The following is a 57,671-nucleotide window of genomic DNA, read 5'->3' as shown; positions in this document are numbered from 1 at the left end:
CAAATGCACTATGCACGTAAAGGCATTATCACCCCAGAGATGGAGTTTATTGCCATTCGTGAAAATCAACGCCGTGAAAACATGAGCCCGCTGTTACAAACACAACACCCGGGCCAAGATTTCGGTGCAAACATCCCTAAAATGATTACAGCAGAGTTCGTACGTGATGAAGTGGCTCGCGGCCGCGCCATCATCCCACTGAACATCAACCACCCAGAAATCGAGCCGATGATTATCGGCCGTAACTTCTTGGTAAAAATCAACGCTAACATCGGCAACTCAGCACTAGGTTCTTCTATCAGTGAAGAAGTTGAAAAAATGGTGTGGAGTACACGTTGGGGTGGCGATACCGTGATGGATTTATCAACAGGTAAAAACATTCATGAAACACGCGAGTGGATCATCCGTAACTCACCAGTGCCTATCGGTACTGTGCCTATCTACCAAGCACTTGAAAAAGTGAACGGCAAAGCTGAAGACCTAACTTGGGAAATCTTCCGTGACACATTGATTGAGCAAGCAGAGCAAGGTGTGGATTACTTCACTATCCATGCAGGTGTGCGCTTGGCTTACATCCCAATGACAGCAAAACGTATGACTGGTATCGTGTCACGCGGCGGCTCTATCATGGCGAAATGGTGTTTAGCGCATCATAAAGAATCTTTCTTGTACGAACACTTTGAAGACATCTGCCAAATCATGAAACAGTACGACGTTTCATTCAGTTTAGGTGATGGCTTACGTCCAGGCTCAATCTACGATGCCAACGATGAAGCACAATTTGCTGAATTGAAAACATTGGGGGAATTAACCCAAATCGCTTGGAAGCACGACGTACAATGTATGATCGAAGGCCCAGGCCACGTACCAATGCACCTGATTAAAGAAAACATGGAACTGCAATTAGAGCATTGCGGTGAAGCTCCATTCTATACATTAGGCCCATTAACTACAGACATCGCACCTGGTTATGACCACATCACCTCAGGTATCGGCGCTGCCATGATCGGCTGGTATGGCTGTGCAATGTTGTGCTACGTAACGCCTAAAGAACACTTAGGCTTGCCAGACAAAGAAGACGTACGTGTTGGTATCATCACATACAAAATCGCAGCACACGCGGCAGACTTAGCAAAAGGCCACCCAGGCGCACAAATCCGTGACAATGCTTTATCAAAAGCACGTTTCGAATTCCGTTGGGAAGACCAGTTCAATCTAGGCCTAGACCCAGAGAAAGCTAAAGAATTCCACGACGAAACATTGCCACAAGAAGGCGCAAAACAAGCGCACTTCTGCTCAATGTGCGGCCCACACTTCTGCTCAATGAAAATCTCACAAGACGTACGTGACTACGCAGCAGAGCAAGGTGTTTCTGAGCAAGAAGCGCTGACCAAAGGCATGCAGGAAAAAGCCATTGAGTTTGTGAAAAAGGGCTCTGAAGTTTACCAAAAAGTCTAAACACTTTTTGGCTGGGTTTATTAGATAGTTAAATTGCCCCAGCCGTCATTCCCGAGTAATCGGGAATCCATTTTGCAATTTAGAAAGCCAGCCAAAGTGCTGGCTTTTTCTTTATATAAATATTTAATAACTATCTGATTTATATTGTTGAACACAGCATCCTTACAAATCAAAAATTTAACTTTAGATTTGTAAGATGATAATTCGTCAAGTAGGGTGGGCAGGCTCTGCCCACGCAGTCTTAAACATTTCGTGTGCAACAAGTTGCCCACCCTAAAAACTTCCAAATAGTGAAACATTCGATGTGAGCTTTAGCTTAAGCAATGGCTTACGCATAGAATCAATCAAAATCGTAGCATACGCAACAGACCTAGCAAAATGCTCTGATGCAAAAATTCGTGAGTACTGGCTCTAGTAGTCATTTTTCTACACATAACCCGCATTATGCTAAACTTTTGCTATCTTCTTTTATATTAATCTGGCTAACGTTGTGAACAATATTGAATCCAGTGTCGTTGCCGACTTTAGGCAAACCCTACTTTGGCCTGTCCAGCTGATTTCAGAATCCAATAGCCAGAAGATCCAGCGCCCGTGGGATATCCTTAAAGCTGAAAACTGTCCTTGGCAAGAAATCGAAGATGAATTCTCATTAGCCAAACAATCTTTAAGTGAAGTACGTTACCAAGAGTTTGTTACGTTCATGCCGTTCGCGCAGCGCTTTTTATATGGCGAAGGCAAGCATGGGCGCGAATCTGGCGGCTATGGTGAATCACCGATTCATATCTTTTCACGTTCCGACGTGAATCAAGTCCGCATTACGCTCAACAATCACGAAGCCCCTATCGTATTAAAGGTAGCCCATATTGAGCTGTATTTTTTCTATGATATTGATGTCGCCTTTTTGGCGCTTGAAGTCACCGGAGAAAATATCCAACTCAATCATGCTATGGAGATTCTGTATCGATTAGGACGCACTTACCCTAACTATTGGGAAGAAAATGGCGATGCTGGCCACTGCGCAAAAAGCATTGAGTGGTTAGATAAACAAGGCCATGTGCTTGCATGCTCTGATTATCAAGACAAAGCCCGATATTTATCATTTGTAAAAGATAACCACGTCCCCTGCGTTTCTTTGCACTGGGAGTTCTTGATGCACCCCTTGGTGCAGCATTACTCCAGCCAAGAGGGCCAGATTCGTTATCGAGAAATTGAATATCAGCGCATGCCATTAATGGCTTATCTAGCATTTGAAGACATTAGTAAACTGACTCGTGGCGATTTGATACGTTTAGGTTTGGTCACCCAACCATGGGATTCTGCAACGCTGCCATTTACCGAAGAGTTTTTAAGCCATTTCGAACAAAAACACTGCTACGACCGCTACTGGGATAACAATAAAATCGACCCGTGGAGCACCACTCGCATCATGTGTACAGGACAAAATTTTATTGTGGTTGGCAGTAAACAGCATCGTGTGTACACCAATGAGAGAACTGGCATTAAGCGCAATTATCAAAGCCAATATTTCTTACTGTTTTTAATCGCCCACTTCCAAAAAGCGGCTCTCTTAATGCTGTCAGACCGCATGGTACAAGCCATTAGCCGCCTAAATATTGAAGATGAAACGTCTATCAAAACATTTAGACAAAGCATCCGTAATGTGATGGGGGTGTTCTTGCGATTTACCCATCGCTATTGGTTCGAAAGCGTGTCAGATCAGGCTGTCGCAAAAGATATATTTGCCATGATGCATAATCAACTAAACACGGTAGATTTGTTTAGAAAAACACGTAGCCGCATTATGGATATGGCTGAATATTTAGAAGGCGAAGAAATTAAACGCCAGGCAGATACGGTAGTGAGGCTGACGGTAGTCACCATTTTAGGCTTAATTGGCACCATGACCAGCGGTTTACTAGGAATGAATATTTTTGACTTCTCTCAAGCGACTATCGTAGAAAAAATCGCCTACTTTGTCAGTATCTTTGTACCGGTAAGCATACTCACGTTTTACACGGTCGTTAAATCACGCAGGTTATCTCTATTCTTAGATGCGCTCTCTAATGAAAACACAGGCTTGCTGTATAAGGTCGCTAAACTGAAAAGCGTATGGTTTGGTAAAGTAGATAACTAGAAGATAAGCTTTACGTTGATGCAAATTGCTGTAACTAGCAGCTGAGTCAATTAAAGAACTTAATTGCGTTTGCTCAGTTTTAAGTCAGTTTCGATTTTGAGGTGATGTCATTAAAACAGCCAGCTATCCACTGGCTGTTTTGTTTTTAATTCAATCAATTGTATTCACGCCTAGCAAATAAAAAGGCGTAAAATAGCAACATTCAAGGAAAAAACTTTTGACTACTTTAAAACTCTCAAAAAAATCTGGTGATGCCCCAAGCAATGTGGCAAGTAAAGCACCTGTACGCCGCGCAAACACGCCTACGCGTGATAGAACAACTGCACCGGTTAGGCCACAACGCCCTAGCGAACCGGAAATGAGCGCGCCTGTACGTGCCAGAAGTGAATCTAGAGACCAAGCTAGAGATGAAGCAAGACCAGCAGATGCGCCACGTCAACGTAACCACCGTCATGATGGCTCGTTGCACACATCATCTGCACCTAGAGCACAAACGCCAGATAGCCGTGCGCCATCACCGCGCCCGATTAATCCGGATGCGCGCAGACCAGATGCTCACAAATTGGACAGCATGCAAACCACCCGCGATAGAGCAGATCGTGAAGGCGCTTACCGCAACCCGCCACGCCGCGGCGGTAAAGTGCGTGATGGCTTTGTAGCCAGCGAGTTTGATAAAAACCGCACCAATAAAGAAGCATTTGCCGCTAAAGCAAATGCCAGCCAACCTGATTTACCACGCTTATCCAAAGTGATGGCCGAACGCGGCCTGTGCTCACGTCGTGAAGCGGATGAATGGATTGTAAACGGCTGGGTCAAGGTCAACGATGAAATTGTCGACACCTTAGGCTCACGCATTTCACCAGATGCTGAAATTGTGATCAGTAGCTATGCACAAGAATATCAAGCTGAAAACGTTACGATTATTTTGCATAAGCCGGTTGGCTATGTAAGCGGCCAAGCTGAAGATGGTTATCAACCAGCTATTGTATTGGTACACCCAGACAATCAGTGGGAAGACGATCCAGAACTGCACCACCATAATCCTAAGCAATTTCACCGCGGCATGCTACATGGATTAGCGCCAGCTGGTCGCTTAGATATTGACTCTACAGGGATGTTAGTGCTCACTCAAGATGGCCGCGTTGCACGCCATTTGATTGGAGAAGACTCTACGGTAGAAAAAGAATACTTAGTACGTGTAACCGGTGAGCTAAGTGATGCCGACCTAAAACGCTTGAATTACGGCTTAAGTTTAGATGGTGTGAAATTAAAACCAGCTAAAGTAAGCTGGCAAAATGAAGACCAATTACGCTTTGTATTACGTGAAGGCAAAAAACGCCAAATCCGCCGTATGTGCGAAATGGTGGGGTTGCACGTAGTAGGTTTAAAACGTATTCGTATTGGCAGTGTGACTTTAGGTAAATTACCGGTTGGCGAATGGCGATATTTACGCAACGATGAGCGCTTTTAATGTAGCATCTGGCTTAATGATTAATTATTGATAGCGAGGTTTCGTCATGGGATTATTTGATAGTTTAGCTGGCGCAGTGTTAAGCAATATTGGCGGTGATAAAGGCACTATGGTGCAAATCGCCATGGATCTATTTAAACAGAATGGTGGCTTAGAGGGCGTACTTGCTAAATTTAATGAGGCTGGCTTGGCTGAACAAGCTGCGTCCTGGATTAGCAAAGGCGATAACTTGCCAATTTCTGCCGAGCAAGTGATTGAAGTGCTAGGCCGTGACAGCATTGCCGGTATTGCTGAGAAACTGACCATGTCACCTAGTGACATCAGCGAGAAAATTGCAGAATACTTACCGCAGGCAATCGACAAAATGACGCCGAATGGTGAAGTAGACGGCAATTCAGGCAACCTGCTGACAGCCGTCATGGGTATGTTGAAATAACATACATCGCAATAGAAACGGCGCTTATGCGCCTTTTCTATTCATGATTTAAGTCATTCGCATCATGCGCCTAGCCTTGCTATGCACCTTGCAATTAACGTAAGTTCATCGTTGCCTGTGCACTTGGTTGCCGATTAAAAACCTCTTTCTTTATTAAAATCAGCTTATGGATATCTTGTTACTACTTAAAGCCGCTTTACTGGGCATTGTTGAAGGTGCAACTGAGTTCTTGCCTATCTCCAGCACTGGGCATTTGATCTTGGCCGGCGACCTGCTCAATTTCATGAACCATGAAAAGCGCAACGTATTTGATATTGCCATCCAACTAGGTGCCATCTTAGCGGTGGTATGGGAGTATCGTAGACGTTTTATAAGTACATTTGCCGGTATCGGGCGCGACCCCATCGCCAATCGCTTATTCATTAACTTAGCCATTGCTTTCTTGCCACTAGCCATCTTGGGTTTGGCTTTTGGCAGCATTATCAAAACCCACCTATTTAAACCCGTGCCTGTCGCCATGGCATTTATTATTGGTGCCTTTATTATTTTATGGGCAGAGAAGCGTACGCACACCGTCACTATAGAAACGGTGGATGACATTCGCCCCTTGGATGCTTTAAAACTGGGACTGGCACAAGCCGTTGCATTGATTCCTGGCATGTCGCGCTCTGGCTCAACGATTATCGGCGGGCTGTTTTTTGGGCTATCACGCAAAGCTGCGGCGGAATTTTCATTTTTCCTCGCTGTCCCAACCCTAGGCATTGCCTCTATTTACTCTATGTACAAAGATCGTGCCCTGCTCAGCATGGATGACATGGGCGCATGGGCAATGGGGTTTATATTTTCGTTCATTAGTGCCATGATTGCGGTTAGAGCGCTTATTCGCTATGTCAGCAACCATGACTTTACGATTTTTGCATGGTATCGCTTGGTGTTTGGCGGCATTGTGCTGCTCACAGCGTATACAGGCTTAGTGGACTGGACTGTGCACTAAAAACAACAATATGAATGCGTAATACAGATGGTGACGATCATCGAATCATCAATAAGACTTAAATAAGGTGACATCATGAAAAAATTATTAAAATACGGCCTCTATGGCGTGGCTGGCGTAGTTGCCTTGCTGGTGTTGGCCGTTGCCATCATCTCCGCTACCTTCAACCCCAATGATTACAAACCGCTGATCATTAAGCTAGTACAAGAGAAAAAACAGCGCACCCTGAATATTGAGGGTGATATCAAGCTCGCTTTCTGGCCAAAAATCGGTGCAGATTTGGGCAAACTTTCAATTTCTGAACACAACTCTGAGCAAACCTTTGCTTCGATTCAAGGTGCAAAAGTGGCACTGGCACTGCTGCCATTGCTGAAAAAGGAGCTGGTGGTAGATACCATCTACATCGATGGCGCTCAGGCGAATATCATTAAATATAAAGACGGCACCACTAACTTTGATGACTTACTCAGCAAAGATGAAGAAGAGTCCGAGCAAATTAAGTTTGATGTGGATGGCGTTAAAGTCACCAACTCTGCCGTCAACTATACCGATGAAGGCACTGGTGCAAAATATGCACTTTCTAAATTCAATTTAACCTCTGGTCATATCGCGTTAGCTGAGCCGATTGATTTAGCCACTGACTTTAGCGCCACTGCGAACCAACCTGCAATCGCTGCCGATGTGAAATTAAAAGGCACCTTCCTAGCAGACCCTGAAGCCAAACACTTTGCCGCAAAAGATTTAGACGCCTCAATTAAAGGCAACTTACTAGGTGGTAAAGACGTAAACGTTACCATGAGCGGCGATATTGATGCTAAACCTGAAACACGTGAATTCTTAATCGACAGCCTAAAACTGGCATTATCTGGTCAATTTGATGGCGCCAAAGTCACACTAGACTTAAACGCACCCGCACTGGTTGCGCAAAAGGATGAAGTCACCAGCAAGAAAATCACTGTTAACTTAAACCAAGAAAAAGCGAGCGACTCATTTAAAGCAAGCTTAGTACTGGCTGACATTAAAGGCTCACCTAAAGCCCTACAAAGCAGTGGCATCAGCGGCGAAATTACCGGTACTCAGGGCAAACGCAGCATTAACGGCAAGTTTTCATCTCCGTTCCAAGGCAATCTTGAAAGCTTGATTTTTGACTTACCAAAATTTGCGGGCAATGTAGATATTAAAGACCCTGCTATCCCTAACGGTAGCGCCAAAGTGAATTTTGATCTAAGTTTGCACGCTGACGCTAAACAAGAGCAAGTGAACAGCAAATTCATCATGAATGTTGATAACACCAAGCTCAATGGTCAGGTTGCTGTCGCTAACTTTAAAAAGCCTAATATTCAGTTTAATTTAAACGCTGACACTTTAGATTTAAACAAATTACTAGGCGCTAGCCCTAAAACTGAATCTAAGAAAACCGAACCTGCAAGCCAAAAACCTGCTGACTTATCTGCCCTAGGTAATCTATTACTGGATGGCAAGGTTAATATTGGCAATATTATTTATGATAAATATCGCTTATCCGGTCTAAACGTCAACATTAAAGCAGATGGTGAAAAGCTGTCTTTATCAGGGCTGAATGTTAAGTTTGATGACAGCCAAATTAAAGGTGGCTTAGGTATCAGCCACTTTAGTAAGCCGCTTTATACCTTTGATCTTGATATTGACCAGCTGAATCTTGATAAATACATCATTGCAAGTGATAAACCAGCTGAAACCAAAGCAAATACTGGCGATGCTCCCATTGATTTAAGCGCACTTAAAGCACTAAATGCGAACGGCTCTATCCGCATTGGCAACTTAAGATACGGTAAAACTAAAGCCTCAAACGTACGTGTTGATCTAAAAGCCGCCAATGGCATTGCGACAATTGCGCCCTTGTCTGCCAATTTGTATCAAGGCAGTATGAACGGCTCTCTCAGCGTTGATGCGCGCAACACGCCCAGTATTGCGTTTAAACAAGATATGAAAGGCATCGCCATTGGCCCTTTATTGGTGGATGCCATTAACAACGACATGTTAGACGGCAAAGGCACACTTAATGTAGATGTGACCGCTTCTGGTAATACCGTTGGCGCAATGAAAAAAGCGCTTAACGGTAAATCTTCACTGCAACTTGCAGATGGCGCAATCAAAGGCATTGATATCGCAGGCACCATTCGCAATGCAAAATCTAAGCTAAACATCCTAAAAGGCCAAAGCAGTATTGGCGCTGATCAAACACAAAAAACTGACTTTAGCGAGCTATCAGCATCCTTTGATATTAAAAATGGCGTCGCACACAATGAAGACCTCGCCATGAAAGCCCCAATTTTACGCTTAGCTAAGGGCGACAGCCGAGGTGATGTCGATATCGCCAATGAAACCATTAATTACTTAGCCAAACCTACCATTGTTAAATCAATCAAAGGACAAGGCGGCGCTGAGTTAGATTCACTTGCTGGCGTTTCAATTCCAGTAAAAGTAACCGGTACCTTCTCAGCGCCTAAATATGGCGTTGACTTTGCCTCTCTTGGCACTGCGATTGCTAAATCTAACCTACTAGATAAAGTAGGCGGCGATAAAGCAGGTGCGGTTAAAAGCTTAATCGGTGATGGAGATAAAGTGGATGCGCTAAAAGGTTTGTTAGGTAAGAGCAAATCCACAGAAACTGCACCAGCCACAGGCGACGCTACTAAAACAGACAGCACAACCACAGAACAACCAAAATCTGCTGAAGAAATTGCAAAAGAAAAAGCTGAGCAAAAACTCAAAAAACTTCTTAACTTTTAATTAGCGATAGCGAATCAACGATTTAGCAATCCTCCATACGCGACTAGCCACAGAGCCTATTATTCATGACTGATTTTGCCAGCCGCCTTATTACTTGGCAAAAAATACATGGGCGCCATGACCTACCCTGGCAAAACACCACAGACCCTTACGCCATCTGGGTTTCTGAAATTATGCTGCAGCAAACTCAAGTAACTGCTGTGATTGGTTATTACGCTAAATTCATGGCACGGTTTCCAACCATTGCCGCGCTGGCAAATGCCACCCAAGACGAGGTACTGCAGCATTGGAGCGGCCTTGGCTATTACTCAAGAGCGCGCAACCTGCATAATGCTGCACAAACCATCGTAGACGCGCATGGCGGCGTGTTCCCGCAAGACTTCGACACCATACAAACACTGTCTGGGATTGGTCGCTCTACAGCTGCGGCAATCGCTTCCTTTGCCTTTCATCAAGTACAAACTATTCTGGATGGTAATGTTAAACGCGTGCTGACTAGGCACTTTGCAATTGCAGGCTGGCCGAGCACCCCAAAAATTGAAAAATCATTATGGCTGCTTGCTGAGCAACTCCTACCGCAGTCAGATATGGTTGCCTACACCCAAGGCCTGATGGACTTAGGCGCAACCGTCTGCACCAGAAGCAAACCTAAATGCACGGTATGCCCGTTAAATAACGGCTGTTTAGCACGCCAGCAGAACCTCACCACTGTACTGCCTACATCAAAACCCAAAAGGAGCATCCCTGAAAAAAACACAACCATGCTCATCTTGCGACAAGGCAATGAAGTCATGCTGGTAAAACGTCCATCCACTGGCATATGGGGTGGCTTATGGAGCTTCCCAGAATACGAAGAAAATACAGAAACAAGCAATGATTACGCAGCCGTTAGCCTGAATCAGTTTGGCATATCAGCCACCGCAGACAGCACACTGCCAACCGTTAGTCATGCATTTACCCATTTCAAGCTACACATCAAACCGCAGCCGTTAATCGTCACCAAGCAAGTGCCACATGCAAGAGAAGCTGGCTTTATCTGGTTAAGTATCGAAGATGCCATCGGCGCGGCAATCCCCACCCCAGTACGAAATATTCTCTTATCTTTACTCTAGCACCCATCTTAATCTCACAAGACCTTGCCCTATGTCTTGCTAAGGCGTAGGATTAAACCATACAGAAACACTAAAACTAAGAAATTGAATCTATCGCTCAAACAACGGTCATACCCCCTCATCTAACAACAATCATAGGAGAAATAAAAATGGCTAACAATAATTTACCTACACAAGTAGATGTTTCTAAAGAGCAATTGATTACTGACTTTAAAGTAGTGATTGCCGATGCAGAAGCCTTATTAAAAGCGACTGCAAGCCAAGGTGGTGAGGCCATGGCTAACTTACGTGCTAAAACCGAGGAATCTTTAGCCGTTGCAAAAGAAAAACTGGCTGACGCACAAGAGGTATTAGTCGCAAAAACCAAAGCAGCTGCCCGCGCAACTGATGACTATGTGCACGACAAACCGTGGCATGCGGTAGGCATCGCAGCTGGTGTTGGCTTAGTGGTTGGCTTACTTATTGGCCGCCGTTAATTGCAATGAGTGATAGCAATAACAATGACGGGCTATTAGGCTCGCTGAAAAGGCTCACCAACACTTGTATTGGCATTGTACACACGCGTCTTGAACTGCTAAGTACCGACTTAGAAGAGGGACGCGAGCGTCTAATCTCATTACTGGCGATGACCTTTGTTGCGCTATTCTGCCTATGCTTTGGCATGGTGCTGCTGGCAATCCTGATTGTGGTCTTATTCTGGGATACGCATCGTTTACTCGTACTAAGCCTGTTGACTGGGCTATTTATTGTGACGGGCGGCATCATTGGCGCACTAGCGATACGCGCACTCAAATCCATGCCTAGAATGTTCGAAGCCAGCTTAGCGGAACTGGTTAAAGATCATCAAGAAACCAGTAAAGATTAGGAGCGATTTGTGAGTCCTAAACGCGCAACCATCGCCGAACGCCGCGAAAAACTAATCCTGAAAGCAGCGTCGCAACGTGCTTTACTCGCACAAGATATCGCGCCTTTAGGCACACCATTAACCATTGCCTATCGTGGCTTTCAACTGGTGCGCTACGTCAGGCAACACCCTATCTTAATGCTAGGGGTCACCACAGCCATCAGCGTGATTCGCCCGGCACGCGTGCTCAAGTGGTTAAAAACCGGTTTTTCAGCACTCAATCTGGCACGCAGTGTCAGTGATATCTTAATTAAGAAATAAAAAAAGCGGCTATTAGCCGCTTTTTTGTTCACCTATATTTTCATGCCTAAGCCTATTAGCGCTTAAGCATCCATATAGATTAGATAACTTAGTAAGCTATCTTATTTTTGATCCCAAGAATCTTCCCACATACAGTGTTTGATTTTGTGACGGTTAGCAATCAACTCATCAATACTAGGCTCGTCGTTCAATGCACGTTTGATCGCCAATTTAGTCGCATCGTAGTTGTTTTTGTACATATCAGCTTTGTCTAAAGTGCCTGCCTTTTCTAGCTCGATACAACCTGGGTCAATCCACACCAAACTGATGATACATAGATCATTTGCTTGCTCTTTAGGGATGATACCTTCGATTACACAGTCCAAAATCGCATCAGCAGTAGCTGCTTGCACCACACCACCGAACAAGGCTACATCTGTGCTGCCTTTTAATGTTACTTTAGGTACGGTCATACATACTGGGCGTACTAATTGGTTGATATCACGTACCGCAAACATTGCAGTGTGACCTTTGCTTTGTGCCATTAAGTTTGCAAACGCTTGGCCTACTGGGCCGTCAACCGCGCCGATTAAGATTTCTGGCATTGCTGCGGTAACGTCTTTACCTTCTGAGTAAACAGTAGCTTCGCCTGCTTTGAAAATGATTTTTGACATGAGAAATCCTTGAGAAAATAAAACGATGAAAAATATGAATAAAATCAATGATGCTATTCTATAAAGTAGGATTTTATAGAATAGCCCTGCTTTAAGCAATTTACATGCAAATAAAGCACCTCTGGCATGTACCCCGAGCCAGCCGTGCACAGCGTCAGCGCACTAAACTGGTGCGCCAAATTGGTGCATAGTGTAATATCATTAAAAAATTACTTAGGTCAGCAAGCTTGGAAAAACTTAAATATTGGCTGAAAGGCTTTGTCCCAGAACGAATTTCCGTTAATCATACTGAACGTCTACGCGCTGGTGTTGGCGCATTTGTCGGCATCTTATTAACTGGCTTAGTGACCGTTTTAATAGAGGGCGATACTAGCACTATCCCCTACCTAATAGCCCCGATGGGTGCTTCTGCCGTACTGTTATTCGCCGTGCCTTCAAGCCCATTAGCACAGCCGTGGTCTATTATCGGCGGCAATACCACTGCCGCTTTTATCGGCGTGACTTGCGCTATGTGGATCACCTCCCCTGCTGCAGCGGCTGCGGTGGCAGTCAGCATATCAATTGTGGCCATGTTTGCCTTAAGGTGCATACACCCGCCCAGCGGTGCGGTAGCGCTCACCGCGGTGCTAGGCGGTGCTACTATCCATGCACAAGGCTATTGGTTTGTATTGGCACCGGTCGCGCTTAACTCGTTCATCCTGTTGCTGGTCGCCATTCTCTTCAACAATGCAACACGCCGCCCTTATCCGCATCTTGCAGCAAAAACCTCTCAGCATTTAACCAAGGATATTCCCGCTGAAATGCGCTTTGGCTTTAATACTGAAGATTTAAATGCGGTACTCAAAGAATACAACCAAGTGCTAGACGTAAGCCGCGATGATTTGCAAAGCTTGTTACAACAAACTGAAATGCACGCTTATCGGCGCCGTTTTGGTGAGATTGTTTGCGCAGACATTATGTCTAAAGATGTGGTCAGCGTCGTGTTCGGCACCTTGCTGGAAGACGCTTGGCTGCTCATGCGGCAGCATGAAATCAAAGCGCTACCTGTGATTGACAGAGCTCGGCGTGTAGTGGGCATCATCACGCAGGCCAACTTTATGCAGCATGCCAATTTAGAGGTATATGAGGGATTTGAAGCCAAACTTAAAAACTTTATCCGCAGAACCCATACACTGTCTTCGCACAAACCTGAAGTGGTAGGCCAAATCATGACCTCGCCAGCCGTCACGGCATCCATCAATATGCATATTATTGAACTGATTCCACTGATGTCGCAAACTAAGGTCCACCATCATATTCCCGTGGTTGACGATGAGCGCCGCTTGGTCGGCATGGTGACACAGTCTGATTTAGTTTCCGCGCTTTACCACGGACGCGTAGCTAACTTGCGAACCTTAGGATTATCTTCCTAGGGAACACGGAACAAGTGAGCGAGCGGGATGAAGTGCGAGGCGCACGGAACGGAGAAACCTAGACAGAATGAGCCAAGAACGAAGCAATTCGCCTACATGGCCACTTATTCCGTGTTCCCTAGGTTAAAACGTATCATCAACACGCATACTTGAGTAAGCAACCACCTGATTACGGCCGTTTTGCTTGGCGCGATACAGCGCCTGGTCCGCCGCTTTCACAAGGTCTGCAAACTCCAAGCCAATATCACGCGAGTCTGCAACACCTATACTCACCGTCACATTAAGACGCTCTTTCCCCAGTGCTAACGTAAACTGTGCAAAAGCCAAACGTAGGCGCTCCGCCAACTCCAATGCTTCATTTTCTGTCGTAGCGGTTAGCAACATGCAAAACTCTTCACCACCATAACGTGCAAAATAATCATCTGGTCTAATCGATTTTTGAGCAATTTCAGCCAAACAGCAAAGCACCTTATCACCGGCAGGATGTCCATAACGATCATTAATAGACTTAAAGAAATCAATATCGATCATCATAATCGCTAATGACTCGCCAGTACGCATGCAGCGCGCCCTCAGGCGCAAGGCATCTTCTTCAATGCGACGTCGATTCAAAGTGCCAGTCAGTGCATCACGCGATGCCACTTGGTATACATCGGCAATCAGCCTATGGTTTAGCATCAATAGCAAACCAAATGCGATGCAAAATTGCAATAAACAACAGATGATAAATGGCAGGGTATTAATGGCCGTATTAACGTGCAAGCCAATAGATTCATCTGGTGAACGCATAATAACGACACCACGCGCAACCAGTAGCACGGCCAGCATCGCAAATGACGCCCCCGTAAACCAGTATGACACTCTCAATGAAGCTTCTGTTTTTACCAAGAGCACACGGGTACAAGCCGCATAAATAAAGAAAAATAAGAAAGAATTTACACTAGCACGTACATGAAAATCTGGGTGAATGACATTAAACCAAACACTCTGGCAAAAAATAATGCCAATAAATAACACCACTAGCCGCCAATAAGTTGGCTGCTCTTTAAACGCCTGAATCCCCGTTAACTGCAGGCAAGCACCCGTTGCAATTAACGTCACACCAAACACCACTGCCCAGTCATGTCCGGGTGTGGTGCGCCCAAAAAAATAAGCTAAACTAAAACCTAGACCGATACATAAATTTGCGACTGCCCACTGCCTTACGCCACGAATACGGCCTACGCGCAACCCTGCCAACTCAAATAAGCAGAAAAACATAAAAGACAACATGGCAAACATCACCATGATGGTACGTACATCTAAACCCATAGATTCTCCCAATAGCAATCAGTATAGCGCGTTGAGTTGTTGATTTTTATGAAATTAAAAGCATTTTTGATACCAACAACTGAATATCCTGACTGTTACTCAGAAATACTACATACATTTGATACGGGCACCCCACTACAATGCACAAATTACTCACCACCCTTTAAGTTAAGTAAAATCATGAGCTCGCATTCATTAAAGTACATACGTGTGAATTGAAACCGATGAGTATGATGTGAATCATACAAGTACGACATCAATTTGATGTAAATAAAACTAAAGGAGAATTATTATGTGGACAACACCAGCAGCGACTGAAATGCGTTTCGGCTTCGAAGTTACAATGTACGTAATGAACAAGTAATTCGCCTTAGACTCTCGTCAACCTTAATGAACTAAGCTTGACGAGATAACTTGATTTGATAAAAAGCCTACTCAGTACTGATTAGGCTTTTTTTAATATCTAAAATTTACCCTAATCGCCTACGCGTCGATGCGTTGCATATCCCGATGTAAAATACCCGCATCGACGTAAACTTCGCTACATACCTTAAATCCAAATCTCTCATAAAACGCGATTGCATGCACTTGGGCTGAGAGTGTGACCACATCTATCCCTTGCTGCCGATAATAAGCAATAGCCGAATTTAATAACGCCGCACCCACACCTAGGCCACGCCAAAGCTTTATTACAGCCATACGTCCAACACTACCATCCCCCAGCAGCCTTGCACAGCCTACAGCCACTCCTGCTGAGCTCAATGCCAGTAAATGTTGAGCCGTTTCATCTAAACCATCCCACTCTAATGCAACAGGTACCTTCTGCTCAACGATAAACACAGCCTCTCGCACAGCGATTAATTGCTGCGCATGCGTTTGCCATCTTACTTTCTCAATATTGAAACTATCTTGCACTGTTATCCCCTTGCGAGCGTTTGCAGTAACAGGCATTATGCAACCTTGGTCTTTAATTAATGATTAAGGTTTTATATGCAAAAATACTTAGCAACTGCAGCACGCGTTTTATTAGCGCAACTCTTTTTACTTCAAGTCGTAGCGCTGATTGTTGGTTTTACCAGCAATCCTGATGGATATCAGCAATATCAAGCTGGTTTGGGTAGCTTAGGCTTGCCTGGCATTTTTGCCCCACTGATTATTTTTGTGAACTTTGTTGGTGGCTTGGCTTTATTACTAGGTTATAAAACCAAAGCATTTGCATTGTTCATGGCTATTTATATCGTCGCTCTAACCCTATTACTCAAGTTACCAGTGTTACAGTATCTAGCAATTGCTGGTGGCTTATTACTGCTATATGTAAACCCTAATACAGCGTGTAGCTTAGATAACTGTAAGAAAAAAGCTTAAATGTAAGCCTAGGTCTTAAAGTTACACAGCAAGAAGCGGCAGAAATTGCCGCTTTTTTTATTCCCATTCCAATACAGGGTAAATTGTATTTACATTGCGTCGATTAGCAATTTCAAACAGTTTCCAGTGATTACGCTCACTTGCAGCTGCTGTATCCATTGCTTTTTCCATCCCTTCATTAGCCTGAATACTTGCACGTACATCTTTCAATAATACGGTCAAATAACGCTCGGCATTTGTAAATGCAACCAGCCAATCTTTAGTGACAGGCCCATGCCCTGGCACCACCTGCTTTGCAGGGCTATCCTTTAATTTTATTATTTCTGCAATTAAGCCTTTAATATCACCCTCAATCACTGGTGTGCGCTCTATAAACAATAAATCACCCGCAAATAAAGTACCGGTGTTACGATCAAGCAACGTAATATCGGTATTGGTATGTGCCAATGGATGCGCATTTAATATCAGCACTCTATCGCCTAAATCAAGCTCCAGTGTAGTTTTAACAGCCAGTGTCGGCTTAATCAAGTCACTGCCTTTTGCATCATCATGCAAAAACCGCTCATTGAGCCTAGTGTATTGCTCACTTCTCACCTCCATCGCATTGCCCAACTTCTCATGGCCGACAAAGGCTGGCTTGGGCTCGCTAGGGTTCTTGGGTAAAAATGCAGCATTACCGTAAATATGGTCAGGATGCACATGCGTATTAATCACGTACAACACAGGCAAAGGCGTGACTTTACGAATAGCCGTCTGTAATTGCTGGCCAACTTTCAGGCTGCCGCCTGTGTCAATCACAGCAACGCCTTTACTACCAACAATAAAGCTAATATTGCAGATATCACCCTGATACCCAGTATCAATATCTAAATGCTCCCCATGATGTACATAAATACCGTCAGCCACCGCCTCAACCACAAAGCTGTCATGCTGTACTTGCGCATGTGAACAGCCAATCATTGAAAACAAACTCATGGTTATCATTAAAATTTTCATGAATGATTCCTTGCGCTAGGGTTAGCGATTAAAATAACTACGTTTTATGCAATCATTCGTTGTGACCATGGTCACAGTTGAATGTTAATTTAGTGCCACTAGGATATTACTATGAATCAAGCTTCTACACGCTATACAAAAACCGCGGTCTTTCTTCACTGGCTGATCGCACTTGTTATTATTGGTATGTTTGCACTAGGTTGGTACATGAGTGAGCTGCCTAAAGAGGCCGCAAAACAATCGGCTTTTGATTTATTCGATTTAGGCATATATACATGGGAGCTTGCTAAAGAAGCTAGCCCGAGAACCTTTTACTTTAACTTACATAAATCAATCGGTATCACATTACTAGCGCTTATCGCGGTTCGTGTGTTGTGGCGCATTACGCACCGCCCACCTGCGATGCTCATCTCTTACAAAGCTTGGGAGAAAAAGCTAGCCACTGGTATGCATCACCTGCTTTATTTATTGATGGTAGCAATGCCTGTCACAGGCCTGATTATGGCTGTTAACAGCAAATACGGTGTGATGTGGTTTGGTATGGACTTCATCGCTGGTTTAGATAACAGCACTATGCGTGATATATTCAAAGAAGCACATGAGATTGTCGGTGCCCTATTACTACTAGCTGTCATCATTCATATTGCAGGCGCTCTAAAACATAAGTTCGTTGATAAAGATGGCACCATGAAACGTATGTCATTTAAATAATCTATTATTTATACTCGGTAACACCCATTAAAAAGCCCGCTTAAAGCGGGCTTTTTAATTATGACTTTACTTTTCTTGTCGCTAATAAACTGAGCAACATACTTGTACCTAGCACTGCCACTACTACCCCTAATGAAACTGCCACTGGAATTTTGAACCACTCTACTATCAGCATTTTTATGCCTACAAATATCAACACTAACGCCAAGCCAAATTTAAGCAAGTGAAAGCGCTCTGCCATATCAGCTAATAAGAAGTACAGCGCACGCAAGCCTAAAATAGCGAAAATATTTGAGGTAAATACAATAAACGGATCATTGGTAATCGCAAAAATAGCAGGGATACTATCCATTGCAAAAATCACATCTGAAAACTCAATCAACACCAATACCAAAAACATAGGCGTAAACCAACGCACACCGTTCTCGGTGATCCAAAACTTATCAGCGTGATACTTATCCGTAATACGAATATGTTGGCGTAACCATTTAAGCAAAGGGTTAGTCGCTAAATTCGGCTCATGATCAGCAAACACAAACATCTTGATACCAGTAATCAGCAAGAACGCCCCAAACACATACAATACCCAATGGAACTGCGCAATCAGCCACGCGCCAATCAGAATCATTAAGGCACGCAAAATAATGGCACCCAATACGCCATACACCAATATACGCTTTTGGTACTCCAACGGCACCGCAAAATAACTAAAAATCATCACAAACACAAAGATGTTATCCATCGCCAGTGTTTTTTCTAGTAAATAGCCTGTGAGATACTCCATCGCTCTGGCATCGGCTATCGCTCTTCCGCTTGTATAGTCCAACCACGCCCATAACGCTGCACCAAACACCATCGCCAACATAAACCATACCAGCGACCAAATAAGCGCCTCACGCGCCCCTACCTTATGTGCGCCTTTGCGCCCTAACGCAAACATATCAATGGCCAGCATGGCGACTACAAATATGCCAAAACCTCCCCACATCCACCAAGTGCCTATCGACTGCAGTTCATTCATGTACGCCTCTAATCTTATTAATACCTACTCATCCGCCAGTTTCGTTATCCTACAACGTCGCCTGACATAAATAAGGCTGAGAAATATTGCTTATATCTCTCAGCCTCTCATTACCCTAACGGCTAGCTAGCTAAAGCAGCCGCTTATACTTATTGTGATTCACGCAATGCTGCAATACGCTCATCCAGCCCTGGGTGGCTAGCAAATAATTTTGATAGCCCGCCTTTACCAGATATACCAAATGCAGCCATTTGTTCAGGCAATGCTGATGGCTCATGCTGTGCCTGCAAACGTTGCAAGGCTGCAATCATCTTGTTTTTACTTGATAATTTAGCCGCGCCCGCATCCGCCCTAAACTCACGTTGGCGTGAAAACCACATCACAATCATAGATGCCAAAATACCTAATACAAATTGCGCAATCATCATCGTAATAAAAAAGGCAGGTCCTGTACCGCGCTCTGTTTTAAACACGACTTTATCCACAACATAGCCAATCACGCGGGATAAAAACATCACAAAGGTATTCACAACGCCTTGAATCAGCGTCAATGTCACCATGTCTCCATTAGCAATATGCGATATCTCATGTGCCAATACTGCTTCAGCTTCATCTTTGGTCATGGCATTTAATAAGCCGCTAGAAACCGCTACTAATGAGCTATTTTTAGTCATGCCGGTTGCAAAAGCATTTACCTCTGGCGTATCAAAAATTGCGACTTCAGGCATCTTAATACCTACCGCATCTGCTTGTGCGCGCACTGTTTTTACCAACCATATTTCAGTGGCTGTACGTGGCTCTTCAATCACCACCGCGCCCGACATACGTTTTGCGCTCCATTTAGAAATCGCTAGCGAGATAAACGCACCACCAAAACCCATAATGGCAGAAAAGACTAATAAATTACTCAAGTCCAAGCCATTGGCATTCAAGTACGGCTCTACCCCTAAAATGCGCATGGTAATAGATAGCACAAACACAATGGCTAAGTTAGTTGCTAGAAAATATAAAATACGTTTCATATGGTCTCCTTCGCTTTAATCCGTTACCTGTTAAATCAGGCATGACGATAATGCTGCTACTTTAGTCTGTTTCTATATTCAATAAAAGCAGAATATTTCTGATTGATTAATCGTTTTTTACGAGCTATTGTTCGTCTATATGATTAATTACAAACAATTCCACTATTTTTGGGCTGTGGCTAAAGCCGGTAGCATCGTTCGCGCCAGCAAGCAGTTACATTTAACCCCACAAACCATCAGTGGGCAGATAGCCATTCTCGAAGCCTCACTCGGTGTATCATTATTTAGAAAAGTGGGCCGTGGCATTGAGCTTACCGAAACAGGAGAGTTAGCACTCACTTATGCTGAGGATATTTTCCAAACTGGTAATGCCCTAGAAGAAACTTTACGCGCAGGCTCTAAAGAGCGTTCTCGCCTATTTAGAGTAGGTATTTCAGATGCAGTTCCTAAATCCATCGCTTATCGCTTGCTAGCACCAGCTATGTCGCTGGCAGAACCCATTAAAATTATTTGCCGTGAAGGTAAATTAGAGTCTTTACTGGGTGAGTTGGCGATTCACCGTCTGGATTTAGTGCTGTCTGATAGACCAATGCCTAGTGAAATTGATATTAAGGGCCGCAGTCACGAACTATTGGAGTGTGGCTTGAGCTTTTTCGCAGCGCCTTCCCTTGCGCAACCCCATGAGCAGGTATTTCCACATCATTTAAGTAACGCACCGCTCTTGGTACCTGGTGAAGATAGCGCTGTGCGTAAACGTTTGATGTCATGGCTAAATACCCTACGCATTCAACCTCAAATCGTCGGTGAGTTTGATGATAGCGCACTCATGCGTGCGTTTGGGCAAGCTGGTGTTGGTATTTTCTGTGCCCCATCCATCATTGCGGACGAGGTCATCACACAACATAATGTGATTAAAATTGGTGAAACCAACCAAGTAGTAGAACGATTCTATGCCATCTCGGTAGAACGGCGCGCTAATCATCCGGCAGTCATCGCCATTAACACGGCATCATCAAAAGTTAGCTAACAGTAGAACTTATCAACTAAGCGTAGCTCATATTGACCAGTACATTTTAAATGTTAATGAGGGTAAAAGATGCGCAATCTAATATTTCACCGCTTAGTTTTTGCCATAATCAGTATTGTTTCATTCAGTAACGCCTATGCTTGCTTGGATGACAAAGCAATTTTGCAACTCAAAGCGAATGAAGAAGCGCACTTAATTTCACGCAACGTAGCCACTATGACAGATGCAATTGAGGACAAGCTTTTATCAGTCCAGGTGAAACAACTTGATGACACCTGTAGCGTGACCATCACGTATAGATTACCTGATGAGGATATTGCAGAAGCCAATAAATTACTGGATAGCAATCCAGCAAAACGTATTATGCTTGCTGGCCAAGGCTATGTTTTGCCAGCACAAGCAACATTGCTTGCAAATGCAGGCGTTAACCCTAACCCACTATCCATTAAACACCAAGATATACTGCAAAGTGCAGACTTAGGTAGAAACCGAGCCTCTGTAGAGCTGTTATATGCAACCCTTGCACAAACACGCGCAGTGATTAGTCCTGATAATAAAAATACTGAACCATGGCCAACTAGCCTACTGGATCAAGAAAATAGTTTATGCGAAAGCCAATATACTAGCGACTCTAACCAAAATGCCTGTGCTTGCAAAATTGATGCTATCAGCAAAAAAGTTAGCCCACGCCAATTAAGATACATCAAGTACCTACAAAATGATCCTTACTCCGCCACTACTGGCGCGCTTGCCACATATCATGACTTATCAGAACAAATTAATTTTGAATGTAAATTAAGAAAACGCTAGAAATCATCAACATACACAGTAGATGATGGTCTAAATCCTCTACTGTTCTTTATCTATCAGCTTAATTTCGTTTTCCTGACACCAAGCTAACAAAGCATCATCTGAAGCCTGCTCTTCAAATGCATACCACTTTTCAAGCAAGCCTTGATATTGCAACATATCTTTAAAGCGTCTGTAGGCACCACGCTTACGAAAGAGGCTTGCTACAAAGTTGTATTCATCAGGTAACGTCTGGTCAATAAACGATAGCGCTAAGGATTGACCAAGCTTTAACTCATTTTTATGGGGTACTTCCATATAATTCAAGGATGTTTCTAGGTCTTCCGGCACCTCTTCATCTAACTCCAGCACGCTTGATGTCCAGTAAATTGCACCTGTATCTTTGCTGATATATGCATGATGCTGTGATGGCGAGCCTGAACTTACAAACTCAAATGCATTTCTAATTTCAGTGAAGTCTACTGTAATCATTAGTTACCATTCATTTGTAATTTAATAATTAAATACCATTACAAAATATTAATAATTGATTGAATTACCTAAAACAATAAAAGCCCGTGAGGGCTTTTATTGTTTAGCAGATATTCAAAATCTAAATATCTAAGTTATTAGCGCCTAAAGCATTATTTTCAATAAATGCACGTCTAGGTTCTACGTTATCTCCCATCAGTGTCGTGAAAATTTCATCTGCAGCAATGGCATCATCAATTTGCACTTTCAGTAAACGACGCACTTTTGGATCCATCGTGGTTTCCCATAACTGCTCTGGGTTCATTTCGCCAAGACCTTTATAACGCTGAATATTCAGTGTATTTTTCGCTTCACCTTGTAGCCAATCTAAAGCTTGTTTGAACGTTGAAACGGTTTGTTCTTTTTCATTACGTTTAACAATTGCACCTACGCCGACCAAACCGTTAAGCATATTAGATGTTTTCAATAGCTGTCTGTAATCGCCGCTGCTTAAGAACTCAGCATTAATCACGCAACATTGCAGGTTGCCGTGTACATATTTATTAATTTCTAAGCGGTAAGCGTTAGTTTCCGCATCAAATGCCACAATCACTTCACTACCAACTGCACCCAAGATAGGACGTAATTTCTCAGCAATGGCATTAGCGCTAGTTTCGTTGCTTAAATTGATTTCACCAGCATCTTGAATCGCGCGTAGAACGCTTTCATCATACAGTGAAGAAATACGGCGAATCACTGCTTCAGTTAACACCACTTGTTTTGCTATTTCAGTTAAAGCCTCATCTTTTAAGATGCCAGCACTAGTTTTAGTGTCTAACTCTGCATTTTTTAGCGCAGACTGCAGTAGGTAGATATCCAACTCCTGCTCATCTTTAAGATAACGTTCATCTCTACCTTGTTTTACTTTGTACAGTGGTGGTTGAGCAATGTAGATATGCCCACGCTCTACTAATTCTGTCATTTGGCGATAGAAGAATGTGAGCAACAATGTACGAATATGCGCACCATCGACGTCAGCATCGGTCATGATGATGATACGGTGATAACGTAACTTCTCTGCATTAAAATCTGCTTTACCAATGCTGGTACCTAAGGCAGTAATCAGGGTCGCAATCTCTTGTGAGCCTAACAATTTATCAAAACGCGCTTTTTCTACGTTTAAAATTTTACCTTTTAACGGCAAAATCGCTTGGTTTTTACGATCACGTCCTTGTTTTGCAGAACCGCCCGCTGAGTCACCCTCGACTAGGTATATTTCGCAAAGTGCAGGGTCTTTCTCTTGGCAATCAGCTAATTTACCTGGCAAACCCATGGTGTCCATCACGCCTTTACGACGGGTAATCTCACGCGCTTTACGAGCAGCTTCTCTTGCACGGGCCGCTTCAACGACTTTTCCACAAATTATTTTGGCATCTGCTGGGTTTTCTTGTAAAAATTCAGCCAATTTTGCTGATACCACTTCAGATACCACTGGTTGCACTTCACTTGAAACCAATTTATCTTTAGTTTGAGATGAGAACTTAGGATCAGGCACCTTAACTGACAACACGCAAGTAATCCCCTCACGCATATCGTCGCCAGTAGTCTCTACTTTTGCTTTTTTAGCCATCTCACTTTGTTCAATATACTGGTTTAAGGTACGCGTCATTGCTGTACGTAGGCCAGTTAAGTGAGTACCACCATCGCGCTGTGGAATATTATTGGTAAAACACTGTACCGTTTCACTGTAAGAATCATTCCATTGCATTGCAACTTCAATCGTCATGCCATCTTTTTCACCAGAAGCATAAAAAGTTTTAGGATGTAGCACCGTTTTACTACGGTTCATATACTCCACAAACCCTTTAATACCGCCAGAGTAAGCAAAATTCTCACTTTTACCGTTGCGTTGATCTACCAACTCAATTTTTACACCGTTGTTTAAGAATGAAAGTTCACGAATACGCTTAGCTAAAATCTCAAAATGATATTCAACCAACACAAAGGTTTCTACTGAAGCTAAAAAGTGTACTTCGGTACCTTTTTTATCAGTCACTCCGGTTTCTGCCAAAGGTGCAACCGCTTCACCGCGGCGAAACTCCATTTGGTGCACTTTACCATTACGGTAAATTTTTAACTTAAGCCAGTCAGACAACGCGTTCACAACAGAAACACCTACACCATGCAAACCACCTGATACTTTGTAAGAGTTTTGGTCAAACTTACCGCCTGCATGTAACTCCGTCATGACAATTTCAGCCGCAGATCGTTTTACCGCTTTAATATCGTCGTATTTAATATCCGTAGGAATACCACGGCCATTATCTGCAACACTAACTGAATTATCAGGATGAATAATTACTTTAATATCATCGCAATGGCCGGCTAATGCTTCATCAATCGCATTATCCAACACTTCAAATACCATATGGTGCAAGCCAGAACCATCAGACGTGTCACCAATATACATACCTGGGCGTTTACGTACAGCATCCAAACCTTCCAATATCTTAATACTGGATGAATCATAATCTGGTGATATTGCGTTGTTTTCACTCATACTTATTTTCTTTATTTTAAAGTTATCTTTAAATTTAATATTTTTTGTTAAAGTAAAAATATTAAAGCTTTTGTTTCACGTGAAACAAGATTTAAATGCGCATTGGCATGACTACATATTTATAATCTGGATTATTAGGTAAGGTAATTAAGCAACTGCTGTTTGCATCTGCAAATGAGAAAGTTACTTGTTCGCTGTTTGTGTTATTCAACACATCTATCAAATAAGTCACATTAAAGCCAATATCTAGTACATCACTGCCGTAAGCGATTTCTAACTCTTCTTCTGCTTCCTCTTGATCACTATTAGTACTAATTAACTTAAGATTATTAGTACTTAGTACCATACGAATACCGCGATATTTTTCATTCGATAAAATCGAAGCACGTTGCATTGCTAACAATACACCTAAACGCTCTGTCGTGAATGTATTTTGATGTCCGGTAGGAATCACACGGTTGTAATCAGGAAACTTACCGTCTATCACTTTAGAAATAAGCTTGATATTACCAAAACTAAAGTTAACTTGATTATTAGCAACTTCTACACTGACATCTTCTTCACTATCATCCAGCAGCTTAATTAGCTCAATCACTGTCTTACGTGGCAAGATAACATCTTGTTTTTCATAGTTTTCTTTTAACTCTGTCGATGTAAAACTTAATCGATGGCCATCTGTTCCCACTATATTCAAACGATTCGCTACGACTTCTACCAATAAGCCATTTAAATAATAACGAATATCTTGTTGCGCCATTGCAAACTCAACTTGCTTTAATAATTCTTTCAGTTGTCTTTGTGGAATCGTAATTACAGTGCCTTGAGACTGTGTTTTTGTCATCACTGGATAGTCAGCAGCAGGCAATGTTTGTAAGTTAAAACGGCTTTTACCGGCTTTTACAGTAATACGGCTATCGTTCGTTGCCATATTAATATCAGAATTGTCTGGTAATGACCTGCAAATATCTAATAATTTTTTAGCAGAAATAGTGGTTGAAAAATCATTACTAGTAGCACTGTCTACAGATAATGAAATTTGCATTTCTAAATCAGTGGCTGTCAGATGAATTTTGTTTTGTTTAGCTTCAAGTAATAAATTAGACAATATAGGTAAGGTATGTCTTTTTTCTACAATGCTTGTAACAGAAGTTAACGGTTTTAATAACGTTTCACGATTGATTTGTATATTCATCTTTATAACCTAAATAATATATATATAAATAATAACAATAATAATGTTGCATTTTTTTGTGCATAACTACTTTTTATTGAATATTTTCAATAGTTTGCAACACTTTTTTTTATCTTGGTAAAAACATAATCTACTGTGGGTCAATTGTTGATTAAATTTTAAAAATTTCTTAATCACAACCTTATGCTAATTTTATCCACAGCTTATCCTTAACCTCATTATTAACAGTTAAGCTGATATTTACCCGTTTAATCTCTAATTACTTGTACTAAAAAACCAATATCTCTAGCAATTGTTGCATCATTTTGTCTTAATAAATCAATCTCATCACATGCATGCATCACTGTAGTGTGATGTCTACCACCAAATGCCTCACCTATTTCAGGAAAGCTATGATTTGTTAATTCACGTGACAAAGCCATTGCTATCTGTCTTGGACGTGCAAAATTACGTGTTCTTTTCTTGCTATACATCTCTGCTACTTTAATTTTGTAGTAGTCAGCAACAGTCTTCTGTATATTTTCCATTGTCACCTGACGGCCACGTACCGCTATTAAGTCGCGTAATGCGTCTTTAGCGAGATGTACGTCAATAGCGTGACCGGTGAACTTAGACATGGCAATAATACGGTTTAAGGCACCTTCCAGCTCACGTACGCTAGATCTAATTTGTTTAGCGATAAAGAACGCTACATCTTCAGGCAGATTAAGATTTACCGCTTCTGCCTTTTTAAGCAAAATCGCTACGCGCATTTCTAGCTCAGGCGGTTCAACCGCAACGGTTAAACCCCAACTAAATCGGGTTCTTAAACGCTCATCTACATCTGCAATCTCTTTTGGGTAGGTATCGCAGGTAATGACGATTTGTTTTTTTGCTTCAATTAGTGAGTTAAATGCGTAAAAGAACTCTTCTTGCGTACGCGTTTTTTTAGCAAAGAACTGAATGTCATCAATCAGCAATAAATCCAGTGAGTGATATTGACGTTTAAATTCATCAAACGCTTTATGTTCATACGCTTTAACCACATCTGATACATAGCGCTCAGCATGTAGATAACGTATTTTTGCATCTGGGTTATGTAATTTTAATTCGTTACCAATCGCTTGCAGTAAATGCGTTTTACCTAAGCCTACCCCACCATAAATAAACAGAGGGTTATAAGCGCTACCTGGGTTTTCAGCGACTTGGATTGCAGCAGCACGCGCTAATTGGTTGGCGCGGCCAGTCACGTAATTATTGAAATTAAAACTAGGGTTTAAATTAGAGGTGTCGATGTTTTTATTAGCAGTCACCGCAGTTTTTTTGGTCTTAGCTAATACTTCACTCAAGTTGTGTTTAATACTGTCGGTCTTAACTTCGTTTTCTACCGCTTTATTTTCTTGATTGGGTTTTTTAACCGGTTCGGCTTGAGCTGGTTTAGCAGTTGCTTCGCCTAATACCAATTCAATTTGCATATCAGGTCTATGTTCCTGAGCAAACTGTTCAATTTTTTTCAGAAAACGGTCTTTAACCCATTGCATGACAAAACGATTAGGCGCATAGACGCGCACAGCATCACCACTAATTTCAGTGTGCAGTGGTTTGATCCAAGTATTGAATTGTTGTGCTGAAAGTTCTTTCTCAAATTTAGAAAGACAAGCAGGCCAAAAATTTTCCATCTGTAATGATATACCTTAGTTTGTACAGTTATTTTTAACTAATGTATTGAAATAACAACGATTGTATGAATTTATAACTTATTGTTTTTATTTTATTTTTTTATAAAATAGCGTACAATTCAACGCTAATCTATCCACTGCATTTTAGCTGGTTTAGCGTAACTTATCCACAGCCATTTTCAAAATTAATGAATAAAAATTTTATAAAATAAAAGTGATAAGAATTAAAAAGTTAGCGCAATTAATAAAACTAAATAAACGTTGACAAAATACTGTGTTATCGGGTCTAATAGCGCCCTTTGTAGCATTTTGCTCGTTGGAGATTCACATGAAACGTACATATCAACCTTCTAAAACACGTCGCGCACGTACACATGGCTTTTTAGTTCGCATGAAAACTAAAGGTGGTCGTGCTGTTATTGCTGCTCGTCGCGCTAAAGGTCGTTCACGCTTAGGTCTTTAAGTCAGTAACGCCATTGGCGTTACTTTCGCTGTATATTCAGTTTAAATTTACAGTAGAAGCTTAATATAGTGCACACGCTTAGGTTTACAAAAAAAGCTAAGCTTATTAAAACGGATGAATTTTCATCCGTTTTTAATTTCCGCAAGCGTATTTTTGCACAGTTTTTAGCGGTGCATTATCAGCCTAACACGTTGGCTCATGCCCGTTTAGGTTTGGTTATTGGTAAAAAGACTGCTAAATCGTCAGTACACAGAAACTATATGCGACGTGTTTTGCGTGAGTTTTTTAGGCTACGTCAACATACAGTCAACCCAGTAGATTTAGTTGTTCGCGTGCAGAAAAAATTTAATAAAAAAGATTTTTTATCGGTCGAGCAAGAGTTTGATTCCTTGATTAAAAAAATTAATCTACGCACTACATTAAATACACAACAAAACGTCACTGAGGTTCACCATTAAAAGGTGTTCAGCATTTATAATGCATGACGGGTGCTATGATTTAAGCCCCATTATTTTTTTGTGATAACGGTTATGTCGCGTCTATTAATTTGGATTATTAAAGGATATCAATTAATTTTGAGTCCTTTTTTTGGCCAGCAATGTCGCTTCTACCCTACGTGTTCACAATACTCGGTAGAAGCACTGCAAAAGCATGGTGCAATTCGAGGTGGTTACTTGATGGTTCATCGGTTATGTCGTTGTCATCCGTGGTGTGATGGTGGGCATGATCCAGTACCTTAATTTCTTTAAGATACATTATTAAAATTTTATATAGATTGCTTATAAAACAATATGGATACAAGACGTTTAGTATTATTCGTGATTTTTTCTATGTCTATTCTGATGTTATGGGACGCATGGCAAACTAAACATGCACCAGTGACATCAACCCCAGTTGTTGCTGTTAACTCAGTGCCAAGTGCTGATACTGCCGGTAGTGCTACCAATACGATTGATACCCCTGTTGACACTGGCTACGCGTTAAAATCAGGTCAAAATGTTGTTGTAACAACAGATCTATATAAAGTTAACATTAATACTGTAGGTGGTGATTTACGTAAATTAGAATTGCGTAAACATCGTGCGAATGATGATCAAACTAACTATTTGTTATTAGATGATTCTGCCAAGCCTATGCTTTACGTTGCACAAACAGGCTTAATTGGTCAAGATTTACCGACGCACAACTCTGTGTTCACTAGTGATGCAGCAAGTTATCAAATGCAAGACGGGAAAGATAAGCTTGAGGTGCGATTGAGTGCCGTTAACAATGGCGTGACTGTGTATAAAGTATATACATTCCACCGTAATCGCTATGAAATTGATGTTAATTACGAAATTAAGAATGACTCTAGCGTAGCAATCACCCCTGTTGTTTACTATCAAATCGTTCATGATAGTGAATCTAACCAAGGTTCTGCTTTAATGCCAACGTTCACTGGTGGCACTTATTACACAGAAACGACTAAGTTTAAAAAGCTGGCATTTAAAGACATGGCGAAAGAGCCATTAAATATTACCTCTAACGATGGTTGGGTTGGTATCTTGCAACACTATTTTGTGAGCGCATGGATTCCTAAAGATGGCTTGGCACGCAAGTTTTACACTGAAAAACTGAGTGACAATATTTTTAGAATTGGTACTAAAAGTACATTAAGCACTATTGCTCCAGGGGCAACTTTAGCTGTACCAGCTCGCTTTTATACTGGTCCACAAACTAAAGAGGATTTAATCGCAGCTGCGCCAGGCTTAGAGTACAGTGTGGATTACGGTTGGTTAACGGTGATCGCGTCACCGCTATTCTGGTTGCTATCAAAAATTCACTCTGTGGTGCAAAACTGGGGTGTGGCGATTATTCTGCTTACCATTTTCATTAAAGCAGCATTCTTTAAACTTTCTGCTTCAGGTTACCGTAGTATGGCGCAAATGCGTGAACTGGCGCCACGCCTGCAATCGATGAAAGAGAAGTTTGGCGATGATCGCCAAAAAATGCAAATTGCAATGATGGATCTTTATAAAAAAGAGAAAATCAATCCAATGGGTGGTTGCTTCCCAATTTTAATCCAAGTGCCTGTATTTATTGCACTTTATTGGGTTTTGTTAGGCTCTGTTGAGCTGCGTCATGCACCATTTTTTGGCTGGATTCAAGATTTGTCGGCGATTGATCCATTCTACATTTTGCCGATACTCATGGGTGCTACCATGATTATTCAAACTAAGCTTAATCCTAAGCCTACTGACCCAATGCAAGCCAAAATCATGACTTGGATGCCTGTTGTGTTTAGTGTTTTCTTCTTCTTCTTCCCTGCTGGCTTGGTGTTGTATTGGTTGGTCAATAACGTGCTTTCAATTGCACAGCAGTGGTATGTTAATAAAATGATTCACGCAGAAACCGTTGCCAAAAAACAAGGCCACGTAAAAAAATCAGGTGAACATCACTAATTCATTAGACACGATTGCTGCCATCGCCACTGCAAGTGGCGCCGGTGGCATTGGTGTTGTTAGGGTTTCTGGCCCCTTATCTCAAGCAATTGCAATCAGCATACTTGGGCAGTGCCCTAAGCCACGCCATGCTGCTTACCTAGATTTTATACAAGCAGATGGTGATCTAATCGATAGTGGCATCGCTATTTTCTACCCTAACCCCCACTCTTATACTGGTGAAGATGTATTGGAGTTGCAGGGGCACGGTGGCACGGCACTTATGCAAATCTTGTTGGCTAGATGTATTGCCCTTGGCGCACGTCAGGCAGAGCCAGGAGAGTTTACTCGGCGTGCTTATCTTAATGACAAAATGGATTTAGCTCAGGCTGAGGCTGTTGCTGATGTGATCAATGCGGCTACCGTTGAAGCGGCAAAGAGTGCTGTGCGCTCTTTGTCTGGCGAGTTCTCGCAGCACATTAATGCCCTACTTTTGAAACTAATCGATCTGCGCATGTACGTAGAAGCGTGTTTGGATTTTCCTGAGGAGGAAATTGACTTTATCACGCAAGGGCGAGTGGCCGATAAATTAGCGGTAATTATTGATGAGCTGACAGTCGTTTTTGCAAAAGCCAAGCAAGGTAGTTTGTTGCGAGAAGGTATTAATGTTGTTCTAGTCGGGCAGCCTAATGTTGGTAAATCTAGCTTGATGAATCAATTGGCTGGTGAAGAAGTTGCCATCGTGACCTCAATAGCAGGTACTACACGAGATACTATTAAGAACGCTATACAAATAAATGGGGTACCTTTACATGTGATAGACACTGCAGGTTTGCGTGAAACAGATGACGAGGTTGAAAAATTCGGCATTGCGCGAACTTGGCGAGCCACAGAAACGGCCAATATCGCATTATTATTGGTGGATGCAGCTCACGGTATTACTGAGACTGAAAAGTTGATTTTAGAGCGATTGCCGCAAGAAATCCCTAAAATTTGGGTTCATAATAAGATTGACGTGACTCAGGAACCTGCTTTAATTGAAGAAAAAGACAAAGCAACACATGTTTATATTTCTGCAAAGACGGGTGCTGGCTTGGAGCTTCTTAAAAGTCACCTATTAAAATTAGCTGGCTATCAGAATAATGCTGAGGGTATTTTTATGGCGCGAGCTAGACATTTGTCTGCACTGGCTCAGGTTTGTGGTCATTTGGATATTGCAGCAGGTCAGATTAGCTCTGCAGAATTGGTCGCTGAAGAGTTGCGTTTGGCACAAGAGGCGTTAAGCACTATTACTGGCGAGTTTACACCTGATGATTTGCTAGGTGAAATTTTCTCTAAATTCTGTATCGGCAAGTAAGCCTGGTTTGTATCCCAGTTGGATTGCTGTTTACACCCTTATTAGTAGCTTACGATTACGCTAGGAACGAAAAAAATAGCGCCTATTTAGGCGCTATTTTTTTGTAACTTTAAGCAGTTAAGTCTGCAATGGTAGCTTCTGGACCATTTTTCTTCACGGATTCAATGCCGTTATCACGTGATGCTTCGCTTTCATATAGTTGGCTTTGACCAATAATTTGATGATTGCCAGCTTTGATCACAAAGTATGGTTTCTCTGATTTTGATACTAGGCGTTCATAACGTGCATCATCAGCTGCATTTTTTTGAATTGAGGCGATGCCATTTAATGCGCTGGCTTTAGTCTCATACATTTCAGACTGCAAGATAATTTGGCCGTTACCTGCCAGTAAATTAAAGTGGAATTGACCACTTTTTGCCGTTTTTAATTCAAATTTTCCAGCCATGAAATTCTCCTTAGTATTTTTGTCGGACTAATGTTCGTTTTTTTACGCCTGTTGCTACATGTACTATAGGCGTGCATGTGTATATAAGTCAATACCAATGGGTAATGCTTGCCCGAGTTAGTGTTAAAAGTGGCGAATTGTTTCACGTGAAACACAATAATGCTCTTGCCTGACTTAGGATATGGTGTGGATGTGCTTTGGTGCTATTGAGGGGTGTTGCTGTATATGATGCTCCGCTTAATTCTTTGTTTATTAGGCTCGTGTTTATTACATAAGTGAGGATGTATTCTGGTTGATGGCGGGTATGTGTGTTGTGCTGTTAGATGTGGTTATAGCGTATCTGAACGGATTGTGTGATCAATGCTGTACAGCATTTGTGCAACTGTCACGCCCTGCTGAGATGTGCTAATTACGGCTGAGGGTATTTGGCGGGAACGTAGGTATAAAAAAAGCAGAGCCTCGTTAGAGGGTCTGCTTTTAATTAACAGTAGCTAATTATTTTTTAGCTGAAGGTGTTCTTTCAGTTAACAGATAGATAATGTAGTTAGCTTTTTCTGCTGCAGTACAATCAGCGCCAATAATTTCGTTGCAGTGTTCGGTGAACTTCTCTTCAACTTTGTCTAAATCTTTGAAGCGTTTGTTGTTAACTGCAGGTGAGAGTGGATCAATTGCTTTGCCAGTTAACGCGTGTTTACCTGGGTTGGCAGGGTTAGTTGTGTGGCATGAAGCACAGGCCATTTCCTTGCCGTTTGGCATTTTAATTTTGCGGTTAAAGAACATCTTGCCGTCAGTTACAGAAGATACGAATTCTGGGTTAACTGTTTGTGCAATACTGATGTATTTTTTTGTTAGCGCTTCAGCATTAGTAACATTTGCTTGTGCAGCATGGGCTGTAAGTGTAGCAAAGCTTAGTAACGTGGCCAAAATAAGATGGGTGTGTTTCACGTGCGACTCCTTAGTAATAAAACCAATAAAACCAAATTTTTCTAAAAATGTATATTGATTACGATTGTTATAAATTATGGCTTAATTCTAAACCAATTCTAGCTTGCATGATATCGAATAACGTAAATTTTATGCCAATTTTGTTAAGAAATTATGGCTATGTTGTAAATATGCATTGTTTCACGTGAAACAATGATTATAAGTAGCGTTATGCATGACCTAAACATGAGATTAAGTTAAACTTCTACCTCTTGAGTAATAACGTTTTTTTGTGATTAAAATATGAATTTTCCTGACCTTTTTGATGTAATTGTAGTCGGTGGTGGCCATGCTGGGACAGAGGCGGCGCTTGCTAGTGCAAGAATGGGACAAAAAACCTTATTGCTTACGCATAATATAGAAACCTTGGGCCAGATGTCCTGTAATCCGAGCATTGGTGGTATCGGTAAAGGGCATTTGGTTAAAGAGATTGATGCGCTAGGTGGCGCGATGGCTGCTGCTACAGATGAAGGCGGCATACAGTTTCGTATATTAAATTCCAGTAAAGGTCCTGCTGTACGCGCAACGCGTGCACAAGCGGATCGTGTGTTATACAAAGCTGCGATACGACACAAGCTGGAAAATCAAGAAAATCTTTGGCTGTTCCAACAAGCGGTAGATGACATCATATTAGAAGGTGATCGCGCTGCTGGTGTGGTGACGCAAATTGGCTTACGTTTTGCTGCAAAATCTGTGGTGCTGACAGCCGGAACGTTTTTGGGTGGTTTGGTGCACGTGGGTCTGCAGAATTATCAGGCTGGCCGTGCTGGTGACCCCCCTTCCATCTCGCTTGCTGCTCGTCTGCGCGAAATCGGTTTGCCAGCTGGTCGCTTAAAGACGGGTACGCCACCGCGCATTGATGGCCGTACTATTGATTATTCAGTGATGACGATACAGCCGGGCGATGATCCGGTGCCTGTGTTTTCATTTTTGGGTAATGCTGCGCAACACCCTGCGCAACTGCCTTGCTGGATTACGCATACCAATGAACGTACTCACGATATTATCCGTAGCGGTCTAGATCGCTCACCTATGTACACAGGTGTGATTGAGGGTGTGGGCCCACGCTACTGTCCTAGTGTAGAGGATAAAATTCACCGCTTTGCCGATAAAGAATCACATCAAATATTTTTAGAGCCAGAAGGTTTGGCAACCAACGAAATTTATCCGAATGGCATTTCAACTAGTCTACCGTTTGATATTCAGCTGGCTTTAGTGCGTTCGGTAAAAGGGTTGGAAAATGCCCATATTCTACGTCCGGGCTATGCAATTGAGTATGACTATTACGACCCTCGTGGTTTGAAGTCAAGTTTGGAAACCAAGGCGGTTAAAGGCTTATTCTTTGCCGGGCAGATTAACGGCACAACCGGTTACGAAGAGGCTGCCGCACAGGGTTTATTAGCAGGCGCAAATGCCGCATTGTATGCACAAGGTAAAGAGGCGTGGTGTCCTGCGCGTGACGAGGCTTACTTGGGTGTATTGGTGGATGACTTAATCACGCGTGGTGTGAGCGAGCCCTACCGTATGTTTACCAGCCGTGCAGAGTATCGTTTGCAGTTGCGTGAAGACAATGCGGATATGCGCTTAACCGAGATTGGCCGGAAACTTGGCTTGGTCGATGATGTGCGCTGGGAAGCATTCAGTCGTAAAAAAGAAGCAGTTGAGCGTGAGCAAGAACGCTTGAAGAAGACATTTGTCCAGCCTGCTAACTTAAGTGCTGAGGTAATGCAGAAGGTTTTTGGTAAACCGCTGGAGCATGAATATAGTTTGTTTGAATTATTGCGCCGACCAGAGGTGAGTTATGAGGCTGTGCTTTCATTGGATGGCTTAGGTTTGGGTGAGGTGGAGCCAGCAGTGCGTGAGCAAGTAGAGATTGCTGCTAAATACCAAGGTTATATTGATCGCCAAGTGGAAGAAGTGGCGCGTAGCCGTGGGCAGGAAAACACTTTGCTACCATCAGATTTGGATTACCGCGAGATTCATGGTTTGCCGATAGAGGCACAACAAAAATTAAATGCACACAAGCCAGAAACTATTGGCCAGGCCAGCCGTATATCTGGTATTACGCCAGCAGCGATTTCCCTCTTACTGGTTTACTTAAAACGTAAGTCACGTGCAAAGACTTTAAGTAATACCAATACAGATATGGGAAATGTAGCATGAGCACAACAGGTAATATGCCAAGAAATTTAAAGCAAGAAGATCGCGCGCAGTTACAGGCAAAGCTCGAGCTAGGTCTGCAAGAGATGGGGTTGGAGATACTTCCGGAACAAAAGCAAAAGCTGCTAGATTATGTTGCTTTAATCTATAAATGGAATCAAGTACACAATCTTACCGCGGTGCGTGAGCCTATCGAAATGGTGACGCTTCATATATTGGATAGCTTGTCAGTACTTACGCATATTGAATGTAAGCACTTACTGGATGTAGGCGCAGGTGCTGGTTTGCCGAGTATTCCATTGGCTATCTGCCTGCCACAGCTGCAAGTAACCGCAATTGATGCTGTGCAAAAGAAAGTAAGTTTTATGCGGCAGGTAAAAGCAGAGCTAGGGTTGGCAAATTTCTCTGTGATTCATGGGCGCATCGAAGAGCAAGCTGTGCCTAGCAAAGAGATGCCTGAAAAGTTTGATGTCATCATTTCACGCGCGTTTTCAGAAATTGCGCTCTTCATCAAGTTAACTAAACATTTATTAGCAGATGGCGGTTCGTGGTTGGCGATGAAAGGTGTTGTGCCTGAGCATGAGTTTAAAAAGAGTGAAATTAAACCTGCTGAAATCCGTGTATTAAAAGTAGCAGGCTTAGATGCTGAGCGTCATTTGGTGGTGTTGAAGCAAGAAGTGGCTAATTAACTGAGCAGTTTTGAGTGCCAATGTGCACGAGCGTAATCATTAAAAATGCAAAGAAAAATATAATGAAAATATTGGCAATCACAAATCAAAAAGGTGGGGTAGGTAAAACTACAACTTGCGTCAATTTGGCAGCAAGTCTGGCTAGCTTGGGTAAGCGTGTATTGTTGATAGATTTGGATCCGCAAGGAAATGCCAGTACTGGAAGTGGCATTGATAAGGCGCATCTTAAGTTAAGTATTTACCATGTGCTGATTGGTGAAAAGTCGTTAAAAGAAGTAGTCGTGAAAAGTGAAAAAGGCGGTTTTGATATTGCCCCATCGAATAGAGAGTTGGCCGGTGCCGAGGTTGAACTGGTCAATGAGTTGGCACGTGAGAATCGCTTAAAGGCGGCGATTACTAAGTTGGGTGATGCTTATGACATGGTGTTGCTGGATTGCCCCCCTGCCCTCAACCTTGTGACGGTTAATGCATTAACCGCTGCCAATGCTGTGATGATTCCGATGCAATGTGAATATTATGCTTTGGAGGGATTGTCCGACTTAGTTAATACCATCAAAAAAGTACGCGCACATTTGAACCCAACCTTGGAAATAGAAGGTTTGTTACGTACCTTGTTTGATAATCGCAATATGCTTGCCCAGCAAGTTTCTGCACAGCTGATAAGCCACTTTGGTGACAAAGTGTACAAGACGGTGATTCCGCGCAATATTCGTTTGGCAGAGGCGCCAAGTTATGGCGTGCCTGTATTAAATTACGACAAAAGTTCTAAAGGTGCAGTTGCGTACCTAGAGTTAGCACAAGAGATTACCAATAAAGATAAAAACTGAAACAGATTCAGCATTTATTCTAAAAAATATAAAGAGAAGCAAATATGGTTAAGTTAAAAGGATTGGGACGCGGCCTTGATGCCCTGCTCGCTGGGGACATGGGAAGTGTGGGTGAGGCAGACTCACTCATGATGTTAAAAGTTGAACAGCTGCGTCCTGGTAAATATCAACCAAGAAGTTATATGGATGAAGCTGCGTTAAAAACGTTGGCTGACTCAATTAAAGCCCAAGGCATTATGCAGCCTATTCTTGTTCGTCAATTGGCCGATGAGCAATACGAAATTATTGCTGGTGAGCGACGTTGGCGTGCAAGTCAGCGCGCTGGTCTAGCTGAAGTGCCAGTACTTGTGCGTGAAATTGGTGATGAATCAGCGCTGGCCATGGCTTTAATTGAGAACATTCAGCGTGAGAATCTTAATCCGCTTGAAGAAGCGCAAGGTATCAAACGATTGATTGACGAGTTTTCCATGACGCATGAGAAAGCCGCAGAGTCTGTAGGCCGATCACGTGTAGCCGTATCGAACTTATTGCGCTTACTCACCTTAACGGATGCGGTTCAAGAAATGCTGATGCATGGCAAGTTGGATATGGGTCATGCGCGTGCACTGGTAGGATTGGACGGCGCACAACAAGTCATGCTGGCAGAGCAGATTGTTCATAACAGATTGTCTGTGCGTGAAGCGGAAGCATTGGTGAAAAAGCTGGGTGAGCAAGTTGAAAAGCCAGCTTCAAAACCAAACCAAGCGCCGAAAGACGATCAGGATGTATTAAGGTTGCAAGAAACCTTAAGTGACAAGCTGGGGGCAAGCGTTAGTATTAAAGCAAATACTAACGGAGCTGGCGTATTAAAAATTAACTATGCAAATTTAGATCAGTTGGATGAGATTGTTGGCAGAATTACACGCTAAGTGTTTCATTTACTTACAACTTAGCTATTGACTAAAAATCGCTATTAATTCAAAATCGCGGTCTTTGCTACTTAATGGTATTTGAGTAGCAAGATAAATACATGAAGCCAAGCATAATCAGGCGTTAAAAAAGCTTTTAAATTAATTGGATTTAAGCCATTGACAGCATTAAATACATCAGATGTTTTTAGTAAAATGCTTAAAATTCAAGTAATTGCGACGCTGGCGGTTGCTGCTATCATGTTTTTGTTTTTTGATATACATGGGTTAATTTCCGCCACATTAGGTGGTGCAAGCGTGGTCGTTGGTGCTTATGTTGCATCATTGGTGGCCAAGCGCGGTGCAAACAAAACGGATGCTTCAGCAATATTAATCAATCTGCTCAAAGCAGAAGCCGTTAAGATTTTAATGATAATCGTGCTTTTGGTTATCGTATTTAGTTTTTATAAACAATTAGTGCCGTTTGCACTAATTGCTGGTTTGGCGGCTGCGGCATTGTTTTCAGGTGCAGCCCTCAGTAAGTTAAACGTGTAATTTAAACAAACGTCAGTTAGAAAAATATTAGATTATGGCTACAGAACACGCAGATAACGCACAACACGCACTCACCCCTTCAGCTTATATCGAGCATCATTTAAGTTTTAATGCACAGCCGCTCAGTGAGAGCGCCGGTTTCTGGACGCTGCATGTAGACACCTTTGTGATGTCAGTGGCACTGGGTTTGATTGTGATGGGTTTGATTTGGTTGGTAGCGCGTAAAGCGACTGCTGGTGTGCCAACAAAAACACAAGCTTTTGTAGAATTGGTGTTTGGCTTTATCGATGATCAAGTTAAAAATATTTTCCACGGTAATCGTCATAGCTTTATCGCACCAACGGCATTAACAGTGTTTTTGTGGGTGTTCGCCATGAACTCCATGGACTTTTTGCCGGTTGATTGGGTTGCTGGTATTGTTTCATTCTTTGGTGGCGAGCATGCGAAATGGCGTGCAGTACCGACATCAGACATCAATACAACATTCGCACTAGCCTTATCTGTTTGGATTCTAATGATTTTCTTCGCAATCAAGGTTAAAGGCCTTGGTGGTTGGATTCATGAACTTTTCTGTGCGCCATTTGGCAGCAAAATCTGGGTGTGGCCAGCTAACTTTATGTTCAATTTGATTGAATATGTGTCAAAACCACTTTCACACTCATTACGTCTGTTCGGCAATATGTACGCTGGTGAGGTTATCTTCTTGCTATTGGGTATGTGGGCTGCTACAGGCTTGACAGGTACTATCGCAGGTGCAATTTTAGGTGCTGGTTGGTCTATCTTCCACATTCTGATTGTTGCATTGCAGGCGTTTATTTTCATGATGTTAACGGTTGTTTATCTAGCCATGGCACATGAAGGCCACTAATTAAGTTTTGTTTGGTATTTAAGTAGTTCTTATTTTTTGTAGTTGGTTGTAAGTTTAATTTTAGAGAGGGTAATAACATGGATGCATTAGCATTGATTCAAGCCTACACAGGCGTTGGTATTGGTTTAATTATTGGTTTGGGCGCTGCTGGTGCTTGTATCGGTATTGGTATTATGTGTGCAAGTTTCTTGGAAGGCGCTGCTCGTCAACCAGAAATGATCCCAGCTTTACAAGGTAAAGTGTTCTTACTATTAGGTTTGATTGACGCTTCATTCATTATCGGTGTTGGTCTTGCAATGATGTTTGCATTTGCTAACCCATTATTAAGCGTAGTTGCTCAGTAATTAGCAAAATTAAGCTAACTAGTCATTGAACTTCTGTTTAATGACTAGTGCTTTTATGATTAACAAAATGGATCAAAAATGAACATTAACTTTACACTTATCGCACAAGCTATCGCATTTGCTGTGTTGATTTGGTTCACAGTGAAATTCGTTTGGCCGCCGCTTTTAAAAGCGATTGAAACGCGCCAAAAAGAAATTGCTGATGGTTTGGCAGCAGCGCAAGAAGGCCGTAGTGCTTTAGAAGTTGCAGCTAAAAAATCAGAAGTGACATTGGCTGAAGCAAAACAAAAGGCAAGCGAGATTATTGCGCAAGCTGAAAAACGCGGCACACAAATCGTTGAAGAAGCTAAAGGCAATGCTAAGGTTGAAGGCGACCGTATTCTAGCTGGTGCTAAATCTGAGATCGATCAAGAAGTAAACCGTGCTAAAGAAGGTTTACGTGCGCAAGTGTCAGCATTGGCAATTGCCGGCGCTGAAAAGATTTTGCGTAAAGAAATCGACGCAAAAGCACATAGCGAAATGTTGTCTAAACTAGCTGCAGAACTTTAAGGCTAAGGGATAAAGGAAATCACATGGCTGAAATATCAACCATCGCAAGACCTTATGCAGTAGCGGCTTATAAATTAGGTCGTGAGCAAAAGGCACTTGGCAAATGGTCTGAGATGTTGGGTTTTGCCGCTGCCGTTACAAATGACGCGCAAATTAAAGCCTATATTCAAGATCCTAAAGTTGTGAGCAGTGATTTGCAAACAACTTTCTTGAAGGTGTGCGGCGATCAACTTAATGAAAACGGACAAAATCTTGTCAAAGTTTTGGTTGAGTATGGTCGTTTATCTATTTTGCCAGAAATTTCAAGCGCATTTGAAGCGTTAAAAGCACAAGATGAAGGTACTTTGGATGCTGAGATTATCGCAGCAGCTAAACCTAGTGCGGCAGAGGTTAAAGACCTAGTAAAACGCTTAGAAGCGAAATTTGGTAAAAAGATTGAGGCTAGTGTTTCTGTTGACCCAGAACTCATTGGTGGCATCAAAATTATTGTTGGCGATACCGTGATCGACGCATCCGTCAAAGGTCAGTTACAAAATTTAGCCTATACGCTTACGGCATAAGACGCAGGCAATAGCCTAACTTTAGGCAAAGAAACTATTAGGAGTTTACATGCAGTTATCTACATCAGAAATCAGTGAACTGATTAAAAGCAGATTAGAAAATTTTTCTACCAGTGCTGAAGCGCGTACTCAAGGTACTGTTATTTCAGTAACTGACGGTATCGTTCGTATTCACGGTCTTTCAAACGTGATGGCCGGCGAGATGATCGAATTCCCAGGCAACACATTTGGCCTTGCGCTTAACTTAGAGCGTGACTCAGTGGGTGCAGTGGTTTTAGGTGATTACGAACACATTACTGAAGGCGACACATGTAAATGTACTGGTCGCATTTTAGAAGTGCCAGTAGGTCCAGAATTAGTTGGCCGCGTAGTGAACGCATTAGGTCAGCCTATTGATGGTAAAGGCCCAGTTAACGCAAAATTGACAGACAAGATTGAAAAAGTTGCGCCGGGCGTAATTGCACGTAAATCTGTGTCACAACCAGTACAAACTGGCTTGAAATCAGTTGACTCTATGGTTCCAGTTGGCCGTGGTCAACGTGAGTTGATTATTGGCGACCGTCAAACAGGTAAAACAGCTGTTGCAGTTGATGCGATCATCAACCAAAAAGGTCAAAACATGACCTGTATCTACGTTGCGATTGGCCAAAAGGCTTCTACTATCGCTAACGTGGTACGTAAACTTGAAGAAAACGGCGCGATGGCTTACACCATTGTAGTTGCAGCGTCAGCATCTGATTCAGCAGCATTACAATTCTTGGCACCATACGCTGGTTGTACGATGGGCGAATACTTCCGTGACCGCGGTGAAGATGCATTGATTGTTTATGATGACTTGACTAAACAAGCGATTGCTTACCGTCAAATTTCATTGCTATTACGTCGTCCACCAGGCCGCGAAGCTTACCCAGGTGACGTGTTCTACATCCACTCACGTTTGTTAGAGCGTGCAGCTCGCGTAAACGAAGAGTATGTAGAGAAATTCACTAACGGTGCCGTTAAAGGCAAAACTGGTTCATTGACTGCATTGCCAGTGATTGAAACAGCAGCTGGTGACGTTTCAGCATTCGTTCCAACTAACGTGATTTCTATTACCGATGGTCAGATCTTCTTGGAAACTGACTTGTTCAACGCTGGTATCCGTCCTGCGATCAACGCTGGTATTTCAGTGTCTCGCGTAGGTGGTGCTGCACAAACTAAAGTAATTAAAAAACTTGGCGGCGGTGTACGTTTGGCATTAGCGCAATACCGTGAATTGGCTGCGTTTGCGCAGTTCGCTTCTGACTTGGACGAAGCAACACGTAAACAACTAGACCGTGGTCGTATGTTTACTGAGTTGATGAAGCAAGCACAATACGCACCTTTAAGCGTATCAAACATGGCTATTACCTTGTTTGCTGCGAACAAAGGTTACTTTGATGATGTAGCAACTAACAAAGTACTAGCATTTGAAGGTAAATTGCACGGCTTTATCGCTTCTAAATACAAAGCACTAGCTGACGCGATTGAAACAAGCAAAGACTTAAGCGGCGATAACGAAAAAGCACTTGATGCAGCAATTCAAGACTTCAAAGCGACAACTGCTTACTAATATCTAACTATTAGGAAAACTAACCTAGGGGTATTGGAATGGCTGGAAGTAAAGAAATTAGAACCAAGATCAAGAGTGTAGAAAATACACGCAAGATCACCAAAGCGATGGAAATGGTTGCCGCTTCTAAAATGCGTAAAGCGCAAGATAGAATGCGTGCATCACGTCCATACGCTGAGAAAATTCGTAATGTTGCAGCTCACCTTTCGCTAGCACATTCTGAATATAAGCACCCTTTCTTAGTAAAGCGTGACAATGTTAAGAATGTTGGCATTATCGTTGTGAGCTCAGACAAAGGTTTGTGCGGTGGCTTAAATACCAACGTATTGCGTTTAACTGTTAACCAAATGAAAACTTGGGAATCAGAAGGCAAGAAATTGTCTGTAAGCGCGATTGGTAATAAAGGCTATAGCTTTATGAACCGCGTTGGTGCAAATGTTAAGTCACACATTATCGGTTTAGGTGATGTGCCACATTTAGAGGCGCTTATCGGTACGATTAAGGTAATGCTTGACGCTTATACAGCTGGCGAAATTGACCAGTTGCATATTTGTTACACACGTTTCATTAACACGATGAAGCAAGAGCCAGTAATTGAGCAATTACTACCTTTAACAGCTGAGCGTTTAGGTACACATCCAACAGAAGAGAAATCTGAAGCGTTGAGTGCTAGCGCTGTTGTTAAGAGTGCGCTTCAAATCGGTGCTGCTAAAGGTCATTGGGATTACATCTACGAGCCTGAAGCTAAGCCAGTGATTGACCAGTTGATGGTGCGTTACATTGAGTCACTAGTGTATAACGCAGTGTCTGAAAACATGGCGTCTGAGCAATCATCACGTATGGTAGCGATGAAGTCAGCGTCTGATAATGCGAAAAACGTAATCGGTGAATTGAAACTGGTTTATAACAAAGCACGTCAAGCGGCGATTACCAAAGAGATCTCTGAAATCGTTGGTGGTGCGGCGGCGGTAGCTTAGTGATTTGGCAATACTAACCTAGCCTAGCAAGGTTAGTAAGGTCCAAAAGCGATAAGACACGGCTAGTAAAGAATTTTATTAAAGTTATATCTGACTAACATACGTTTAGTAAGGAAAAAAGATGAGTACAGCAAATATTGGTAAAGTAGTGCAATGTATTGGCGCGGTGGTTGACGTTGAGTTCCCACGTGATCAAATGCCAAAAGTATTTGAAGCGTTAATTATTGATGACGCATCAAGCCAAGCGGAAGCTGGTTTGACATTGGAAGTGCAACAACAATTAGGTGACGGCATTGTGCGTACGATTGCCATGGGCTCATCTGATGGCCTTGCGCGTGGTACTGCGTTTAAATCAACTGGTGCACAGATTCAAGTGCCAGTAGGTACAGGTACTTTAGGTCGTATTATGGACGTGTTGGGTCGCCCAATCGATGAGGCTGGTCCTATCGAGTGTGATGAGCGCCGTTCTATTCACCAAAAAGCACCTACTTTTGAAGAGTTATCTCCATCAGTTGACTTGTTAGAAACAGGCATCAAGGTGATTGACTTGGTTTGTCCATTCGCTAAGGGTGGTAAAGTGGGTCTGTTCGGTGGTGCTGGTGTAGGTAAAACAGTTAACATGTTGGAACTCATCAACAACATCGCTAAACAACACTCAGGTTTATCAGTGTTTGCAGGTGTGGGTGAGCGTACTCGTGAAGGTAACGACTTCTACCATGAAATGGCTGAAGCTGGCGTTATTAAACTAGACGACATGAAAGAATCAAAAGTGGCGATGGTGTTCGGTCAAATGAACGAACCACCAGGCAACCGTTTACGCGTAGCTTTGTCAGGTTTGACGATGGCTGAAAAATTCCGTGACGAAGGCCGTGATGTATTGTTCTTCGTGGACAACATCTACCGTTACACATTGGCCGGTACTGAAGTATCTGCATTGTTAGGCCGTATGCCTTCAGCTGTAGGTTACCAACCTACTCTAGCTGATGAAATGGGCCGTCTACAAGAGCGTATTACTTCAACTAAAACAGGTTCTATTACTTCTATCCAAGCGGTTTACGTACCTGCGGATGACTTGACCGATCCATCACCAGCAACAACGTTCCAACATTTGGACTCAACAGTTGTGTTGTCACGTGACATTGCATCTTTAGGTATCTACCCAGCGGTAGACCCATTGGATTCTACATCACGTCAATTAGACCCATTAGTGGTTGGCGAAGAGCACTACAATGTAGCGCGTTCAGTACAACAAACACTACAACGTTATAAAGAGTTACGTGACATTATCGCGATTTTGGGTATGGACGAGTTGTCACCAGAAGACAAATTGGCTGTTGGCCGTGCACGTAAGATCCAACGTTTCTTGTCACAACCTTTCCACGTTGCTGAAGTGTTTACAGGCGCGCCAGGTAAATACGTACCACTAAAAGAAACAATCAAAGGCTTTAAAGCAATTGTTGCTGGTGAATACGATCACTTGCCAGAGCAAGCTTTCTACATGGTTGGCGGTATTGAAGAGGCTGTTGAGAAAGCCAAGACTCTTAACTAAGTTTTACTTGGTTAATTAGTTAAACGCTTTAAGGAAAAATAATGGCAAATACTGTTCATATTGATGTAGTTAGTGCAGAGGCAAGTATATTCTCAGGTGAAGCTGAGTTTGTAGTTGCACCTGCAAGTGCTGGTGAAGTGGGTATTTACCCTAACCATGCACCAATGATTACTACCATCAAGCCTGGCGCTTTGCGTATCAAGCAAGCGAATGAAGCTGAAGAAACGTTAATCTTTATCTCAGGTGGCTTGTTAGAAGTGCAACCTGGTGTGGTGACTGTATTGGCTGATACAGCAGTACGTGGTCACGACCTAGATGAAGCAAAAGCGATTGCTGCAAAAGAAGCTGCTGAAGAAGCGCTTAGAAACAGAACTTCAGATATTGACTATGCAACAGCACAGGCAGAATTGTCTGAAGCCGTAGCACAGATTCAAACAATTGAGCGTTTACGCAAGAAAACGCATTAATTGCAGTGAAGATGGTGTAAAAAAGCAAAAAGGCAACTTAGGTTGCCTTTTTTGTTATACTTTCCGAATAGAAACAGTGCTCATAGAAACAGACATTAATAACACATGAATAAATTAAATATCGTGATATTGGCAGCGGGTAAAGGTACCCGTATGCATTCTGATTTACCTAAAGTTTTACATGCGGTTGGTGCAAAGCCAATATTAGCCCATGTGATTAATTGCGCGAAGGCACTGCAGCCAAATAAGATTATCGTGGTCTATGGCTTTGGCGGAGAGCGTGTAAAAGAAGCCTTTAGTACCGAAGAGATTACTTGGGTGAACCAAGCTGAACAAAATGGCACTGGTCACGCTGTGCAGCAGGCGTTACCTTATCTAGAGTCTGATGCAGACACACTGATTCTACTAGGCGATGTGCCGCTGGTTGATGTTGAGGCTTGTCGCAAATTGATTGCACAAGCAGACAATAAACTGGCGATTCTTTCGTTTAATAAAGAAGACCCAACTGGATATGGCCGTATCGTGCGCGATGCTAGCGGACAAGTGCATGCGATTGTGGAACATAAGGATGCCACAGTAGCGCAGCGTGCGATTGTTGAGGTAAATACAGGCATTATGGCGATGCCTAACGCGCATCTTAAAAGTTGGCTATCCAGAATCACCAACAATAATGCACAGGGCGAATATTACTTAACGGATATTGTGGCGTTAGCGGTAGCAGATAAGATTAATGTTGTGGCTGAAATCACAAATGATGAGTGGTCTGTAACTGGTATTAATGCTAAAACTGATTTGGTGCAAATTGAACGCGTGTATCAAACTAGAGTCGCACAGGCATTATTGCAGCAAGGCGTTACTTTAAAAGATGCTGCGCGTATTGATGTGCGCGGTGATTTACGTTGCGGTCGAGATGTTGAGATAGACGTGAATTGCGTGTTTGAAGGTAATGTGACCTTAGGTGACCGCGTTAAAATTGCCGCTAACTGTGTGATTAAAAACGCAGTGATCGCTGCAGGTACGCAGATTGCCGCGTTTACGCATATCGATGACACTGCAGTAGGTGAGAATAGCCGTATTGGTCCGTTTGCGCGCCTACGTCCTGGTACTACCCTCGCCGCCGATACGCACGTTGGTAACTTTGTCGAGCTGAAAAATGCACAAGTTGACGTAGGCAGTAAGATCAACCATTTGAGTTATGTGGGTGATAGTACCGTAGGTAAGGCTGTGAACATTGGTGCAGGTACTATTACCTGTAATTACGATGGCGCGAATAAATTCAGGACGGTGATTGAGGACGGCGCTTTTATTGGCTCTGATTCACAATTGGTAGCGCCTATTACCATAGGCAAAAACGCAACCATTGCGGCAGGCTCAACCATTACTAAAGACGCACCGGCAGATGCCCTCACCTTCTGCCGTGCCAAAGACCAGAAATCTATTGTGGGTTGGAAGCGACCTGTGAAAATTAAAAAATAGCAGATTAATTAAATTGTAGGAGTCCAATTTATTGGACGAATTTAATAAATATTCGCGCAATAAATTGCGCTCTTACAAAAATATAAGAGAGTAAAACTATGTGTGGCATTGTAGGGGCAGTAGCAAATAGAAATGTTGTTTCAACCTTGATTGAGGGCTTAAGCCGCTTAGAGTATCGAGGGTACGATTCAGCAGGCGTTGCCGTATTAAACGACACAGGCATTGCGCGCGTACGTGCTGTTGGCCGTGTTTCTGCAATGACAGAAAAGGCGAATGAATCAAACCTAAGTGGTTTGGTTGGGATTGGGCACACACGTTGGGCTACGCATGGTGGCGTGACCGAAAGTAATGCTCACCCACATATGTCACCTAGCCATTTGGGTGGTGAAGTAGCGGTTGTACATAACGGCATTATTGAGAATCATGATGAACAGCGCGCGCACTTAAAAACCTTGGGTTATGTGTTTGAATCACAAACTGATACTGAGGTCATAGCGCACTTAATTCATCATTATCATCAAAGCCTACCATTGCTTGCAGCAACCCAAAAAGCTGTGAGCGAGCTTACAGGCGCATTTGCGATTAGCGTGATTTCTAAAAAAGAGCCTGAGCATATGGTGACAGCGCGTTTAGGTTGCCCGTTATTAATTGGTTTGGGTGAAGGCGAAAACTTTATTGCCTCTGATGTTTCTGCCGTGTTATCAGTAACACGCAAAGTGATTTATTTAGAAGATGGCGATGTGGCGGATATTCGCCGTGAAGGTGTGACCATTTTGGGCCGCGATGGCGTTGAGGTTACACGTAAAATTCATATGAGTGATGTGTCACTCGCTAGCCTAGAGTTAGGCCCATATTCGCACTTCATGCAAAAAGAGATTCACGAGCAACCACGTGCCTTAACCGATACGATAGAGGCATTGATTGATGATAATCACTTCTCACCTGCCCTGTTTGGTGAAGGTGCAGCAGGAGTGTTTGAGCAAGTGGACAGCATTTTAATCTTGGCTGCTGGCACGAGTTATTATGCAGCGCTAACCGCTAAGTACTGGTTAGAAAGCATAGCCAAAGTGCCGACCAATGTAGAAATTGCCAGTGAATATCGCTATCGTGAATCTGTGCCTAATCCACGTCAACTAATCGTGACGATTTCGCAGTCTGGTGAAACACTAGATACGATGGAAGCGTTAAAGCACGCTAAGGCATTAGGTCAGCATCTCACCCTTGCCATTTGCAACGTGCAAGAGAGCGCAATCCCTCGTGCTTCAGAGTTGGTGTTCTACACGCGTGCAGGGGCTGAAATTGGGGTGGCGTCTACCAAGGCATTTACAACGCAATTAGTGGCCTTATTTACACTGGCCGCAACACTGGCAAAACAGCGTGGCTTATTAGATAAAGAGACTGAACAATCGCATTTAAACGCATTGCGCCAATTAGCAGGTAGTGTTCAACATGCGCTGAACCTAGAGCCGCAAATTCGCGAGTGGGCAAAATCATTTGCCAACAAACAGCATGCTTTATTCTTAGGGCGAGGCATACATTACCCTATCGCTTTAGAAGGCGCATTGAAGCTTAAAGAGATTTCATACATCCATGCCGAAGCTTACCCTGCGGGCGAGCTTAAACATGGTCCCTTGGCGTTGGTAGATAGCGATATGCCTGTGGTAGTGATTGCACCTAATGATGCTTTGCTAGAAAAAGTAAAATCTAATATGCAAGAAGTTAAAGCGCGTGGCGGTGAGTTGTTTGTGTTTGCTGATGCAGACAGCCACTTTACAGAATCTGAAGGCGTGCATGTGATACGTACCCCACGCCATGTTGGCGTGCTCTCCCCTATTTTGCATACGATTCCAGTGCAGATGTTGGCGTACCATGCCGCATTGTTGAAGGGGACTGATGTGGATAAGCCTAGGAATTTGGCAAAATCCGTGACTGTAGAATAAGTTTCGCCTAGCATATTTAAGAATTGGAAAGTGATGAGTCACAACTCTAAAACCGTCATGCAAAATTCTGAAGGTCGCTTATATGACCTGATTGCACAGCGGTTGTTGCTTGATGCAAATAAAGATGAAATAGATCAGCGTATTTGGGATTTATTTGGCGAAGAGTGGTGCGTGATGATGACCGATTTGGCGGGTTTTTCTCGTCAAGTTGCAGAGTATGGCATTATTCATTTTTTGCAGACGATTTATGAATCTGAGCGTTTGCTGTTGCCAGTGATTGAGCAGCATGAAGGTTTTTTACTTAAAACTGATGGCGATTCTTTGTTAGTGATTTTTCGTAAGCCGCAAAAGGCCCTGCAATGCGCGCTAGTGATGCAGCAGACCTTAATTCCCTACAACGAAGCCAAACTTGAGCAGGAAAGAGTTCATCTGTGTGTGGGTTTGGGCTTCGGTAAGATTCTGCGCGTAGGTAATACCGAGGTGTTTGGTGCTGAGGTGAACGCAGCCTGTAAGCTGGGGGAAGATGTAGCTAAACAATGTGAAACGCTGGTGACAGGCGCATTTCAGCAAGCTTGTGCGGACTTTGCAGGGGCAACTTATCAAAAGTTAGAACACGCACCAGCAGGTGCAAGTTCTGCCTATAAAGTCATTTTTACTTAGTAAATATCCTTACTTAAAAACTGCCAAGTTAGTAAGTGCTTGGTTCTTTCAAAAGCACAGGGGTAATGTCTAAAGTGCCGCCGTCATGCCCCACCATGATTTGTCCATCTTGAATGGTGCAGCTGATATTAAAGCCACGCTCTGCAATATTTGCCAATTCTTTCGTGTCAGGTAAATTAATCACAGTGAGGTTGTTGATTTTAAGTAAGGCTTTGCTGTTGGCCGTCCACCACATATCAGCTATTCGTCCACCATAAAGCACTACCACCACTTGCTTGGCACGCCCAGCTGCTTTGCGGATATCTTTTTCTGTTGGCAAACCAACATCCATCCATAACTCGATGGCGCCTGTGAGGTCTTTTTGCCATAAGTCTGGCTCTTCTTCATCACTTAGGCCTTTGCCGAAAACAAGCGCCTCATTGGCGTACATGGCAAAGCCTATCAGCCGAACCATCACGCGCTCATCAGTTTCTGATGGGTGCTTGGCGATGGTCAAGTTGTGTTGCTGGTAGTAATTACGATCCATATCTGAAACTTGTAGATCGACTTTATAAATTGTGGATTTGATTGCCATTTAAGCGGTGCCTTTTATTGTTGGCACATTATACCTACATTCCCCTAGCCTTATTCATTGGCGATCATGGATTAGCATGAGGGATAGCGAGCAAGCATACGGGCTTTCTGTTAAGCTTTCATTTTTAAATTTGCAAGATAACATCATGGCTCAATATGTAATGTCGATGCTCCGCGTGAGCAAGATTGTTCCCCCTAAAAAACAAATTATTAAAGATATTTCTTTGTCTTTTTTCCCCGGTGCGAAGATTGGTTTGCTGGGTCTAAACGGCTCGGGTAAATCAACGGTGCTACGCATTATGGCAGGCGCTGATAAAGAGTTTGAGGGTGAGGTGCAGTGGCAGCCGAATATTTCGATTGGCTATTTGCCGCAAGAGCCGCAGTTAGATGCGAATAAAACCGTGCGTGAAGAAGTAGAAAGCGGCATGGGCGAAGTGATGGAGGCTAAGCAAAAGTTAGAGGAAGTTTACGCAGCCTATGCAGAGCCTGATGCAGATTTTGATAAGCTCGCTGAAGATCAAGCGCGCTATGAAAATATCATTGCTGCGAGCGGTTCTGATGTTGAGCATCAATTAGAAATCGCAGCGGATGCCCTACGCCTACCTGCGTGGGATGCAAAAATTGGCCCGTTATCTGGCGGCGAGAAGCGTCGTGTGGCGTTGTGTAAATTGTTGTTATCTAAGCCAGATATGTTGCTACTAGACGAGCCAACCAACCATCTGGATGCAGAGTCTGTAGAGTGGTTAGAGCAGTTCTTAGTGCGCTTCCCAGGCACGGTGGTGGCAGTTACCCATGACCGTTATTTCCTCGATAATGCGGCGGAGTGGATTTTGGAGTTAGACCGTGGGCATGGTATTCCATGGAAAGGCAATTACTCAAGCTGGTTAGATCAGAAGCAAGCGCGCTTAGCGCTAGAAGAGTCACAAGAGTCATCACGCCGTAAAGCGCTGAATACCGAGTTGGAGTGGGTACGTCAGAACCCGAAAGCACGTCAGGCGAAAAGCAAGGCGCGTATTGCACGCTATGAAGAGTTAGCGAGTGCTGAGTACCAGAAACGCAATGAAACACAGGAGATTTTTATCCCTGCCGGTGAGCGTTTAGGCGACCAAGTGATTGAGTTTAACGGCGTGAGCAAGGCATTTAAAGACCGTTTGCTGATTGATAACTTGAGTTTTAGCATCCCAGCTGGCGCGATTGTTGGGATTATCGGCCCGAACGGTGCAGGTAAATCTACGCTGTTTAAGATGATTACAGGCATGGAGCAACCAGATAGTGGTGAAGTGAACATCGGCCAAACCGTTAAATTGGCTTATGTAGACCAAAGCCGTGATGTGTTGAGCAGTGATAAGACCGTGTTTGATGAGATTTCAGGCGGCTCAGACATTTTAACGGTAGGCCGTTACGAAACGCCATCTCGCGCCTACATCGGCCGCTTTAACTTTAAAGGCGGTGACCAGCAAAAAATCGTGGGGCAACTGTCAGGCGGTGAACGTGGACGTTTGCATTTAGCGAAAACACTGATTTCTGGCGGTAACGTATTGCTGCTAGATGAACCGTCAAACGACTTAGATGTGGAAACATTACGCGCACTGGAAGATGCATTGCTAGAATTTGCAGGCAGTGTGTTAGTGATCTCGCATGATCGCTGGTTCTTGGACCGTATCGCAACGCATATTCTGGCGGCCGAGGGTGAGTCGCAATGGACGTTCTTTAACGGTAACTATCAAGAATATGAGGCTGATAAGCGTAAACGTTTGGGTGAGGAAGGCGCTAAACCTAAACGTATTCGCTATAAACCGATTGCACGTTAACCAAGTAGCGTGGGCAACAAGTTGTCCACTCCACAACTGCTTTGTGAGTCCGCCATATTTTAACTAACTTTTCGAGTTTATGTTAAGTTTTCTTAACATCTCTCATGTTTTATTCCTGCCAACTTGTTACCCGCCCATTTTCTGAATAAACATAAGTGCCTGACCTTTTGTAGATATGCTGAATATGAACACCGTAACTACCAACAGATTTATTTTCATTGTCAGGAATTCCCCAAGAAGCGTATAAGTCACAGGTACTAATATTTAATTTTAAAATTTGTTCTTTTGCTATATTTGCATTTACCTTCAGATTTCTACGGCTAGCTTCCCTTTTCATAATATTTTTCATATCAGCAGCCGAGCCAAAATCAGTAATGTATTCACCTCGTAGCATATAGCCGTAATACTCACAAAACTGCTTTGTTGAAATTATTTTAATTTCTTCGGGAGCATTTTTTAATGAAATAGCTTGTTGTTCCTTGTGAGCTTGTATTCGATCTGAGATTAGCTTTTCTTTTCTAGTCTTTTCTGCCTCTATGGTTGCTTGAGCTTCTGCCTCCCTTATAGCCTTTTTCCTTTGATTTTCTTCATCAATTAATTTATCACTTGCTAGCATTAGCTTTTTATCAGCATCAATCAGGCTTAATTTTTTTTCAGGTGGTATATTGCTTACGCATGCATCTTTAAGAAGAGTAAGGTCAACAGCATTATCTTCAGTGATGTATAGATTTTTAATATATCCATAGCTTGCATGCATGTCGTTATAAGTAATCTGTCCTTCACTGCTTCCATTGTCGATGGTGACCGAATACCAGGCACCAGCTTTCCAATTAAAAGGAGTCTTTTCCAAACTCTTTATCTGGATTTGTACAGGCTGATTAAGGATGTACTTATCGTTGGTTAGCTGGTTTTTGTATATTTTGAAATTTTCCACACAGGTGCTACTTTCGTAATTGACCCATAATGTTTTACCAATAATTGCATCATCATTATCAGGATTGAGGTTATCTGCGGATGCTGTAGCTGAGTATAAGAAAACTATAATTAATAGATATGTAAAAGGTTTCATGTTTTTATTCGATTAGTTTACTTTTGAACTACCTAAAGCACCGCCACCAGAGTTTATAGGGGCTAAAACGTGATCAAGAGGTATTTCGATAGAAGGACATGGTTTTTTGCATTTAAACACAAATTTAGTCAATATCTTGAAAGCGTGAGGATTTATAGTATGTACTTCAATGCTAGAGCCAGATCTTCTTTTAGTTGAAATAATTTTATTTTTTACTAAACTATAATGCGCCATATATATATCTGAATGCATAGGGTTTTTTTCAATCTCAGACAACTTTAATTTTTCTGAATTAAATAAGTCTAAATAATCCAACTCATTATTCGAGAGGTCAATTATTATTTCTCTGTAATTATCATCAGTTGCACGTTGATTGCTTAAATAGTTTTTAAGAACAATTGCCTTAAGTCTTAAGAAGTTCCAAGAGCTATTAATAATTAGTAGTGTTTTACCACATGTCCATATTAAACAATCAATTAAGATTGATGATACTGAAAAACAAAGAGTAAATACTAAAATGTTAACTGAGTATCTTGGCAAATCTATATTAGCTAGCGCTGCGTTAATGGTTGAAAGGATATTTGATAATCCTAATCCAGAAAAAAGCATAATAGTAAGCCCAACTTTAAATGCATTTTTGGGTAAGATAATTAATTTAAAAAACTCTATTACATAGTTGGTCATTATTTGTCAGCCTTAACAAATTTCTTATAGTTAGCTTTGTTGATGAGTAAGCATATGGACGGATTTTTTATTATCGCACTCAACATGGTACATATTGCGGTATTTGATTATTGAACATGAATGCGAGGTTTATGGGGTGCGTTCTTTGCAAGAAAGTCCCAAAGTACAGGCGGAATTAGTCGCATCAGCCTTGCCACCCAACCCATTTGCCATGGGATGACCACAAAGCGTCTTTTGCGTTTAATTGCATTTACAAATTTATGTGCAGCAATATCCGCATCCATTAAAAATGGCATTTTATACGTGTTGATGTCTGTCATTGGGGTGCGAATGTACCCGGGTGCAATGGTGGTAACCGCGATATTGTGATATAGCATCTCAACCCGTAAACTTTCAAGGTAGGCAATGGCAGCTGCTTTTGATGCGCTGTACGCTCCCGCTCCTGGTAAACCGCGTATGCCTGCAACGCTGGCGATGCCAACTAGTTGAGCTGTTTGGCCATGTTGGGCGGCTAGGCGCATGGCGTGGATAAATGGTTGAAACGTATTGACTAGCCCCGTGACGTTAATATCCATGACCGCTTGAAATGCGTTTGTGTCCTCTGCATTTTCTGTGAGCGTGCCGCTACTAACACCTGCACTGCCAATCACTATATTTGGTGCGCCATATTGTTGTGTGAAGTCATTGGCGGCAGCCACAAGTGCAGCGCTATCGCGTACATCTAAGGGGTAAATAGCACACTTGATGTTGTAACTAACTTCTAGAGCATGCTTGAGTGCTTGTAAGTGCTCACTGCGTCTAGCCGCTAGACCAATAATGGTATTTTCATTTTGATAGCGTTTTGCATATTCATATGCAAGTGCTTCACCTATACCACTTGATGCGCCTGTGATAAAAACTTTCATGACTATCTTTCATTGATTGGTTGATATAGCTATTCCACTAAATAATCCTACTACCAGCTAATCATTCCGTGCTTGACACGTAATCAAGTGACTTAAAGACTCTGGGTACCGACTTTCGTCGGTATGACGATTTGTGCGATGGGACACAGCATCAGATTGTTTGACGGAGTAGCTATAGCTGAATGACCATATTAGTATTAAATACATATTGATACTAAATATAAAAAACCCGTTTTTACCATCAGGTAGAAACGGGTTTTTTAAGTTCAGCATATGTTTACAGCATCACCAGTTAAAGAGCTTTTGGTAAAGTGCCTTAAACCAATGAGTGGGCGCTGTTACTTTTTTGCTGGGGTAGCTGCCTTGGCTTTATCAGCACGAATATTTGCGATGATATAGTCAGCTGTTTTAAGTGCTAAATCATTGTTACCAGCCATAGTGCTTGAGGTAATGAATTGACCGTTGATAATCAAGCTAGGTACACCTGTTGCGCCAGATGAGCGGAAGATATTCGCTGCACGGTTTAGGCTAGTGTTGGTCGCAAATGAGCCAAAAGCCTCTTCAACTTTTTTCTTATCTAGGCCACTTTGTTGCGTTACCCAGTCAATCGCTGCTTTTTCATCAGTTGGTTTAAGTGTTTTTTTAGTGTGGATAGCATCAAACAATGGGGTATGTAGTTTCTCTAAAACACCGAGCGTTTCCATTGCGTAGTAAGCTTTTGCCATCGGGGCCCATGCTTGATGCGGCAAGCCTGGTACACGTTTAAATACGACGTCAGCCGGTAGTTTTTTTACCCATGCGTTTAATGGTACTTCCATGCTGTGGCAGTGGCCACAACCATACCAAAATAGCTCGACTACCTCAATTTTGTTAGGGGTGTCAGTATTAATGGTTTGCGCGGTACGATCAAAGTCTTTGCCCATTTGTGGGGCAGCCATCACGCTAAATGAGGCCAGCAACATTAAAGCGGTTAATAATTTTTTCATTGATATTGTCCTTGTTAACGATTCTTTAAATTGGTGATTAAAAATTCAGCTATTCTATTTAACATTTATTCAGAAGCAAGTTCTCTAAATATGTTTGTTGAAACGTGTCATGTTGAATTTGGCTGACAATTGTTTTTAGATTCTATTTATTTTTTTAGTTACTATTTTTGTTGTTTATTATTGAGTGCAATTTGCACAAAATTTACTTTGCATCGGATTCCATGCGTCTGACTCCATCACACTAATCCTACCCATAGACCAGCCATAAGCCTATTGGGTTTCATTATTGACTGTAATTAAATCAGATTTAAAACCATTGCTTGCTAAATCTGCTTTTGTTTTGTTAATAAGCTCCAGATTTTTCAGTGGGCCAACACGAACACGATGCCAAACGCCCTTGTTAGGGATAGTGGCGGTTTGTACCAGAGCCTCAAAGCCTTGTAACGCTAGTGTGGCTTTCATGTTGTCAGCCTCTTCTTCGGTTTGGAATGCGCCAACTTGAAGAAAATAAGTATTTTGTACGGAAGGTTCCGCACTTTGCTCTTTAATTTTAACTTCTTCTGTGCTTACTTGGCGCTCGCTTCCAGGCAGAATCGTGTAAAAATCAAAACGTGTTTTATCTTCAGTGGTTTCTGAAGTTTCAGTTTTTGCTTCTTGTGCTTTATCGTTGTCTTTAGCCGCTTGCACTTTAGCGCTTTCCGCTATTTTCTCAGAGAGTGGTTTTTCAGGAGAGGCTAAATCCGCAAATGGGCTTTCTTCACCTTTAATCATCATGACTACAGTTAAAGATGCGGCTACGCCTAATAAGAAGCCGACTAATAGGCCTGTGATAAAGGGGTTGCCTTGGCTTTGTTTTGCGGTGCGCTCTGGTCTTGGTTTGTAATCTCTACTCATCTTGTTTCCTTACATTCTCTCTTTGGCGGCAACACCAAGTAAATCCAGTCCATTTTTAAGGACTTGCTGGGTAGCGCTAATTAGGCTTAAGCGAGCGAGTTTCAGTGACTCGTCTTCAATCAAGAATTTATATTCGTTGTAGTAGCTGTGTAAGTCACTGGCTAATTCTTTTAAGTAATTCGCCACCACGTGCGGTGCTAATTCAGTTGCTGCATTGGCTACTACTTCTGGGTACTCACTTAAGCGTTGCATCAGTGCAGTTTCATGCGCGGTGACTAGTGGGTTTAAATTGGCGTTAGCCAAGCTGCTGATATCACCACCCCACTGGCTTAGTACACTGCAAATACGCGCATGTGCATATTGAATGTAATACACTGGGTTGTCGTTGCTTTGGCTACGCGCTAAATCAATATCAAATACTAATTGTGAATCGGCGCGGCGTGCGGCTAAGAAGTAGCGCGTTGCATCGCAACCTACCTCTTCAATTAAATCACGTAAGGTGACGTAGCTACCTGCACGTTTTGAAAGTTTAACTTCTTCACCGCCGCGCATCACGGTCACCATTTGATGCAATACGTAATCTGGCCAGCCTTTTGGGATGCCGATATCTAACGCCTGCAAGCCTGCGCGTACGCGGGTGATGGTGCTGTGATGGTCTGCGCCCTGCTCGTTAATCACGCGTACAAAGCCACGGTTCCACTTGTCGGTGTGGTAAGCAACATCGGGGACAAAGTAAGTGTAGCCGCCATCAGTTTTACGCATGACACGGTCTTTGTCATCACCAAAGTCTGTGGTTTTAAGCCAAAGCGCGTCGTTATCTTCATAAGTGTGGCCGCTTTTAATTAAGGCTTGAACCGTTTGCTCAACCTTGCCAGTCGTATAAAGCGCACTTTCTAGTGAAAAAACGTCAAACTTAATTTGAAACGCTTTTAAGTCTAAATCTTGCTCATGACGCAAATACGCCACGCTAAAAGTGCGAATTGAGTTCAAGTCATTGATATCGCCACTCGCAGTCACTTCAATGTCGTCTGCAACCACGGTATGCTTGGCTAAGAATGCCGCTGCAATATCATTGATATATTCGCCGCGATAGCCATTTTCAGGAAAGCTTTCATGCTCGGTAGAGATGCCTTTGCATCTTGCCAACACTGAGATGGTGAGGTTATCAATCTGAGCACCAGCATCGTTGTAATAGAACTCACGGGTGACATCCCAGCCGTTTGCATCCAAGAGGCGAGCCAAGCAGTCGCC

57 protein-coding genes (2 of these 57 cut by a window edge) are annotated in these 57,671 nt (G+C 42.7%); 38 read left to right on the top strand and 19 right to left on the bottom strand.

Features of this window, described 5'->3' with window-relative positions; all coding sequences use genetic code 11:
* The 10 genes from thiC to FG24_RS04290 form a co-directional block, all read left to right on the top strand.
* A protein-coding gene (gene thiC / locus FG24_RS04340; RefSeq protein ID WP_036301447.1) for a phosphomethylpyrimidine synthase ThiC crosses the window boundary here: on the top strand, nucleotides 1–1,458 show its 3' portion. 426 nt of this gene lie to the left of the window's left edge; 1,458 of the gene's 1,884 nt are visible here — the last part of the coding sequence; its start codon lies beyond the left edge, outside the window; it ends in the stop codon at nucleotides 1,456–1,458.
* Nucleotides 1,459–1,948: 490 nt separating this feature from the next.
* Entirely contained in the window at nucleotides 1,949–3,592 is a 1,644-nt protein-coding gene (locus FG24_RS04330; protein WP_036301440.1) for a hypothetical protein, read from the top strand.
* A gap of 217 nt (nucleotides 3,593–3,809) precedes the next feature.
* Nucleotides 3,810–5,063 (top strand): pseudouridine synthase, encoded by a 1,254-nt coding sequence (locus FG24_RS04325; RefSeq protein WP_036301437.1) that lies wholly within the window; start codon nucleotides 3,810–3,812, stop codon nucleotides 5,061–5,063.
* A 46-nt stretch (nucleotides 5,064–5,109) separates the two neighbouring features.
* The gene (locus tag FG24_RS04320) at nucleotides 5,110–5,499 is read left to right on the top strand and encodes a YidB family protein (protein ID WP_036301433.1); all 390 of its coding nucleotides are present in this window, start codon (nucleotides 5,110–5,112) and stop codon (nucleotides 5,497–5,499) included.
* A 166-nt stretch (nucleotides 5,500–5,665) separates the two neighbouring features.
* The gene (locus tag FG24_RS04315; protein WP_036301429.1) at nucleotides 5,666–6,493 is read left to right on the top strand and encodes an undecaprenyl-diphosphate phosphatase; all 828 of its coding nucleotides are present in this window, start codon (nucleotides 5,666–5,668) and stop codon (nucleotides 6,491–6,493) included.
* 75 nt (nucleotides 6,494–6,568) lie between these two features.
* On the top strand, nucleotides 6,569–9,265 hold the full coding sequence (locus tag FG24_RS04310) for an AsmA family protein (RefSeq protein WP_036301425.1): 2,697 nt from the start codon (nucleotides 6,569–6,571) through the stop codon (nucleotides 9,263–9,265).
* Between the two features lie 65 nt (nucleotides 9,266–9,330).
* On the top strand, nucleotides 9,331–10,377 hold the full coding sequence (gene mutY, locus FG24_RS04305; protein ID WP_036301421.1) for an A/G-specific adenine glycosylase: 1,047 nt from the start codon (nucleotides 9,331–9,333) through the stop codon (nucleotides 10,375–10,377).
* Between the two features lie 149 nt (nucleotides 10,378–10,526).
* Nucleotides 10,527–10,853 (top strand): DUF883 family protein, encoded by a 327-nt coding sequence (locus FG24_RS04300; protein WP_036301418.1) that lies wholly within the window; start codon nucleotides 10,527–10,529, stop codon nucleotides 10,851–10,853.
* A 5-nt stretch (nucleotides 10,854–10,858) separates the two neighbouring features.
* The gene (locus tag FG24_RS04295) at nucleotides 10,859–11,242 is read left to right on the top strand and encodes a phage holin family protein (RefSeq protein ID WP_036301415.1); all 384 of its coding nucleotides are present in this window, start codon (nucleotides 10,859–10,861) and stop codon (nucleotides 11,240–11,242) included.
* A 9-nt stretch (nucleotides 11,243–11,251) separates the two neighbouring features.
* Nucleotides 11,252–11,542, top strand: a complete 291-nt coding sequence (locus FG24_RS04290) for a YqjK-like family protein (RefSeq protein WP_036301413.1) — start codon at nucleotides 11,252–11,254, stop codon at nucleotides 11,540–11,542.
* Between the two features lie 101 nt (nucleotides 11,543–11,643).
* Here FG24_RS04290 and fae read toward each other — a convergent pair whose 3' ends face one another.
* Nucleotides 11,644–12,195: a formaldehyde-activating enzyme gene (fae, locus tag FG24_RS04285; protein ID WP_019896743.1), complete on the bottom strand. Its 552-nt coding sequence runs from the start codon at nucleotides 12,193–12,195 to the stop codon at nucleotides 11,644–11,646.
* Between the two features lie 227 nt (nucleotides 12,196–12,422).
* On the opposite strand from fae, the gene FG24_RS04280 reads away from it, so the two are divergent.
* The gene (locus FG24_RS04280; protein ID WP_081880940.1) at nucleotides 12,423–13,607 is read left to right on the top strand and encodes an HPP family protein; all 1,185 of its coding nucleotides are present in this window, start codon (nucleotides 12,423–12,425) and stop codon (nucleotides 13,605–13,607) included.
* Between the two features lie 123 nt (nucleotides 13,608–13,730).
* On the opposite strand, the gene FG24_RS04275 is transcribed toward FG24_RS04280, so the two are convergent.
* Nucleotides 13,731–14,918 carry a GGDEF domain-containing protein gene (locus FG24_RS04275; protein WP_036301406.1) on the bottom strand — a complete coding sequence of 396 codons (1,188 nt, stop codon included), beginning with the start codon at nucleotides 14,916–14,918 and terminating at the stop codon, nucleotides 13,731–13,733.
* 292 nt (nucleotides 14,919–15,210) lie between these two features.
* On the opposite strand from FG24_RS04275, the gene pqqA reads away from it, so the two are divergent.
* Nucleotides 15,211–15,282: a pyrroloquinoline quinone precursor peptide PqqA gene (gene pqqA / locus FG24_RS12855; RefSeq protein WP_012777389.1), complete on the top strand. Its 72-nt coding sequence runs from the start codon at nucleotides 15,211–15,213 to the stop codon at nucleotides 15,280–15,282.
* 119 nt (nucleotides 15,283–15,401) lie between these two features.
* Here pqqA and FG24_RS04270 read toward each other — a convergent pair whose 3' ends face one another.
* The gene (locus tag FG24_RS04270; protein WP_036301404.1) at nucleotides 15,402–15,869 is read right to left on the bottom strand and encodes a GNAT family N-acetyltransferase; all 468 of its coding nucleotides are present in this window, start codon (nucleotides 15,867–15,869) and stop codon (nucleotides 15,402–15,404) included.
* 39 nt (nucleotides 15,870–15,908) lie between these two features.
* On the opposite strand from FG24_RS04270, the gene FG24_RS04265 reads away from it, so the two are divergent.
* Nucleotides 15,909–16,283, top strand: coding sequence for a DoxX family protein (locus FG24_RS04265; RefSeq protein ID WP_036301400.1), 375 nt, complete (start codon nucleotides 15,909–15,911; stop codon nucleotides 16,281–16,283).
* 57 nt (nucleotides 16,284–16,340) lie between these two features.
* On the opposite strand, the gene FG24_RS04260 is transcribed toward FG24_RS04265, so the two are convergent.
* Entirely contained in the window at nucleotides 16,341–17,279 is a 939-nt protein-coding gene (locus FG24_RS04260; RefSeq protein WP_036301397.1) for a quinoprotein relay system zinc metallohydrolase 2, read from the bottom strand.
* Between the two features lie 111 nt (nucleotides 17,280–17,390).
* Here FG24_RS04260 and FG24_RS04255 point away from each other — a divergent pair, with 111 nt between their 5' ends.
* A complete protein-coding gene (locus FG24_RS04255; RefSeq protein ID WP_036301395.1) occupies nucleotides 17,391–17,990 on the top strand; it encodes a cytochrome b in 600 nt (199 codons plus the stop codon).
* 58 nt (nucleotides 17,991–18,048) lie between these two features.
* Here FG24_RS04255 and FG24_RS04250 read toward each other — a convergent pair whose 3' ends face one another.
* Nucleotides 18,049–19,011, bottom strand: a complete 963-nt coding sequence (locus tag FG24_RS04250; protein WP_036301392.1) for a TerC family protein — start codon at nucleotides 19,009–19,011, stop codon at nucleotides 18,049–18,051.
* A 149-nt stretch (nucleotides 19,012–19,160) separates the two neighbouring features.
* A complete protein-coding gene (gene htpX / locus FG24_RS04245; protein ID WP_036301389.1) occupies nucleotides 19,161–20,033 on the bottom strand; it encodes a protease HtpX in 873 nt (290 codons plus the stop codon).
* Between the two features lie 139 nt (nucleotides 20,034–20,172).
* Here htpX and nhaR point away from each other — a divergent pair, with 139 nt between their 5' ends.
* Together nhaR and FG24_RS04235 are read left to right on the top strand one after the other, a co-directional pair.
* Nucleotides 20,173–21,060, top strand: a complete 888-nt coding sequence (nhaR, locus tag FG24_RS04240; RefSeq protein WP_036301387.1) for a transcriptional activator NhaR — start codon at nucleotides 20,173–20,175, stop codon at nucleotides 21,058–21,060.
* 69 nt (nucleotides 21,061–21,129) lie between these two features.
* Nucleotides 21,130–21,870, top strand: coding sequence for a hypothetical protein (locus FG24_RS04235; protein ID WP_036301385.1), 741 nt, complete (start codon nucleotides 21,130–21,132; stop codon nucleotides 21,868–21,870).
* 39 nt (nucleotides 21,871–21,909) lie between these two features.
* Here FG24_RS04235 and FG24_RS04230 read toward each other — a convergent pair whose 3' ends face one another.
* From FG24_RS04230 to dnaA, 4 genes are all read right to left on the bottom strand, one after another.
* Nucleotides 21,910–22,341, bottom strand: coding sequence for a UPF0158 family protein (locus FG24_RS04230; RefSeq protein WP_036301381.1), 432 nt, complete (start codon nucleotides 22,339–22,341; stop codon nucleotides 21,910–21,912).
* Nucleotides 22,342–22,462: 121 nt separating this feature from the next.
* Nucleotides 22,463–24,880, bottom strand: a complete 2,418-nt coding sequence (gene gyrB / locus FG24_RS04225) for a DNA topoisomerase (ATP-hydrolyzing) subunit B (RefSeq protein ID WP_036301378.1) — start codon at nucleotides 24,878–24,880, stop codon at nucleotides 22,463–22,465.
* 91 nt (nucleotides 24,881–24,971) lie between these two features.
* Nucleotides 24,972–26,072: a DNA polymerase III subunit beta gene (gene dnaN, locus FG24_RS04220; RefSeq protein ID WP_036301374.1), complete on the bottom strand. Its 1,101-nt coding sequence runs from the start codon at nucleotides 26,070–26,072 to the stop codon at nucleotides 24,972–24,974.
* 248 nt (nucleotides 26,073–26,320) lie between these two features.
* A complete protein-coding gene (gene dnaA, locus FG24_RS04215) occupies nucleotides 26,321–27,730 on the bottom strand; it encodes a chromosomal replication initiator protein DnaA (protein ID WP_036301371.1) in 1,410 nt (469 codons plus the stop codon).
* A gap of 328 nt (nucleotides 27,731–28,058) precedes the next feature.
* Between dnaA and rpmH the strand changes: the two genes are divergently transcribed.
* The 5 genes from rpmH to mnmE all read left to right on the top strand — a co-directional run bounded on the left by rpmH (nucleotide 28,059) and on the right by mnmE (nucleotide 31,970).
* Nucleotides 28,059–28,193 (top strand): 50S ribosomal protein L34, encoded by a 135-nt coding sequence (rpmH, locus tag FG24_RS04210; RefSeq protein WP_015833284.1) that lies wholly within the window; start codon nucleotides 28,059–28,061, stop codon nucleotides 28,191–28,193.
* A gap of 68 nt (nucleotides 28,194–28,261) precedes the next feature.
* Nucleotides 28,262–28,651, top strand: coding sequence for a ribonuclease P protein component (gene rnpA / locus FG24_RS04205; RefSeq protein ID WP_036301369.1), 390 nt, complete (start codon nucleotides 28,262–28,264; stop codon nucleotides 28,649–28,651).
* A 72-nt stretch (nucleotides 28,652–28,723) separates the two neighbouring features.
* A complete protein-coding gene (yidD, locus tag FG24_RS12500) occupies nucleotides 28,724–28,933 on the top strand; it encodes a membrane protein insertion efficiency factor YidD (protein ID WP_081880939.1) in 210 nt (69 codons plus the stop codon).
* A gap of 51 nt (nucleotides 28,934–28,984) precedes the next feature.
* Nucleotides 28,985–30,634 (top strand): membrane protein insertase YidC, encoded by a 1,650-nt coding sequence (gene yidC, locus FG24_RS04200; protein ID WP_036301367.1) that lies wholly within the window; start codon nucleotides 28,985–28,987, stop codon nucleotides 30,632–30,634.
* A complete protein-coding gene (gene mnmE, locus FG24_RS04195) occupies nucleotides 30,621–31,970 on the top strand; it encodes a tRNA uridine-5-carboxymethylaminomethyl(34) synthesis GTPase MnmE (protein ID WP_200876864.1) in 1,350 nt (449 codons plus the stop codon). Before yidC ends, mnmE begins: the two co-directional genes overlap by 14 nt.
* Nucleotides 31,971–32,079: 109 nt before the next feature.
* Here mnmE and FG24_RS04190 read toward each other — a convergent pair whose 3' ends face one another.
* Nucleotides 32,080–32,415 (bottom strand): YegP family protein, encoded by a 336-nt coding sequence (locus FG24_RS04190; protein WP_036301366.1) that lies wholly within the window; start codon nucleotides 32,413–32,415, stop codon nucleotides 32,080–32,082.
* A 495-nt stretch (nucleotides 32,416–32,910) separates the two neighbouring features.
* On the bottom strand, nucleotides 32,911–33,360 hold the full coding sequence (locus tag FG24_RS04185) for a DUF1924 domain-containing protein (protein WP_051901428.1): 450 nt from the start codon (nucleotides 33,358–33,360) through the stop codon (nucleotides 32,911–32,913).
* 282 nt (nucleotides 33,361–33,642) lie between these two features.
* On the opposite strand from FG24_RS04185, the gene mnmG reads away from it, so the two are divergent.
* From mnmG to FG24_RS04105, 16 genes are all read left to right on the top strand, one after another.
* Entirely contained in the window at nucleotides 33,643–35,562 is a 1,920-nt protein-coding gene (mnmG, locus tag FG24_RS04180; protein WP_036301364.1) for a tRNA uridine-5-carboxymethylaminomethyl(34) synthesis enzyme MnmG, read from the top strand.
* Complete coding sequence (gene rsmG / locus FG24_RS04175; protein ID WP_081880938.1) at nucleotides 35,559–36,248, top strand: 16S rRNA (guanine(527)-N(7))-methyltransferase RsmG; 690 nt, start codon at nucleotides 35,559–35,561, stop codon at nucleotides 36,246–36,248. Before mnmG ends, rsmG begins: the two co-directional genes overlap by 4 nt.
* A gap of 62 nt (nucleotides 36,249–36,310) precedes the next feature.
* Entirely contained in the window at nucleotides 36,311–37,075 is a 765-nt protein-coding gene (locus FG24_RS04170; protein WP_036301361.1) for a ParA family protein, read from the top strand.
* A gap of 44 nt (nucleotides 37,076–37,119) precedes the next feature.
* Nucleotides 37,120–37,983: a ParB/RepB/Spo0J family partition protein gene (locus tag FG24_RS04165; RefSeq protein ID WP_036301358.1), complete on the top strand. Its 864-nt coding sequence runs from the start codon at nucleotides 37,120–37,122 to the stop codon at nucleotides 37,981–37,983.
* Between the two features lie 195 nt (nucleotides 37,984–38,178).
* Nucleotides 38,179–38,517 (top strand): ATP synthase subunit I, encoded by a 339-nt coding sequence (locus tag FG24_RS04160; protein WP_051901571.1) that lies wholly within the window; start codon nucleotides 38,179–38,181, stop codon nucleotides 38,515–38,517.
* A gap of 34 nt (nucleotides 38,518–38,551) precedes the next feature.
* Nucleotides 38,552–39,385, top strand: coding sequence for a F0F1 ATP synthase subunit A (gene atpB, locus FG24_RS04155; protein ID WP_036301352.1), 834 nt, complete (start codon nucleotides 38,552–38,554; stop codon nucleotides 39,383–39,385).
* 77 nt (nucleotides 39,386–39,462) lie between these two features.
* Complete coding sequence (gene atpE, locus FG24_RS04150) at nucleotides 39,463–39,729, top strand: F0F1 ATP synthase subunit C (RefSeq protein WP_015833271.1); 267 nt, start codon at nucleotides 39,463–39,465, stop codon at nucleotides 39,727–39,729.
* 78 nt (nucleotides 39,730–39,807) lie between these two features.
* Nucleotides 39,808–40,278, top strand: coding sequence for a F0F1 ATP synthase subunit B (locus FG24_RS04145; protein WP_019896779.1), 471 nt, complete (start codon nucleotides 39,808–39,810; stop codon nucleotides 40,276–40,278).
* Between the two features lie 23 nt (nucleotides 40,279–40,301).
* On the top strand, nucleotides 40,302–40,838 hold the full coding sequence (locus tag FG24_RS04140) for a F0F1 ATP synthase subunit delta (RefSeq protein ID WP_036301350.1): 537 nt from the start codon (nucleotides 40,302–40,304) through the stop codon (nucleotides 40,836–40,838).
* A 49-nt stretch (nucleotides 40,839–40,887) separates the two neighbouring features.
* On the top strand, nucleotides 40,888–42,429 hold the full coding sequence (atpA, locus tag FG24_RS04135; protein ID WP_036301347.1) for a F0F1 ATP synthase subunit alpha: 1,542 nt from the start codon (nucleotides 40,888–40,890) through the stop codon (nucleotides 42,427–42,429).
* A gap of 38 nt (nucleotides 42,430–42,467) precedes the next feature.
* Nucleotides 42,468–43,406, top strand: coding sequence for a F0F1 ATP synthase subunit gamma (gene atpG, locus FG24_RS04130; protein ID WP_036301344.1), 939 nt, complete (start codon nucleotides 42,468–42,470; stop codon nucleotides 43,404–43,406).
* A gap of 121 nt (nucleotides 43,407–43,527) precedes the next feature.
* Nucleotides 43,528–44,955, top strand: coding sequence for a F0F1 ATP synthase subunit beta (gene atpD / locus FG24_RS04125; protein ID WP_019896783.1), 1,428 nt, complete (start codon nucleotides 43,528–43,530; stop codon nucleotides 44,953–44,955).
* A 41-nt stretch (nucleotides 44,956–44,996) separates the two neighbouring features.
* Nucleotides 44,997–45,422 (top strand): F0F1 ATP synthase subunit epsilon, encoded by a 426-nt coding sequence (locus FG24_RS04120; RefSeq protein ID WP_036301338.1) that lies wholly within the window; start codon nucleotides 44,997–44,999, stop codon nucleotides 45,420–45,422.
* A gap of 105 nt (nucleotides 45,423–45,527) precedes the next feature.
* Entirely contained in the window at nucleotides 45,528–46,898 is a 1,371-nt protein-coding gene (gene glmU, locus FG24_RS04115; protein ID WP_036301336.1) for a bifunctional UDP-N-acetylglucosamine diphosphorylase/glucosamine-1-phosphate N-acetyltransferase GlmU, read from the top strand.
* A 98-nt stretch (nucleotides 46,899–46,996) separates the two neighbouring features.
* Nucleotides 46,997–48,838 (top strand): glutamine--fructose-6-phosphate transaminase (isomerizing), encoded by a 1,842-nt coding sequence (gene glmS, locus FG24_RS04110; RefSeq protein WP_036301333.1) that lies wholly within the window; start codon nucleotides 46,997–46,999, stop codon nucleotides 48,836–48,838.
* A gap of 33 nt (nucleotides 48,839–48,871) precedes the next feature.
* Nucleotides 48,872–49,498: an adenylate/guanylate cyclase domain-containing protein gene (locus tag FG24_RS04105; RefSeq protein ID WP_036301330.1), complete on the top strand. Its 627-nt coding sequence runs from the start codon at nucleotides 48,872–48,874 to the stop codon at nucleotides 49,496–49,498.
* A gap of 28 nt (nucleotides 49,499–49,526) precedes the next feature.
* Here FG24_RS04105 and FG24_RS04100 read toward each other — a convergent pair whose 3' ends face one another.
* Nucleotides 49,527–50,072, bottom strand: a complete 546-nt coding sequence (locus FG24_RS04100; RefSeq protein WP_036301327.1) for a YaeQ family protein — start codon at nucleotides 50,070–50,072, stop codon at nucleotides 49,527–49,529.
* Nucleotides 50,073–50,217: 145 nt separating this feature from the next.
* Here FG24_RS04100 and ettA point away from each other — a divergent pair, with 145 nt between their 5' ends.
* Nucleotides 50,218–51,882: an energy-dependent translational throttle protein EttA gene (ettA, locus tag FG24_RS04095; RefSeq protein ID WP_036303960.1), complete on the top strand. Its 1,665-nt coding sequence runs from the start codon at nucleotides 50,218–50,220 to the stop codon at nucleotides 51,880–51,882.
* A gap of 109 nt (nucleotides 51,883–51,991) precedes the next feature.
* On the opposite strand, the gene FG24_RS04090 is transcribed toward ettA, so the two are convergent.
* From FG24_RS04090 to argS, 6 genes are all read right to left on the bottom strand, one after another.
* Nucleotides 51,992–52,951 (bottom strand): hypothetical protein, encoded by a 960-nt coding sequence (locus FG24_RS04090; RefSeq protein ID WP_036301325.1) that lies wholly within the window; start codon nucleotides 52,949–52,951, stop codon nucleotides 51,992–51,994.
* A gap of 12 nt (nucleotides 52,952–52,963) precedes the next feature.
* The gene (locus FG24_RS04085; protein WP_036301324.1) at nucleotides 52,964–53,635 is read right to left on the bottom strand and encodes a hypothetical protein; all 672 of its coding nucleotides are present in this window, start codon (nucleotides 53,633–53,635) and stop codon (nucleotides 52,964–52,966) included.
* 107 nt (nucleotides 53,636–53,742) lie between these two features.
* Nucleotides 53,743–54,540 carry an SDR family oxidoreductase gene (locus FG24_RS04080; RefSeq protein WP_036301320.1) on the bottom strand — a complete coding sequence of 266 codons (798 nt, stop codon included), beginning with the start codon at nucleotides 54,538–54,540 and terminating at the stop codon, nucleotides 53,743–53,745.
* 338 nt (nucleotides 54,541–54,878) lie between these two features.
* Nucleotides 54,879–55,526: a thiol:disulfide interchange protein DsbA/DsbL gene (locus FG24_RS04075; RefSeq protein ID WP_036301317.1), complete on the bottom strand. Its 648-nt coding sequence runs from the start codon at nucleotides 55,524–55,526 to the stop codon at nucleotides 54,879–54,881.
* A 270-nt stretch (nucleotides 55,527–55,796) separates the two neighbouring features.
* Entirely contained in the window at nucleotides 55,797–56,420 is a 624-nt protein-coding gene (locus tag FG24_RS04070) for an SPOR domain-containing protein (RefSeq protein WP_036301316.1), read from the bottom strand.
* 9 nt (nucleotides 56,421–56,429) lie between these two features.
* Nucleotides 56,430–57,671, bottom strand: partial view of an arginine--tRNA ligase gene (gene argS / locus FG24_RS04065; protein ID WP_036301315.1) — the 3' portion only. It continues 417 nt past the right edge of the window; the window shows 1,242 of its 1,659 coding nt (coding positions 418–1,659); its start codon lies beyond the right edge, outside the window — the gene reads right to left on this strand; its stop codon occupies nucleotides 56,430–56,432.

The sequence above is a fragment of the Methylotenera sp. L2L1 genome (genome assembly GCF_000744605.1).
GTDB lineage: Bacteria > Pseudomonadota > Gammaproteobacteria > Burkholderiales > Methylophilaceae > Methylotenera.
This window is presented reverse-complemented; position numbering and strand designations above follow the sequence as displayed.

Coding starts and splice junctions, on each gene's coding strand:
- FG24_RS04320 (WP_036301433.1), top strand. CDS start 5,110: ATGGGATTATTTGATAGTTTAGCTGGCGCAGTGTTAAGCAATATTGGC.
- FG24_RS04315 (WP_036301429.1), top strand. CDS start 5,666: ATGGATATCTTGTTACTACTTAAAGCCGCTTTACTGGGCATTGTTGAA.
- FG24_RS04310 (WP_036301425.1), top strand. CDS start 6,569: ATGAAAAAATTATTAAAATACGGCCTCTATGGCGTGGCTGGCGTAGTT.
- mutY (WP_036301421.1), top strand. CDS start 9,331: ATGACTGATTTTGCCAGCCGCCTTATTACTTGGCAAAAAATACATGGG.
- FG24_RS04300 (WP_036301418.1), top strand. CDS start 10,527: ATGGCTAACAATAATTTACCTACACAAGTAGATGTTTCTAAAGAGCAA.
- FG24_RS04295 (WP_036301415.1), top strand. CDS start 10,859: ATGAGTGATAGCAATAACAATGACGGGCTATTAGGCTCGCTGAAAAGG.
- fae (WP_019896743.1), bottom strand. CDS start 12,195: ATGTCAAAAATCATTTTCAAAGCAGGCGAAGCTACTGTTTACTCAGAA.
- FG24_RS04275 (WP_036301406.1), bottom strand. CDS start 14,918: ATGGGTTTAGATGTACGTACCATCATGGTGATGTTTGCCATGTTGTCT.
- FG24_RS04270 (WP_036301404.1), bottom strand. CDS start 15,869: ATGCCTGTTACTGCAAACGCTCGCAAGGGGATAACAGTGCAAGATAGT.
- FG24_RS04265 (WP_036301400.1), top strand. CDS start 15,909: ATGCAAAAATACTTAGCAACTGCAGCACGCGTTTTATTAGCGCAACTC.
- FG24_RS04260 (WP_036301397.1), bottom strand. CDS start 17,279: ATGAAAATTTTAATGATAACCATGAGTTTGTTTTCAATGATTGGCTGT.
- FG24_RS04255 (WP_036301395.1), top strand. CDS start 17,391: ATGAATCAAGCTTCTACACGCTATACAAAAACCGCGGTCTTTCTTCAC.
- FG24_RS04250 (WP_036301392.1), bottom strand. CDS start 19,011: ATGAATGAACTGCAGTCGATAGGCACTTGGTGGATGTGGGGAGGTTTT.
- htpX (WP_036301389.1), bottom strand. CDS start 20,033: ATGAAACGTATTTTATATTTTCTAGCAACTAACTTAGCCATTGTGTTT.
- nhaR (WP_036301387.1), top strand. CDS start 20,173: ATGATTAATTACAAACAATTCCACTATTTTTGGGCTGTGGCTAAAGCC.
- FG24_RS04235 (WP_036301385.1), top strand. CDS start 21,130: ATGCGCAATCTAATATTTCACCGCTTAGTTTTTGCCATAATCAGTATT.
- FG24_RS04230 (WP_036301381.1), bottom strand. CDS start 22,341: ATGATTACAGTAGACTTCACTGAAATTAGAAATGCATTTGAGTTTGTA.
- gyrB (WP_036301378.1), bottom strand. CDS start 24,880: ATGAGTGAAAACAACGCAATATCACCAGATTATGATTCATCCAGTATT.
- dnaN (WP_036301374.1), bottom strand. CDS start 26,072: ATGAATATACAAATCAATCGTGAAACGTTATTAAAACCGTTAACTTCT.
- dnaA (WP_036301371.1), bottom strand. CDS start 27,730: ATGGAAAATTTTTGGCCTGCTTGTCTTTCTAAATTTGAGAAAGAACTT.
- rpmH (WP_015833284.1), top strand. CDS start 28,059: ATGAAACGTACATATCAACCTTCTAAAACACGTCGCGCACGTACACAT.
- yidD (WP_081880939.1), top strand. CDS start 28,724: ATGTCGCGTCTATTAATTTGGATTATTAAAGGATATCAATTAATTTTG.
- yidC (WP_036301367.1), top strand. CDS start 28,985: ATGGATACAAGACGTTTAGTATTATTCGTGATTTTTTCTATGTCTATT.
- FG24_RS04190 (WP_036301366.1), bottom strand. CDS start 32,415: ATGGCTGGAAAATTTGAATTAAAAACGGCAAAAAGTGGTCAATTCCAC.
- mnmG (WP_036301364.1), top strand. CDS start 33,643: ATGAATTTTCCTGACCTTTTTGATGTAATTGTAGTCGGTGGTGGCCAT.
- rsmG (WP_081880938.1), top strand. CDS start 35,559: ATGAGCACAACAGGTAATATGCCAAGAAATTTAAAGCAAGAAGATCGC.
- FG24_RS04170 (WP_036301361.1), top strand. CDS start 36,311: ATGAAAATATTGGCAATCACAAATCAAAAAGGTGGGGTAGGTAAAACT.
- FG24_RS04165 (WP_036301358.1), top strand. CDS start 37,120: ATGGTTAAGTTAAAAGGATTGGGACGCGGCCTTGATGCCCTGCTCGCT.
- FG24_RS04160 (WP_051901571.1), top strand. CDS start 38,179: ATGCTTAAAATTCAAGTAATTGCGACGCTGGCGGTTGCTGCTATCATG.
- atpB (WP_036301352.1), top strand. CDS start 38,552: ATGGCTACAGAACACGCAGATAACGCACAACACGCACTCACCCCTTCA.
- atpE (WP_015833271.1), top strand. CDS start 39,463: ATGGATGCATTAGCATTGATTCAAGCCTACACAGGCGTTGGTATTGGT.
- FG24_RS04145 (WP_019896779.1), top strand. CDS start 39,808: ATGAACATTAACTTTACACTTATCGCACAAGCTATCGCATTTGCTGTG.
- FG24_RS04140 (WP_036301350.1), top strand. CDS start 40,302: ATGGCTGAAATATCAACCATCGCAAGACCTTATGCAGTAGCGGCTTAT.
- atpA (WP_036301347.1), top strand. CDS start 40,888: ATGCAGTTATCTACATCAGAAATCAGTGAACTGATTAAAAGCAGATTA.
- atpG (WP_036301344.1), top strand. CDS start 42,468: ATGGCTGGAAGTAAAGAAATTAGAACCAAGATCAAGAGTGTAGAAAAT.
- atpD (WP_019896783.1), top strand. CDS start 43,528: ATGAGTACAGCAAATATTGGTAAAGTAGTGCAATGTATTGGCGCGGTG.
- FG24_RS04120 (WP_036301338.1), top strand. CDS start 44,997: ATGGCAAATACTGTTCATATTGATGTAGTTAGTGCAGAGGCAAGTATA.
- glmU (WP_036301336.1), top strand. CDS start 45,528: ATGAATAAATTAAATATCGTGATATTGGCAGCGGGTAAAGGTACCCGT.
- glmS (WP_036301333.1), top strand. CDS start 46,997: ATGTGTGGCATTGTAGGGGCAGTAGCAAATAGAAATGTTGTTTCAACC.
- FG24_RS04105 (WP_036301330.1), top strand. CDS start 48,872: ATGAGTCACAACTCTAAAACCGTCATGCAAAATTCTGAAGGTCGCTTA.
- FG24_RS04100 (WP_036301327.1), bottom strand. CDS start 50,072: ATGGCAATCAAATCCACAATTTATAAAGTCGATCTACAAGTTTCAGAT.
- ettA (WP_036303960.1), top strand. CDS start 50,218: ATGGCTCAATATGTAATGTCGATGCTCCGCGTGAGCAAGATTGTTCCC.
- FG24_RS04090 (WP_036301325.1), bottom strand. CDS start 52,951: ATGAAACCTTTTACATATCTATTAATTATAGTTTTCTTATACTCAGCT.
- FG24_RS04085 (WP_036301324.1), bottom strand. CDS start 53,635: ATGACCAACTATGTAATAGAGTTTTTTAAATTAATTATCTTACCCAAA.
- FG24_RS04080 (WP_036301320.1), bottom strand. CDS start 54,540: ATGAAAGTTTTTATCACAGGCGCATCAAGTGGTATAGGTGAAGCACTT.
- FG24_RS04075 (WP_036301317.1), bottom strand. CDS start 55,526: ATGAAAAAATTATTAACCGCTTTAATGTTGCTGGCCTCATTTAGCGTG.
- FG24_RS04070 (WP_036301316.1), bottom strand. CDS start 56,420: ATGAGTAGAGATTACAAACCAAGACCAGAGCGCACCGCAAAACAAAGC.